The organism is Streptomyces telluris (assembly GCF_024519335.1).
In the GTDB taxonomy this organism is placed as follows: domain Bacteria; phylum Actinomycetota; class Actinomycetes; order Streptomycetales; family Streptomycetaceae; genus Streptomyces; species Streptomyces telluris.
Genome location: NZ_JANIID010000029.1, coordinates 1 through 56917, shown reverse-complemented (window position 1 = coordinate 56917; position 56917 = coordinate 1). Strand labels below are relative to the sequence as shown.

At 72.0% G+C, this 56917-nt stretch carries 48 protein-coding genes and 4 pseudogenes; 19 read left to right on the top strand and 33 right to left on the bottom strand.

Annotated elements, in window-relative coordinates:
• Nucleotides 1-186: 186 nt before the first annotated feature.
• Nucleotides 187-1710 carry an SCO1417 family PLP biosynthesis transcription factor gene (locus NQU55_RS26860; protein WP_256791324.1) on the bottom strand — a complete coding sequence of 508 codons (1524 nt, stop codon included), beginning with the start codon at nt 1708-1710 and terminating at the stop codon, nt 187-189.
• Between the two features lie 154 nt (nt 1711-1864).
• Between NQU55_RS26860 and yczE the strand changes: the two genes are divergently transcribed.
• Together yczE and NQU55_RS26850 are read left to right on the top strand one after the other, a co-directional pair.
• A complete protein-coding gene (gene yczE / locus NQU55_RS26855; RefSeq protein WP_372504812.1) occupies nt 1865-2584 on the top strand; it encodes a membrane protein YczE in 720 nt (239 codons plus the stop codon).
• A gap of 256 nt (nt 2585-2840) precedes the next feature.
• Nucleotides 2841-3215 (top strand): RNA polymerase-binding protein RbpA, encoded by a 375-nt coding sequence (locus tag NQU55_RS26850; protein ID WP_004948858.1) that lies wholly within the window; start codon nt 2841-2843, stop codon nt 3213-3215.
• Between the two features lie 135 nt (nt 3216-3350).
• Here NQU55_RS26850 and fxsA read toward each other — a convergent pair whose 3' ends face one another.
• The 5 genes from fxsA to NQU55_RS26825 all read right to left on the bottom strand — a co-directional run bounded on the left by fxsA (nt 3351) and on the right by NQU55_RS26825 (nt 9213).
• The gene (fxsA, locus tag NQU55_RS26845) at nt 3351-3956 is read right to left on the bottom strand and encodes an FxsA family membrane protein (RefSeq protein ID WP_168094109.1); all 606 of its coding nucleotides are present in this window, start codon (nt 3954-3956) and stop codon (nt 3351-3353) included.
• Between the two features lie 61 nt (nt 3957-4017).
• Complete coding sequence (locus NQU55_RS26840) at nt 4018-4779, bottom strand: glycosyltransferase (protein ID WP_168094108.1); 762 nt, start codon at nt 4777-4779, stop codon at nt 4018-4020.
• Nucleotides 4776-6467 carry an apolipoprotein N-acyltransferase gene (gene lnt, locus NQU55_RS26835; protein WP_256791322.1) on the bottom strand — a complete coding sequence of 564 codons (1692 nt, stop codon included), beginning with the start codon at nt 6465-6467 and terminating at the stop codon, nt 4776-4778. The genes NQU55_RS26840 and lnt overlap by 4 nt, the downstream gene beginning before the upstream one ends.
• A 514-nt stretch (nt 6468-6981) precedes the next feature.
• A complete protein-coding gene (locus NQU55_RS26830) occupies nt 6982-8625 on the bottom strand; it encodes an amidohydrolase (protein WP_168094107.1) in 1644 nt (547 codons plus the stop codon).
• A 144-nt stretch (nt 8626-8769) separates the two neighbouring features.
• Nucleotides 8770-9213 carry an Lrp/AsnC family transcriptional regulator gene (locus NQU55_RS26825; RefSeq protein ID WP_030365423.1) on the bottom strand — a complete coding sequence of 148 codons (444 nt, stop codon included), beginning with the start codon at nt 9211-9213 and terminating at the stop codon, nt 8770-8772.
• A 206-nt stretch (nt 9214-9419) separates the two neighbouring features.
• On the opposite strand from NQU55_RS26825, the gene NQU55_RS26820 reads away from it, so the two are divergent.
• Nucleotides 9420-9797 (top strand): hypothetical protein, encoded by a 378-nt coding sequence (locus NQU55_RS26820; protein WP_168094106.1) that lies wholly within the window; start codon nt 9420-9422, stop codon nt 9795-9797.
• Nucleotides 9798-9852: 55 nt separating this feature from the next.
• Here the strand turns inward: NQU55_RS26820 and NQU55_RS26815 are convergent, their stop codons facing one another.
• On the bottom strand, nt 9853-11025 hold the full coding sequence (locus tag NQU55_RS26815; protein WP_168094105.1) for an acyl-CoA dehydrogenase family protein: 1173 nt from the start codon (nt 11023-11025) through the stop codon (nt 9853-9855).
• 368 nt (nt 11026-11393) lie between these two features.
• Between NQU55_RS26815 and NQU55_RS26810 the strand changes: the two genes are divergently transcribed.
• From NQU55_RS26810 to NQU55_RS26790, 4 genes and pseudogenes are all read left to right on the top strand, one after another.
• The gene (locus tag NQU55_RS26810; RefSeq protein WP_256791320.1) at nt 11394-12659 is read left to right on the top strand and encodes a glycoside hydrolase family 18 protein; all 1266 of its coding nucleotides are present in this window, start codon (nt 11394-11396) and stop codon (nt 12657-12659) included.
• A gap of 464 nt (nt 12660-13123) precedes the next feature.
• Nucleotides 13124-13744 (top strand): annotated as a pseudogene (gene dhaL / locus NQU55_RS26800) (dihydroxyacetone kinase subunit DhaL); the annotation flags it as partial.
• Complete coding sequence (locus tag NQU55_RS26795) at nt 13724-14236, top strand: PTS-dependent dihydroxyacetone kinase phosphotransferase subunit DhaM (protein ID WP_256791340.1); 513 nt, start codon at nt 13724-13726, stop codon at nt 14234-14236. The pseudogene dhaL and the gene NQU55_RS26795, both read left to right, overlap by 21 nt.
• A gap of 80 nt (nt 14237-14316) precedes the next feature.
• On the top strand, nt 14317-15555 hold the full coding sequence (locus tag NQU55_RS26790; RefSeq protein WP_168093665.1) for a PP2C family protein-serine/threonine phosphatase: 1239 nt from the start codon (nt 14317-14319) through the stop codon (nt 15553-15555).
• A 60-nt stretch (nt 15556-15615) separates the two neighbouring features.
• Here the strand turns inward: NQU55_RS26790 and NQU55_RS26785 are convergent, their stop codons facing one another.
• Nucleotides 15616-16335, bottom strand: a complete 720-nt coding sequence (locus tag NQU55_RS26785) for a PIG-L deacetylase family protein (protein ID WP_168093667.1) — start codon at nt 16333-16335, stop codon at nt 15616-15618.
• 336 nt (nt 16336-16671) lie between these two features.
• Here NQU55_RS26785 and NQU55_RS26780 point away from each other — a divergent pair, with 336 nt between their 5' ends.
• The 3 genes from NQU55_RS26780 to NQU55_RS26770 are packed head-to-tail and all read left to right on the top strand — an operon-like array spanning nt 16672 to nt 19648.
• Complete coding sequence (locus NQU55_RS26780) at nt 16672-17736, top strand: ABC transporter substrate-binding protein (protein WP_168093664.1); 1065 nt, start codon at nt 16672-16674, stop codon at nt 17734-17736.
• Nucleotides 17737-18816: a FecCD family ABC transporter permease gene (locus NQU55_RS26775; protein WP_168093663.1), complete on the top strand. Its 1080-nt coding sequence runs from the start codon at nt 17737-17739 to the stop codon at nt 18814-18816. It abuts the gene before it with no gap.
• A gap of 4 nt (nt 18817-18820) precedes the next feature.
• Nucleotides 18821-19648: an ABC transporter ATP-binding protein gene (locus NQU55_RS26770; protein ID WP_168093662.1), complete on the top strand. Its 828-nt coding sequence runs from the start codon at nt 18821-18823 to the stop codon at nt 19646-19648.
• A 57-nt stretch (nt 19649-19705) separates the two neighbouring features.
• On the opposite strand, the pseudogene NQU55_RS26765 reads toward NQU55_RS26770, so the two are convergent.
• Nucleotides 19706-20380, bottom strand: a pseudogene (locus NQU55_RS26765) (serine hydrolase domain-containing protein); the annotation flags it as partial.
• A gap of 50 nt (nt 20381-20430) precedes the next feature.
• Entirely contained in the window at nt 20431-21216 is a 786-nt protein-coding gene (locus NQU55_RS26760) for an alpha/beta fold hydrolase (RefSeq protein ID WP_168093660.1), read from the bottom strand.
• A 156-nt stretch (nt 21217-21372) separates the two neighbouring features.
• Here NQU55_RS26760 and NQU55_RS26755 point away from each other — a divergent pair, with 156 nt between their 5' ends.
• On the top strand, nt 21373-22239 hold the full coding sequence (locus NQU55_RS26755) for a helix-turn-helix transcriptional regulator (RefSeq protein ID WP_206329488.1): 867 nt from the start codon (nt 21373-21375) through the stop codon (nt 22237-22239).
• Between the two features lie 67 nt (nt 22240-22306).
• Here the strand turns inward: NQU55_RS26755 and NQU55_RS26750 are convergent, their stop codons facing one another.
• On the bottom strand, nt 22307-23311 hold the full coding sequence (locus NQU55_RS26750; protein WP_168093658.1) for an L-tyrosine/L-tryptophan isonitrile synthase family protein: 1005 nt from the start codon (nt 23309-23311) through the stop codon (nt 22307-22309).
• A 7-nt stretch (nt 23312-23318) separates the two neighbouring features.
• Nucleotides 23319-24605, bottom strand: coding sequence for a cytochrome P450 family protein (locus tag NQU55_RS26745; protein WP_168093657.1), 1287 nt, complete (start codon nt 24603-24605; stop codon nt 23319-23321).
• Nucleotides 24606-25221: 616 nt separating this feature from the next.
• Between NQU55_RS26745 and NQU55_RS26735 the strand changes: the two genes are divergently transcribed.
• Nucleotides 25222-27744: a heavy metal translocating P-type ATPase gene (locus NQU55_RS26735; protein ID WP_256791318.1), complete on the top strand. Its 2523-nt coding sequence runs from the start codon at nt 25222-25224 to the stop codon at nt 27742-27744.
• Nucleotides 27741-28220 (top strand): copper chaperone PCu(A)C, encoded by a 480-nt coding sequence (locus NQU55_RS26730; protein ID WP_256791316.1) that lies wholly within the window; start codon nt 27741-27743, stop codon nt 28218-28220. The genes NQU55_RS26735 and NQU55_RS26730 overlap by 4 nt, the downstream gene beginning before the upstream one ends.
• Before the next feature lie 107 nt (nt 28221-28327).
• On the opposite strand, the gene NQU55_RS26725 is transcribed toward NQU55_RS26730, so the two are convergent.
• Entirely contained in the window at nt 28328-28903 is a 576-nt protein-coding gene (locus NQU55_RS26725; protein WP_168094537.1) for a sigma-70 family RNA polymerase sigma factor, read from the bottom strand.
• A 67-nt stretch (nt 28904-28970) separates the two neighbouring features.
• On the opposite strand from NQU55_RS26725, the gene NQU55_RS26720 reads away from it, so the two are divergent.
• Nucleotides 28971-29153, top strand: coding sequence for a zf-HC2 domain-containing protein (locus NQU55_RS26720; protein WP_168094538.1), 183 nt, complete (start codon nt 28971-28973; stop codon nt 29151-29153).
• Between the two features lie 209 nt (nt 29154-29362).
• Here the strand turns inward: NQU55_RS26720 and NQU55_RS26715 are convergent, their stop codons facing one another.
• Both NQU55_RS26715 and NQU55_RS26710 read right to left on the bottom strand, forming a co-directional pair.
• Nucleotides 29363-30052: a hypothetical protein gene (locus NQU55_RS26715; protein WP_256791314.1), complete on the bottom strand. Its 690-nt coding sequence runs from the start codon at nt 30050-30052 to the stop codon at nt 29363-29365.
• Nucleotides 30053-30446: 394 nt separating this feature from the next.
• Nucleotides 30447-30725, bottom strand: coding sequence for a holin (locus tag NQU55_RS26710; protein ID WP_168094540.1), 279 nt, complete (start codon nt 30723-30725; stop codon nt 30447-30449).
• A 239-nt stretch (nt 30726-30964) separates the two neighbouring features.
• On the opposite strand from NQU55_RS26710, the gene NQU55_RS26705 reads away from it, so the two are divergent.
• A complete protein-coding gene (locus tag NQU55_RS26705) occupies nt 30965-32254 on the top strand; it encodes a helix-turn-helix domain-containing protein (RefSeq protein WP_168094544.1) in 1290 nt (429 codons plus the stop codon).
• 90 nt (nt 32255-32344) lie between these two features.
• Nucleotides 32345-33868: an acetaldehyde dehydrogenase ExaC gene (gene exaC / locus NQU55_RS26700; RefSeq protein ID WP_168094541.1), complete on the top strand. Its 1524-nt coding sequence runs from the start codon at nt 32345-32347 to the stop codon at nt 33866-33868.
• 435 nt (nt 33869-34303) lie between these two features.
• On the opposite strand, the gene NQU55_RS26695 is transcribed toward exaC, so the two are convergent.
• The 5 genes from NQU55_RS26695 to NQU55_RS26675 are packed head-to-tail and all read right to left on the bottom strand — an operon-like array spanning nt 34304 to nt 38698.
• Entirely contained in the window at nt 34304-35359 is a 1056-nt protein-coding gene (locus NQU55_RS26695; protein WP_256791313.1) for a hypothetical protein, read from the bottom strand.
• Between the two features lie 47 nt (nt 35360-35406).
• Complete coding sequence (locus NQU55_RS26690) at nt 35407-35679, bottom strand: helix-turn-helix transcriptional regulator (RefSeq protein ID WP_168094315.1); 273 nt, start codon at nt 35677-35679, stop codon at nt 35407-35409.
• Nucleotides 35676-36404, bottom strand: a complete 729-nt coding sequence (locus tag NQU55_RS26685) for a hypothetical protein (protein WP_168094316.1) — start codon at nt 36402-36404, stop codon at nt 35676-35678. The genes NQU55_RS26690 and NQU55_RS26685 overlap by 4 nt, the downstream gene beginning before the upstream one ends.
• A gap of 13 nt (nt 36405-36417) precedes the next feature.
• The gene (locus tag NQU55_RS26680) at nt 36418-38394 is read right to left on the bottom strand and encodes a hypothetical protein (RefSeq protein ID WP_240976604.1); all 1977 of its coding nucleotides are present in this window, start codon (nt 38392-38394) and stop codon (nt 36418-36420) included.
• A 58-nt stretch (nt 38395-38452) separates the two neighbouring features.
• The gene (locus NQU55_RS26675; RefSeq protein ID WP_168094314.1) at nt 38453-38698 is read right to left on the bottom strand and encodes an S-type pyocin domain-containing protein; all 246 of its coding nucleotides are present in this window, start codon (nt 38696-38698) and stop codon (nt 38453-38455) included.
• A gap of 274 nt (nt 38699-38972) precedes the next feature.
• Here NQU55_RS26675 and NQU55_RS26670 point away from each other — a divergent pair.
• Nucleotides 38973-39744, top strand: a pseudogene (locus NQU55_RS26670) (transposase).
• A gap of 15 nt (nt 39745-39759) precedes the next feature.
• On the opposite strand, the pseudogene NQU55_RS26665 reads toward NQU55_RS26670, so the two are convergent.
• From NQU55_RS26665 to NQU55_RS26625, 9 genes and pseudogenes are all read right to left on the bottom strand, one after another.
• Nucleotides 39760-40102: pseudogene (locus tag NQU55_RS26665) on the bottom strand (VOC family protein).
• 217 nt (nt 40103-40319) lie between these two features.
• The gene (locus NQU55_RS26660; protein ID WP_240976600.1) at nt 40320-41219 is read right to left on the bottom strand and encodes a transposase family protein; all 900 of its coding nucleotides are present in this window, start codon (nt 41217-41219) and stop codon (nt 40320-40322) included.
• 145 nt (nt 41220-41364) lie between these two features.
• Nucleotides 41365-41817 (bottom strand): hypothetical protein, encoded by a 453-nt coding sequence (locus tag NQU55_RS26655; RefSeq protein ID WP_256791312.1) that lies wholly within the window; start codon nt 41815-41817, stop codon nt 41365-41367.
• A 99-nt stretch (nt 41818-41916) separates the two neighbouring features.
• Nucleotides 41917-43506, bottom strand: a complete 1590-nt coding sequence (locus tag NQU55_RS26650) for a hypothetical protein (RefSeq protein ID WP_240976602.1) — start codon at nt 43504-43506, stop codon at nt 41917-41919.
• Between the two features lie 571 nt (nt 43507-44077).
• Nucleotides 44078-45001: a hypothetical protein gene (locus tag NQU55_RS26645; RefSeq protein ID WP_168094318.1), complete on the bottom strand. Its 924-nt coding sequence runs from the start codon at nt 44999-45001 to the stop codon at nt 44078-44080.
• 153 nt (nt 45002-45154) lie between these two features.
• Nucleotides 45155-45811, bottom strand: coding sequence for a Crp/Fnr family transcriptional regulator (locus NQU55_RS26640; RefSeq protein ID WP_256791309.1), 657 nt, complete (start codon nt 45809-45811; stop codon nt 45155-45157).
• Between the two features lie 467 nt (nt 45812-46278).
• Entirely contained in the window at nt 46279-46686 is a 408-nt protein-coding gene (locus NQU55_RS26635; protein WP_168095949.1) for a hypothetical protein, read from the bottom strand.
• A 313-nt stretch (nt 46687-46999) separates the two neighbouring features.
• The gene (locus NQU55_RS26630) at nt 47000-48364 is read right to left on the bottom strand and encodes an outer membrane protein assembly factor BamB family protein (protein WP_168095950.1); all 1365 of its coding nucleotides are present in this window, start codon (nt 48362-48364) and stop codon (nt 47000-47002) included.
• A gap of 558 nt (nt 48365-48922) precedes the next feature.
• Nucleotides 48923-49633: a GGDEF domain-containing protein gene (locus NQU55_RS26625; protein WP_168095951.1), complete on the bottom strand. Its 711-nt coding sequence runs from the start codon at nt 49631-49633 to the stop codon at nt 48923-48925.
• A 322-nt stretch (nt 49634-49955) separates the two neighbouring features.
• Between NQU55_RS26625 and NQU55_RS26620 the strand changes: the two genes are divergently transcribed.
• Complete coding sequence (locus tag NQU55_RS26620; protein ID WP_256791308.1) at nt 49956-50372, top strand: DUF779 domain-containing protein; 417 nt, start codon at nt 49956-49958, stop codon at nt 50370-50372.
• Nucleotides 50373-50468: 96 nt separating this feature from the next.
• On the opposite strand, the gene NQU55_RS26615 is transcribed toward NQU55_RS26620, so the two are convergent.
• The 4 genes from NQU55_RS26615 to NQU55_RS26600 all read right to left on the bottom strand — a co-directional run bounded on the left by NQU55_RS26615 (nt 50469) and on the right by NQU55_RS26600 (nt 56384).
• Nucleotides 50469-52694, bottom strand: a complete 2226-nt coding sequence (locus NQU55_RS26615; RefSeq protein ID WP_372504816.1) for a putative bifunctional diguanylate cyclase/phosphodiesterase — start codon at nt 52692-52694, stop codon at nt 50469-50471.
• 527 nt (nt 52695-53221) lie between these two features.
• Entirely contained in the window at nt 53222-54046 is an 825-nt protein-coding gene (locus NQU55_RS26610) for an SAM-dependent methyltransferase (RefSeq protein ID WP_168094998.1), read from the bottom strand.
• A gap of 256 nt (nt 54047-54302) precedes the next feature.
• Nucleotides 54303-55037 carry a GNAT family N-acetyltransferase gene (locus NQU55_RS26605; RefSeq protein ID WP_168094997.1) on the bottom strand — a complete coding sequence of 245 codons (735 nt, stop codon included), beginning with the start codon at nt 55035-55037 and terminating at the stop codon, nt 54303-54305.
• A 72-nt stretch (nt 55038-55109) separates the two neighbouring features.
• Nucleotides 55110-56384 (bottom strand): C39 family peptidase, encoded by a 1275-nt coding sequence (locus tag NQU55_RS26600; protein ID WP_256791305.1) that lies wholly within the window; start codon nt 56382-56384, stop codon nt 55110-55112.
• Nucleotides 56385-56412: 28 nt separating this feature from the next.
• On the opposite strand from NQU55_RS26600, the gene NQU55_RS36910 reads away from it, so the two are divergent.
• Nucleotides 56413-56628, top strand: coding sequence for a hypothetical protein (locus tag NQU55_RS36910; protein WP_256791304.1), 216 nt, complete (start codon nt 56413-56415; stop codon nt 56626-56628).
• Nucleotides 56629-56917 lie beyond the last annotated feature (289 nt).

Genomic DNA, 56917 nt, shown 5'->3' with positions numbered 1-56917 from the left:
CACCGCCGATCGGCTCGTCGTCGGCCACTCGCCGTAGCGGCGGAAAAGATTGACGCCCCCGACAGGCCGCCGCCCCGCAGGCCGCCCGCCGTCCCGCCGCAGCGGCCCCCGCCCCCCCGGCGCAGCCCGGCGGTGCCCCGTGCACCCCAGGTCAGGCCGGCACCGCCGGAAGCCGGCCGCGCACCGTCACGCCACGTACGTCCGCGGCGCCTCCACCGCGGCCGTCGCGCCGCTCGCCACCAGGCGGGCCGCCTCGGCCAGGCGGGAGGCCGCCTCCTCGGCGACGGCTCCGGTGACGGTGAACGGGAGGCGGACATAGCCTTCGAAGGCGCCGTCGACGCCGAAGCGGGGGCCCGACGGGACGCGTACGCCGAGGCGTTCGCCCGCCTCGGCGATGCGGGAGCCGGAGAGGCCGCCGGTGCGCACCCACAGGGTGAGGCCGCCGCGCGGGACGGTGAACTCCCATTCGGGCAGGTGGCGCCGGACCGCCGCGACGAGGGCGTCGCGGCTCTCGCGCGTCGTGGTCCGCCGGATGGCGACGGCGGCGTCCCAGCCCTCGGTGGTCAGCAGCCAGGTGACGGCGAGCTGTTCGAGCACGGGCGTGCCGAGGTCGGCGTAGGCGCGGGCGGCGACCAGGCTGCGGATCACTTCGGGTGCGGCCCGCACCCATCCGATGCGCAGGCCGGCCCAGAAGGACTTGCTGGCGGAGCCGACGGTGATGACGGCGTTGCCTGCGGGGTCGAAGGCGCAGACGGGGCGCGGCAGTTCCAGGCCGGGTTCCAGGCAGAGGTCGGCCATGGTCTCGTCGGCGACGAGCAGGGTGCCCGCGGCGCGCGCCGCCTCGACGAGCTGACGGCGCTGTTCCTCGGTGGCGAGGGCTCCGGTGGGGTTGTGGAAGTCGCCGATGACGTAGGCCATGCGGGGCGCGGCGTCGCGCAGCACCTGGCGCCAGGCCGGCAGGTCCCAGCCGCCGAGGCCGTCGGCCATGGCGACGGGCACCAGGCGGGCGCCGGCCTCGCGCATGAGCTGGAGGACGTTGGCGTAGGAGGGCGAGTCGACGGCGACGCGCTCGCCGCGGCCGGCGAAGAGCCGGCAGATGGCGGCGACGGCCCCCATGGCCCCCGTGGTGATCATGATCTGCTCGGGCATGGTGGGCACGCCGCGGGCGGTGTAGCGGTCGGCGATGGCCTGGCGCAGGGCGGGCAGGCCGGCGGGGTAGTCGCCGTGGGTGGCCGCGTAGGGCGGGAGCTCCTCCAGGGCGCCCTGGACGGCGCGGCCGAGCCAGGGCTCGACGGCGGGCAGGGCGGCGCAGCCGAGGTCGATGACGGAGCCGGCGGCCTCGGGGGGCAGGGGGTCCAGGGCGCGGGTGGGCAGCGGGTTGCCCGCGGGCACCGCGGTCCAGCTGCCGGCGCCGCGCCGGGACTCCAGGAAGCCCTCGCCGCGCAGGGCCTCGTAGGCCGCGGCGACGGTGGTGCGGCTGACGGAGAGGGCGGCGGCGAGCTCGCGCTCGGCGGGCAGCCGGGCGGCGACGGGGACGCGGCCTTCGAGGACGAGGAGGCGGATGCCGTCCGCGAGCGAGCGGTAGGCGGGGGCGCGGCGTCCGCCGAGCGGCGTGACGGTGCCGCGGCCGCCCTGCGCCTCGCGGTCGCGCTGCGAGCCGAGGAGGCGGGCGAGCTTCTGCGCCCCCACCGAGGAGGTCCAATGACTCATCTGAATCGGTCCACCTTCCGAGGATTGGCCATGGATCTTGCGTCCACCTGTCTCTCAGACTGTCATGCGGCAGGCCACTTGCACCACTGCGGGTGGCCGCCACGTGTACCGTCCACGCCGCCCCGGGGCGGCGTGCCGAGCGTCAGGAGGAACCGTGTCCGCATCAGGGGGACCGCCGGGAGGGGCACCGGAAGGCCCGTCGGAAGGCTCGCCGGAGCCGGAAGGCGCACCGGGAGGGGCGTCCCTCGCCCGCCGGCTGCTGCAGCTCTACGTCGGGCTCGCGCTGTACGGCGTGAGCGCGGGGCTGCAGCTGCGGGCGGGACTGGGGCTCGCGCCGTGGGACGTGCTGAACCAGGGCGTCGCGGAGCACACGGGGATGTCGATCGGCACGGCGTCGATCACGATCGGCGCGCTGGTGCTGCTGCTGTGGATCCCGCTGCGGCAGCGCCCCGGCCTGGGCACGGTCTCCAACGTGCTGGTCATCGGCCTGGCCATGGACGCGACGCTGAGCCTGGTGCCCGACCCGCGCTCCCTGTGGATACGGATCCCACTGCTGGCCTTCGCGGTGGCGCTGTGCGCGATGGCGACCGGGCTGTACATCTCGGCCAGATTCGGCCCGGGCCCGCGCGACGGGCTGATGACGGGCCTGCACCGGCGGACGGGGCGCTCGGTGCGCCTGGTGCGCACGTGCATCGAGGTGGTCGTGCTGGCGACGGGCTTCGTGCTCGGCGGCTCGGTGGGCCTGGGAACGGTCTTCTACGCCCTGGCGATCGGCCCGCTGTCGCAGTTCTTCCTGCGCCTGTTCGCCCTTCCGGAGGCCCCGGCTCCGGCCCCCGTACACCCGGCCGGGCGCGAAATTCCGGACCTGGTTTAGGCCAGGATCAAGCGGGCCGGTAGTGTACGCCTTCGACCCACCGAACGAACCGTTACTGCACGCTAAAGCGACAGAAACACAGGGTGACATCCGTTGCCAGATGTGACAAAACGGGCGTTGGTGGGTACAACAAGGGGCGGCACGACGGGCGACGCATGTCCCTCAACGGGAATCTTCACCGCCGACCGGACGTTGACCGGATGACGACGACAGCGACACCTGTCCTGTGGGCGACTAAGCCCGGGAGGCACGATTCATGAGTGAGCGAGCTCTCCGCGGCACGCGACTTGTGGTTACCAGCTACGAGACCGACCGCGGCATCGATCTGGCCCCGCGCCAGGCGGTGGAGTACGCATGCCCGAACGGCCATCGATTCGAGATGCCGTTCTCGGTAGAGGCGGAGATTCCGCCGGAGTGGGAGTGCAAGGCGTGCGGCGCCGTGGCACTCCTGGTGGACGGCGATGGTCCTGAGGAGAAGAAGGGCAAGCCCGCGCGTACGCACTGGGACATGCTCATGGAGCGGCGTACCCGCGAGGAGCTGGAGGAGGTGCTGGCCGAACGGCTGGCGGTCCTTCGCTCCGGTGCCATGAACATTGCCGTTCATCCGCGGGACACCCGCAAGTCCGCCTGACCGGCGGGAGCTATTGCAGATTGCATTGCCAAGGGCCCGGGCCACTGCTTCACGCAGTGGCCCGGGCCCTTGTCATGCGCCGGTGCGGCCGGGGCGACCGGTGCGGGACACGCTCCAGGCGCTCCGCCGGGGCGGCTAGCGCGGCAGCTGGGGGCCGCCGGGGCGCGGCGCCGGCGGCTCGTCGTCACGGATGACCTCGCCCTGGACGACCTTGCCGCCGGGCCCGCCCATCCCGCCCGTTCCGCCCATGCCACCCATCCCGCCGAGATCGGCGCTGCGGGCCTGCCGGAAGGCGTCCCCGAGGGTGCCGGGGGCCGCCGGGCGGTCGAGCCACCGCTCCCCCGCCTTGCGCAGCAGGGAGCGGGTGGGCGGGAAGAGGCACAGCAGGCCGGCCACGTCGGACAGCAGCCCCGGCAGGATGATCAGCAGGCCGCCGAGCATGGTGAGGGCGTTGCCGCCGCTCTCCTGGGCGCCCGGCCCCGCGGTCGCACCGCCCGGCTGCAGGGAGACCGTCAGCCGCTTCCAGGCCCGCCGCCCCGCCCGCTTGATCACGTAGGAGCCGAGGACGACGCCGCCGGCCAGCAGGGCGAAGACGGTGAGCCCGCCGGCGGCACCGGCCACCAGCGTGAGCAGCCAGATCTCCAGGACGGCCCAGAGGGCCACTCCCAGGGGGATGAGCCTGCGGGCCCGCCGCCGCTTCGGCGGGCGGCCGTTCATCGTCTGCTGCGCTCCGAACGTCATGCCTCAAGTGTGCCTGGCCTGCGGCGGAACCCGGATCGGGGCTTATGGGGCGCTTACGGCGTCACTTGCGGCCGATGGCCTTGCCGACGCGGGAGCCGACGCCCCAGGAGGTGACCCGCCACAGGGCCTCGGCGACGATGTCGCGGCTCATCTTGCTGTCGCCGAGCTCGCGCTCGACGAAGGTGATGGGGACCTCCACGACGTGGAAGCCGGCCTTGACCGCGCGCCAGGCCAGGTCGACCTGGAAGCAGTAGCCCTGGGAGGCCACGTCCTCCATGCCGAGGCCCTCCAGCGTCTCGCGCCGGAAGGCCCGGAAGCCGCCGGTGACGTCGCGGATCGGCACGTCGAGGAGCAGCCGGGAGTAGGTGGAGCCGCCGCGGGAGAGGATCTCGCGCGACTTCGGCCAGTTCACCACCCGGCCGCCGGGCACCCAGCGCGAGCCGAGCACCAGGTCGGCGCCCTTGAGGGCGGTGAGCAGGCGGGGCAGCTCCTCCGGCTGGTGGGAGCCGTCGGCGTCCATCTCGACCAGGACGCCGTAGTCGTTGTCCAGGCCCCAGCGGAAGCCCGCCAGGTAGGCGGCGCCGAGCCCCTCCTTGCCCTTGCGGTGCAGCACCTTGACGTGGTCGTCGTCGGCCGCGAGCTCGTCGGCGAGCTTGCCGGTGCCGTCGGGGCTGTTGTCGTCCGCGACGAGGACGTGCGCCTCCGGCACGGCCGCCCGCACCCGGCCGACGATGTTCTTGATGTTCTCCGCCTCGTTGTAGGTCGGGATGATCACCAAGGTCGTGCCGAGCGGACCGTATCTGCGCTGCCCGTCGTCGTTCACTGCTGGCCCCTCTTGTTCCGCTCGTCCATTCGTACCCGACGGCCGATCAGGAGTGCGGCCGCACAGGACAGAAGCCCCACCATAGCGAGCGCCCATTCGGGCCCCGCACCCACACGGTCGGCGACGGTCGTCCCGTCGCGCAGCGGGATGGTGGCGCTGATCACGTCCCGGGTGAATTCCTCGCTCCGCTGCTGCACCGTGCCGTCGGGGGCGACCACGGCGCTGATGCCGCTCGTGGCGGCGGTGACGACGGCCCGGCCGTGCTCGACGGCCCGCAGCCGCGACATGGCCAGCTGCTGGTCCGGCTGGCCGGTGCGGCCGTAGGTGGCGTTGTTGGTCTGGACGACGAGGGCCCGGGCGCCGTCCTTGACGGTGTCGCGGACGATCTCGTCGTAGGCGACCTCGAAGCAGATGACGTCGCCGAGCCGGGCCGGGCCGACCTGCATGACACCGGTGTGGTCGCCGGGGTAGAAGTCGCGCTGGACGCGCTGGAGGCGGGTGATGACCTTGCTCAGCGCGCTCCGGAAGGGCACGTACTCGCCGAACGGCACGGGGTGCTGCTTGGCGTACGAGGCGCCGGGCCCGGTCTTCGGGTCCCAGACGATGCCCTTGTTGTCGATGTAGCCGCTGCGGCCCGGGTGGTCCACCAGGGCGCCGACGAGGACCGGCACGCCTATGGCCTTCACGGCCTGGTCGATGCGGTCGTACGCCTGCGGGTACTGGAACGGGTCGAGGTCGGAGGAGTTCTCCGGCCAGATGACGAGGTCGGGCCGGGGCACCTTGCCCGCCTTGACGTCGCGGGCGAGCTGGAGGGTGGCCTCGGCGTGGTTGTCGAGGATCATCATCGGGCGGCCGAGGAAGTCCATGCCGGCGTGCTGGACGTTGCCCTGGACGAGCGCCACCTTGACCTCGTCGTCGGCCTTCGTGGGCACGGGCACGGCGTATCCGGCGAGCAGGAGGGCGGCGGCCAGCGCGAGCGCCTCGACGCCCGGGAGGGCGGCGCGGACCGTACGGCCTCCCGCCGCGCGCAGCCGCCACAGGGCGGCCGCGGCGTACGCGAGGAGGCCGCCGGAGAGGGCGACGGCGAAGGTCACCAGCGGGGCGCCGCCGAGCGCCGCGAGCGGCGTGAAGGGCGAGCCGGTGTTGGCGAAGGCCAGCCGGCCCCAGGGGAAGCCGCCGAACGGCAGCCGGTCGCGGGCCAGCTCCTCGGCGACCCACAGGCAGGCGCCCCACAGCGGCCACGCGGGCAGCCGCGAGACGAGGGCGAGGGCCGCGCCGAGCACGGCGACGAACAGGGCCTCGATCAGCGACAGGCCGAGGACGGCGTCGTAGCCGACCACGTGCAGCCAGCGCAGCAGCACGAAGAAGAAGGGCAGCGCGAAGGCGAACCCGGTCCACGCCGCCTGGCGGGCGGTGCGGCCGCGGGTCAGCAGGGCCAGCGCGGCGACGGCCGCGACCGACAGCGGCCAGACGTCGTACGGCGGGAAGGACAGCGCGAGCGCGACGCCGGCGGCCACGGCGGCACCGGTGCGGGGGGCCTCGCGGCGCGCGAGCCGGGCGAAGCGCACGGCACGGCCGGGGCGCTCCTGCGGGGCATACGCATCCTCCGGGGTCTCCGGCGGGCGCTCCTCGCCGGCGGGGGCGGATGCCGCGGCGGCTCCGGCGGTGGTTTCGGGACCCGGGGGCACGGGCGAGCCTTCCTGCTGTCTTGCGGTGGTGAGCCCGACGGTACCTCGCTCGGGGCACCCTGCCCGCCCTGGGTGCGCGGGGAGGGGCGCGAAGGGCGGGAGGAGAGGGGTGGGTCGAATGGGGGCCCGGCGTCCTTCGGGCCGACCTGGGACCCGCTGGCTGCGGGTCGACCGAGAGCCGTTGTCTACTGAACGTCCGGGCCCCACCCGGGTCGCACCTGCCGGCCCGGCGGCACCTCCCTCGCCCCCGTGCGCTGGAACCTGGCTGCCAGTGGCGGTGGCCGCTCCCCGGCGCACCGCCCCCATGGCCCAGCTGCGTTCGACGACTGTGCGGAAGTGCACCGGCCTGACGTCCTGTGGTGGACTCCGCAGAACCTACCGGCCGTCGCCCGCACCCTGTCAACACCTCTGTGACCTGGAGATACACACCAAATCAGCAGGTCAGTACGGCGAGTGATCACGAGGGGCGACAGGCCGGTCTCTCATCGTTCGGCGGTACGCGCCGGGCGCGGAGTCACTCGTTCGGCCGCTCGTAGACGGTGTGCCCGCCCACGACGGTCCGCAGGCAGACGGGGAGCGGGCCGCCGGGGGTGAGGTCGGGCAGGCCCGGGGTGCCCGAGCGCGGGTCGGTGGACCAGCTCGCCACGCGCTCGTCCGGCACCTGCACCACGAGGTCGCCGGACTGCCAGACCGCGTAGTCGGCGGGTGCGCCGGGCACGAGGACGCCGGCGTCGTCGCGGCCGATCGCCCGCCAGCCGCCGCGCGTGTGCGCGGTGAACGCGGCCCGGACCGAGACGCGGTGCCCGGGGGTGCGGTGGAAGGCGGCGGCGCGGACGGTGCCCCACGGATCGAGCGGGGTGACGGGGCTGTCGGAGCCGAGGGCGAGCGGGACGCCGGCGCGCAGCAGGGCCGCGTACGGGTTGAGGGTGCGGGCGCGCTCGACGCCGAGGCGCTGGGCGTACATGGCCGTGTCGCCGCCCCAGGTGGCGTCGAAGGCGGGCTGCACGGAGGCCGTGAGGGCGAACTCGGCGAAGGCCGCGATGTGCTCGGGAGTGAGCATCTCGGCGTGCTCGACGCGGTGCCGGGCGGCGCGGACGCGGGCCAGGCCCAGCTTGTCCGCCGCGGCGCGGACGCCCTCGACGACGGCGGTCAGCGCGGCGTCGCCGATGGCGTGGAAACCGGCCTGGATGCCCGCCTCGGTGCACGCGGCGACGTGGGCGGCGACGGCCGCGGCGTCGAGGTGGGCGGCGCCGGTGCTGCCGGGCAGGTCGGCGTAGGGCTCGTGGAGGCAGGCGGTGTGCGAGCCGAGGGAGCCGTCCACGAAGAGGTCGCCGGCGGCGCCGAGCGCGCCGAGCTCGCGGATGCGGTCCGCTCCGTTCGCGGACGTGATGGCCTCCGCCCAGTAGCCGACGACGCGGGGACCGCGCCGGCCGGCGGCCAGGCTCAGCAGCCCGGTGAGGTCGTCGGCACTGGAGATCTGCGGGCCGGCGCACTCGTGCAGGGAGCCGATGCCGAGGGAGACCGCGCGGTCGAGCGCGGCGGCCTGGGCCTCGGCGCGCTGCGCGGGGGTGACCGCGTCGTACGCGGCGGCGCGCACGGCGTGGTGGGCCTCGCCCGTCAGCGGCCCGTCCGGGTGGTACCCGCCGAGGCCGGTGAGGCCCGGCACCAGGTCGAGCAGGGCCGTGGTGACGACGGCGGAGTGGACGTCGGAGCGGGTGAGGTACAGCGGCCGGCCGCCGGTGGCCTCGTCCAGCTCGCGCCGGGCCGGGGGCCGCTGCTCGGGCCAGGCGCTGGCGTCCCAGCCGTGGCCGAGGAGGACGCGGTCGGCCGGGCGGCCGGCGGCGTGGGCCCGGATCCGGCCGAGGGCCTCGGTCAGGGAGCCGGTGCCGGTGAGGTCGAGGCCGGTGAGCGCGAGGCCCGTCGCCGTGGTGTGCACGTGTGCGTCCGTGAACGCGGGGGTGACGAGCGCGCCCCGGAGGTCGACCACGTCGTCGACGCCCTCGGCGAAGGAGTCGGCGGCGCCTTCGGAGCCGACCCAGGCGACGGCGCCCCGCTCGACGACCATGGCCGTGGCGAACGGGTCGGCGGGGCTGTGCACGTCGCCGTTGCGCAGCAGAACGGTGCGCGGGGTGTCCTGGGATGCGTGGGGCTCGGTCATAGGGATCAGTCTCTCCCCTGGCCCGGCCCGGCCCCCACCCGGGGCTCCGCCCCGGACCCCGGTGTCCTCCATCGCCGGACGGGCTCGAAATATTCTGAGCCGGTCCGGCGATTAAGGACGAAAGCGGATGAAAGAGGCCCGGCGTCAGCCGACGCGCGGCGGCCGCGCCTCGTACGGCGTGGACAGCACGATCGTCGTGCGCGTGGAGACCCCGGCCAGCGACCGGATCCGCGCCAGCAGGTGCTCCAGCTCCAGCGGCGTGGCGACGCGCACCTTGAGGATGTAGTTCTCGTCGCCGGCCACGCTGTGGCACGCCTCGATCTCCGGGATCTCGGCGAGGCGGTCCGCGATGTCGTCGGGAGCGCTGGGGTCGAACGGCTTCACCGAGATGAACGCGGTGAGCGGCAGCCCGACCGCCTCGGGGTCGACCACCGCCGCGTAGCCGCGGATGACACCGCGCTGTTCGAGCCGGCGCACGCGCTGGTGCACCGCCGAGGTCGACAGGCCCGTGGCCTTCCCCAGGTCGGTGTAGCTCATCCGCCCGTCCTTGACGAGCAGTTCCACGATTTCTCTGTCCAGCTCCTCCACGCGGATCAACCTACTGGGTTCCGGCCGGAGCAGCACAGTCGACGGCTCCAAGGGGGCGCATGCCCCCGCACAAAGACATGTGACGAACAACACAGATATGCACCCGTGTCCTCCGTGATGCGGCGATTACCCGGCTCGCGGCGCGGGAAGTGCTTGCTGTGGCCGAGGCCGCGACGTGGCCGGCCGATCCGAGGGGGAGAAAGACTATGCCCAGCCTGGAACGCCTGAACGACGGCGACGGCGGCCCGTACGAGCCGTACGAGGTCGACACCAGCACGATGTTCCGGGTGACCTGCCCGGACTGCGCCCGCCCGATCGCCCTGCTCCCGGACGAGGACGTGCTCCCCGAGCACGCGCTGTGCCCCTCGCCGTGGAATCCCTTCGGGCTCACCGTGTGCCCCGGCTCCGGCCGCGCCATGGAGGAGGCCCCCGCCGTGGACGAGTCGCTGGACGGCCAGGAGTTCGACACGGCGCTGCTGCTCACCCTGCCGGAGAGCCTGGACTGGCGGACCCAGCCGTTCTCCCACATCGGGGGCCCCGGATCCCGCCCGGTCCGCGTCCCGGAGATGCGCCGGCCGTCCTGACGGCCGGGGATGCCCGGCGGGCGGGGCGCGTGGCGCCCGCCCGCCGTCGCGGTCCTCAGCGGCTCTCGGGGCCCGCCAGGTGACGGGCGATCACCATGCGCTGGATCTGGTTGGTGCCCTCGACGATCTGCAGGACCTTGGCCTCGCGCATGTAGCGCTCGGCGGGGAAGTCCGCGGTGTAGCCGTAGCCGCCGAGGAGCTGGACGGCGTCGATGGTCACCCGCATCGCCGCGTCCGTGCAGAACAGCTTGGCCATCGCCGCCTGCCGGGAGAACGGCAGGCCGGCGTCGCGCAGCCGCGCCGCGGCGAGGTAGAGCGCGCGGCCCGCCTCGATCTGGGTGGCCATGTCGGCGAGCATGAAGCGCAGGCCCTGGAAGTCGGCGATCGGCCGGCCGAACTGCCGCCGCCCGGCGGTGAAGGCGAGCGCCTCGTCCAGCGCGGCCTGGGCGACGCCGATCGCGCAGGCGGCGATGCCCAGCCGCCCGGAGTCCAGCGCGGACAGCGCGATCGTGAAGCCCTGCCCCTCCTCGCCGATGCGGCGCGCGTCCGGCACCCGCACCCCGTCGAAGTGCAGCTGCGCGGTCGGCGAGCCCTTCATGCCCATCTTGCGCTCGGGCGGTGCGGCCGACAGGCCGGGGGCGTCGCCGGGCACGAGGAAGGCGGTGATGCCGTGGGCGCCCTCGCCTCCCGTGCGCGCCAGGACGGTGTAGAAGTCCGCGACGCCGCCGTGGGTGATCCACGCCTTGGTGCCCTCAAGGGTCCAGGTGTCGCCGTCGCGGGTGGCGCGGGTGCGCAGTGAGGCGGCGTCGGAGCCGGAGGAGGGCTCGGAGAGGCAGTACGCCCCGAGGAGGCCGCCGCCGAGCATGCCGGGCAGGTGCTCGGCCTGCTGCTCCTTGCTGCCGAAGCCGGCGAGGGCGTGGCAGGCGAGGGTGTGCACGCTGACGCCCAGGCCCACGGTGAGACGGGCCGCGGCGAGCTCCTCCAGGACCTGGAGGTAGACCTCGTAGGGCTGGTCGCCGCCGCCGAACTCCTCGGCGTAGGGGAGGGCGAGCAGGCCCGAGGCGGACAGCAGCCGGAAGACCTCGCGGGGGAAGCGCCCGGCTTCCTCCTCCTCGGCCGCGGCGGGCGCGATCTCCCGCTGCACCAGGTCGCGTACGAGCGCGAGCAGGTCGCGGGACTCCTCGGTGGGCAGCTGACGCTCCACCGGCTGGGGGCCGTGGTCGGTCATGGCGGCGCTCTCCTCCCTGTCAGGGCGCTGCGACGGCGGGCGCGCAAGGGTGTGGCGCCGCCGTCGGTGATCCCCCAGCCGATGATTCCGCGCCGGGTCGCGACACGGGATGACCTGCGGCTGTGGCGGCTTGGAGTATGCCCGATCGGCGGGCGGACGTCACGGGTTGACAAGTCGTGCACCAGGGACAACGCGCTCCTGACGGAGTCATGAACGGGGTTGGTCCAAACCATTGACCGCACTGGTCTAGTCCTTCTATGGTCCTGCCACCGCTCGGCGTGTGCATGCCCATCGCCGCGGCGGCTGAACGCAGGCACGAGTGCAGGTCACCCCCCGAGAGCTCTCCCCTCCCCACCGAGGAGAACCCCATGCCCGCACCATCCCGCACCTCCCGCAGACCCCTCACCCTCCGCTCCACCCGGACCTTCCTGGCCGCCTTCGCCGCCGCCGGGGCCCTGATCACCACCACGCTCCTCGGCGGCGCGGCATCGGCGTCGCCCGCCGCCGCGGATCCCGACGACACCGCCGCCGACGGCAAGGTGGTCGGCTACTTCACCAACTGGGGCGTGTACGAACGCAATTACCACGTCAAGAACATCGAGACGTCGGGATCGGCCGCCAGACTCACCCACATCAACTACGCCTTCGGCAACGTCACCAACGGAAAGTGCACCATCGGGGACGCCTACGCCGACTACGACAAGGCCTACACCGCGGCCGGCAGCGTCGACGGCAAGGCCGACACCTGGGACGACGGCGCCCTGCGCGGCAACTTCAACCAGCTGCGCAAGCTCAAGAAGCTGCACCCGAACCTCAAGGTGGTCTGGTCCTTCGGCGGCTGGACCTGGTCGGGCGGCTTCGGCGAGGCGGCCAGGAACCCCGCCGCGTTCGCCGAGTCCTGTTACGGCCTCGTCAAGGACCCGCGCTGGGCCGACGTCTTCGACGGCATCGACATCGACTGGGAGTACCCCAACGCCTGCGGCCTGACGTGCGACACGAGCGGCCGCGAGTCGTTCGTGAAGCTGATGGCCGCGCTGCGCGCGAAGTTCGGCACGCGCAACCTGGTCACGGCCGCCATCACCGCCGACGCGTCGAACGGCGGCAAGATCGACGCCGTGGACTACGCGGGCGCCGCCCGCTACGTCGACTGGTACAACCCCATGACCTACGACTACTTCGGCGCCTGGGAGGCCAAGGGACCGACGGCCCCGCACTCCCCGCTGACCTCCTACAGCGGCATACCCAGGGCCGGCTTCAACACCGACGCCACGATCACCAAGCTCAAGTCGCTCGGCGTCCCCTCCTCCAAGCTCCTCCTCGGCCTCGGCTTCTACGGCCGCGGCTGGACGGGCGTGACGCAGCCGGCCCCGGGCGGCACGGCGACCGGCCCGGCCAAGGGCACCTACGAGGCGGGCTTCGAGGACTACCGGGTCCTGAAGACCAAGTGCCCGGCCAACGGCACGGTGGGCGGCACGGCCTACGCCAAGTGCGGCAGCGACTGGTGGAGCTACGACACCCCGTCGACGATCGCCGGGAAGATGTCGTACAAGAACCAGCAGGGGCTGGGCGGCACCTTCTTCTGGGAGCTGAGCGGCGATACGGCCGACGGTGAACTGATCAAGGCCATCCGCTGACGCCCGGTCCCCACGAACCCGCGGTCCGCCCTCTCTCCTCCCGTGAGGGCGGACCGCGCTCGCGCGCCCGGGCCGGACGGCTCACCGAAGGAACGTCAGCACCTGCTGTGACACGGTGTCGTCGGTGAGCAGGTCGTTGTGCTTGAGGCAGCCGGCCGTCCGGCGGTTGTCCGCCCCGCCGAGGGGCGTGCTCGACACGGGCGCGATCTGCTCGTCGCACGACGACCACCACGTCGCGTAGCGCGTGGGGCCGGGGGTCTGGCCCGTACCCGGAACCCCTCGCGCACCACCCGCGCCGGGCGCCCCGGTCGCCTCCGCGCGGGTACGGACGCACGACCGGCGATCACATGGACGAGGCTGCCGCACTACGCTGAGGCGGACCGGGCCCGTACCTGCGTGTCCATGCGTCAGCAGGCCCGCGCACCGGCGTACTTGCATGTCCTTGCGACGAGGAGCCACCGCACATGACCGTCCCGCTCGACCTGGACTTCTTCCGCCGCTTCCTCGACCGCGCCACACGCGTGATCGTCGCGGAGTCCGCGCGCCTGACCGAACTCGACGCCGCCATCGGCGACGCCGACCACGGCGCCAACCTCAAGCGCGGCTTCACCTCCGCCGCCGAGGCGGTGGCCGCGGAGCCGCCGGCCACACCGGGGGCGCTGCTGACGGCCGTCGGCGTGCACCTGACGAACACCGTGGGCGGCGCGTCCGGGCCGCTGTTCGGGACCGTACTGCGGCGGATGGGCAAGATCCTGGGCGAGGACCCCGTGGTCGAGCCCGAGGCGCTGGGGCGCGCGCTGGGGGCGGCCGTGGCCAGCGTGCGGCGGCTCGGGGACGCGGCGCCCGGCGACAAGACGATGGTCGACGCCCTCCAGCCGGCCGCCGACGCCTACGCGGCCGCCCTGCCGCAGGGCGTCGTGGCCGCGCTGGACGCCGCCGCGCGGGCCGCCCGCGAGGGTGCCGGGGCGACGATCCCGCTGCAGGCCCGCCGCGGGCGGGCGAGCTACCTGGGCGAGCGCAGCATCGGCCACCAGGACCCGGGCGCCACGTCGTCGGCGCTGCTGGTGACGGCGCTGTACGAGGCCACCGACCCGGAGCTGTGCGCGGCGCCGCCGGTGCAGGAGGCGGACGAGGCGGAAGAGGCCGGGGAAGCGGCGGCTCCCGAGGAGGCCGCGCCGGCGGGACGGGTCGGCATCGTGCTCGTCTCGCACAGCCGCGAGGTGGCCGCCTCGACGGCCGCGCTGGCGAAGGCCCTGGTCGGCACGGGCGACCCGGCTCCGGCCGCGCCGGCCGGCGGGCTGCCCGACGGCTCCGTGGGCACGAGCGCCGAGCTGGTGCGGCGGGCGGTCGCGGCGGCGGACCAGGGTGCGGGCGTGGTGGTCTTCTGCGACATGGGCAGCGCGGTGCTCACGGTGAAGGCCCTGCTCACCGAGGGCTTCGGCGGCACCGAGGTGCGCATCGCCGACGCCCCGTTCGTGGAGGGCGCGGTGACGGGCCTGGTGACGGCATCGGCCGGCGGCGACCTCGCCGCCGTGCTCGCCGCGGCGGACGACGCCCGCACATACCGCAAACTCTGAGTCAAGAGGCGGCGGCACCAAGATCACATCGATGGCCGAGGGGCCCACCCGTGCCAGGGTGTAATGGCACAAATACCCTTATGAGCCTCGTTCCGGCGTGGAGGTCCCGCCAGGTGTCGTCGTCGCGCAGACTGCCCTTCGCGCTCGTCCTGGCCTACCTGGCGGGCATCGTGTGCGTCGACCTGATGACGCCGTCGAACCTGCGCCTCGACGTCTTCGCGGCCCTGGCCCCGATGACGGCCGCGGCGCTGTGCACGTACCGGCAGACGGTGTTCGTGGGCGTCGTCGACTTCTGCCTGATGGTGGCGCACCACGGCGTGGCCGACAACGAGGTGGCGGTCAACAGGGTCGGCTCGTTCGTCGGCAACGCGCTGATGGTGGGCGCGAGCATCGCCGTGGCCCGGCTGCGGCGCGACGGCGACGCCCTGCTGGAGCGCGTACGGGCCACCGGGGAGGCCGCGCAGCGGGCGCTGCTGCGGCCGCTTCCGCTGCGGACGCGCAGTGTGGTCGTCGACGGCTTCTACGTGTCCTCGCAGCGGGAGGCCCTCGTCGGCGGCGATCTGTACGAGGTGGTCGACACCCCGTACGGGACGCGCGTGCTGATCGGTGACGTGCGCGGCAAGGGCCTGGGCACGCTGGGCGCGGGGGCGGCGGTGCTGACCGCCTTCCGGGAGGCGGCCTACCACCGGCGCGACCTGGAGAGCTCGGTGCGGGCGATGGAGCAGGGGCTGTACCGCTACCACCGGTCCGCGGAGTACCAGGCGCGGCTGCAGCCGGGCCGGCACGGCGGCCGGCCGGAGGACGCGCGGATGCGGGCGGCGGAGGAGTTCGTCACGGCGCTGGTCTTCGGCACCGAGGAGGGCTCCGAACGGCCCGGTGCGAGCGGCCCGGTGCCGGTCACGTTCGTGGACTGCGGGCACGTGACGCCATTCCTGATCGACGCGCGGGGCGGGGCCCGCGAACTGGAACCGGCCGACGCCGGGCTGCCCCTGGGCCTCGGCGACCTGGCCGCCTCGCCCCGGACGGTCCACCGCGTCGCCCTGCCGCCCGGCTGCCGGGTGCTGACCTGCACCGACGGGGTGACCGAGGCCCGGTCGCCCGACGGCGGCTTCTACCCCCTGGCCGAACGGCTGGACGCCTGGGCCGCCCTGCCCACGCCCGAACTGCTGGGCAGGCTGCGCGCCGACCTCGACGCGCACACGGGCGGGCGGCTGCAGGACGACGTGGCCGTGCTGGTGCTGGAACGGGCGTCGGAGTACCACGGGACGCACGAGGCGGCCCGCCCGGAGGGAGCGGCGGAAGGGGCCCCGGTGGCATAGGGCAGGGACCGGGCCGCATGCTCCGCGGGGCGGGCCCGTGAGAGCCCGCCCCGCGGCCCGTCAGCGGTTGAAGAGCTCGAAGGAGACGCCCGGCCGGCCGCCGAACCGCGCCGCGACGCCCTGCATGCCGCCCTCCAGGAACGTGCGGCAGTACGTCTCCGGATCCTCCTTCGTCAGCGCCTCGATGTACGTGCGGTGGCACAGGAGGGACGCGACGGCCCGGTCGAGGCCGCTGCTCGCGTCGACGGCGTGGGTGGGCCGCGGGGACCCGGCGACCGCCACGTAGCGCACGCCGTCCCAGGGCAGGAGCCCCTCCTCGGCGAGGTCGGGGAAGATCCAGCGGTTGCCGGCGTCGGCGACGGCGTCCAGGACGGCCCGGCCGACGTTGCGGTGGTCGGGGGTGTTCCAGAAGACGGAGTCGCCCCAGGACCAGGTGTCGTGGTGGTTGAGCGTCAGGACGAGTTCGGGGCGGTGGCGGCGGATGGCGGCGGCGAAGTCGCGGCGCAGGGCCGTGCCGTATTCGATGACGCCGTCCGGGTGGCCGAGGAACTCGACGGTCTCCACGCCCACGGCGGCCGCGCCGGCCCGCTGCTCGCGCTCGCGCAGCGGCCCGGCCTCGGCGGGGGCGAGGGTGTCGATGCCGGCCTCGCCGACGCTGGCCAGCAGGTAGACGCACTCGCGCCCGTCGTCCAGCCACGTGGCGACGGCGGCGGAGGCGCCGTACTCGAGGTCGTCGGGGTGGGCGACGATCGCAAGGGCGCGCCGCCAGTCGGTGGGCATCTCCTTGAGCTGATCGCGCGGCTGCGGCTGCGCGCCGGGCAGCCCGGCCGCGGCCGCCGCCGCATCCGCCGTGCCCGCCGCATCCGTCACGTCCGCCGCGCCGGTCGTCGCGCCCGTCGCCGCATTCGTCGCATTCGTCGCATCCGCCATCACGGTCTCCTTCACCTGCCGGATCCGCCTCCGCCCGCGTGCCGCGTTCCGTCGGCGGGGCGTTCGATGCAGCCTACGTCGCACTTCTTCGCGACACGCGGGAACCCGGCGGGCCTGCGGTCCGACTACCTGATCCGGACCCGCACCGGCGGGCCCGTGGCGAACCGAAATTCCTGGAGTTGTCTGATGCGCCCTCGTGCGTGGTGCGGTGTACTGGCCGCTGTGGCCCTGTCGGCGACGGCCTGCGGCGGCGGTGGCGGTGGCGGGGAGAAGAAGTCCGACGACGCCGCGGCCGGCGCGCGGTCCGGCTTCCCGGTGAGCGTCACGGACTGCATGGGCGCGAAGACCACCTTCGAGTCGGCGCCGAAGCGGATCGTCACCAGCAACGCCGCGAGCCTGGAGCTGCTGATGTGGCTGGGCGCGGGCGACAAGGTGGCCGGCACGGGCTTCCCTCCCGGCAAGGGCGCCATGCCGGGGCAGTACGCGGACCGCGCGGCGAAGGTGCCGGTGCTGGGCAGGACGGTGATCCCCAAGGAGAAGCTCCTGGGCTCGGGCGCGGACCTGTACGTCGACTCCTTCTCGTCCATGAAGAACATGGGCAAGATGGGTGACGCGCCGACGGCCAAGGAGTTCGAGACCGCCGGGATCAAGCACGTCTTCCTGAAGTCGACGGCCTGCGCCGCGATGAGCAAGGCGCCGCGCACGGACCTGTCGGGCGTCGAGGCGGACATCGAGGAGCTGGGCAAGGTCACCGGCACCTCCGCGCGCGCCGCCGAGCTCGTCCAGGAGATGCGCAAGAAGACGGGCGCGGTGCAGGACGCCCTCAAGGACGTCCCGAAGGACAAGCGCCCGTCGTACTTCTTCTTCGACTACGACGCGGGCACCAAGCAGCCGATGGCCGTGTGCAACCGGCAGGTCGCCAACGCCGTGATCGGCATGGCCGGCGGCCGCAACGTCTTCGACGGCTGCGACGGCGACTTCAAGCCCGTGGGCTGGGAGGACGTCGTCGCCAAGAACCCCGACTGGATCCAGCTGGGCGTGCGCAACCGGGGCAGCGAGGAGGCGAACGCCAAGGCGTTCGACGAGGCCGCGGAGTTCCTGAAGAACTTCCCCGCCACCAAGGACCTCACGGCCGTCAAGGAGGGCCGCTTCCTGCGCATCGGCTCGGAGCGCACCACGATCGGGGGCGTGCGCAGCGCGGACACCGTGCGCGAGATCGCGCACACGCTGCACCCGGACCGGGTCAAGTAGATGGGTCCGGTGGGGGCGCCCGCCGCGGTCACCGCGGAGCGGGCGGAGGAGCGCGAGCCGGGGGCACGGGCGCCGTGGGTGGCGGGGGCGCTGGCCGCGGCCCTGCTGGTCGCACTGACCGCGTCGGTGTGCCTGGGCTCCTCGGACGTGCCGCTCGGCGAGGTGTGGTCCTCGGTGACGCGCGGCATCAGCGGGCAGGAGCCGGTGCCGGGCACCCGCGACCTGATCGTGTGGCAGCTGCGGGTGCCGCGGGCGCTGCTCGCGGCCGTGGTGGGCGCGGGCCTGGGGCTGGTCGGCACGGCCGTCCAGGCCCTCGTCCGCAATCCGCTCGCGGACCCGTACCTCCTGGGCATCTCCAGCGGGGCCTCGCTCGGCGCGGTCGCGGCGATCGTGCTGGGGGCGGGCGCGGGCGGGCTGCTCGGGCTGGGGCTGTCGGCGGCGGCGTTCGCCGGTGCGCTCGCGTCGTTCGCCCTGGTGTGGGCGATGGCCCGGCGCGGGGGCGGCTTCTCGCCGCTGCGGCTGGTGCTGGCGGGGGTGGGGATCGGGCAGTTCCTGTCCGGCTTCACGCACTACCTGGTGCTGCAGGCCGGCGACGACCAGCAGACGCACGGCGTGCTGTTCTGGCTGATGGGCTCGCTCGGCGGCGCCCAGTGGGCGACGCTCGGCGTGCCGGCGGCGGCGGTGGCCCTGGGCCTCGCCGCGCTGCTCGCGCGCGCCCGTGCCCTCGACGCCGTGCTGATGGGCGACGAGACCGCGGCCGGGCTGGGCGTGGACGTCGCGCGGCTGCGGCGCGAGCTGTTCGTGGTGACGAGCGTCCTCACCGGCGTGCTCGTGTCGGTCTCCGGGGCGATCGGCTTCGTGGGGCTGATGGTGCCGCACGTGTGCCGGATGGTCGTGGGCGGCGCGCACCGCGTGCTGCTGCCGGTGGCGGCGCTGTTCGGCGCCGTCCTGCTCGTCGTGGTCGACCTGGTGGCCCGTACGGCGCTGCCGGACCAGGAGCTGCCGGTGGGCGTGGTCACGGCCCTGATCGGCGCGCCGACGCTGCTGTACCTGCTGGACCGCCGCCTGGAGAGGGGCTAGGGAGATGCGGATCGCCATCGAGGACCTCGACGTGGCGCTGTCGGGCCGGACGATCGTGTCGGGGGTGCGCCTCGTCGCGGAGGACGGGGAGATCGCCGGGCTCGTCGGGCCCAACGGCAGCGGCAAGTCGACGGTCCTGCGCACCGTCTACCGCTACCTGCGGCCGCACGCCGGCCGCGTACTGGTCGGCGGTACGGACATCAGGTCGCTGACCGCCCCCGAGGCGGCACGGCGGGTGGCCGCGCTCCCCCAGGAGCGCGGCAGCGACTTCGAGCTGTCCGTACGGGCCGTCGTGGCCATGGGGCGCACCCCGTACAAGCGGGCGTTCGCGGGCGACGACCCCGCCGACCGGGACATCGTGGCCGCGGCGCTGGCGGGCGTGGGGCTCGCCGGGGCGGAGAAGCGGCGCTTCTCCGCCCTGTCGGGCGGCGAACGGCAGCGGGTGCTGCTGGCCCGGGCGCTCGCCCAGGACCCGGAGGTCCTCGTCCTGGACGAGCCGACGAACCACCTGGACGTCCTGCACCAGGTGGAACTCCTGGCCCTGCTGCGGGAGCAGCGCCGCACGACGCTGCTGTCCCTGCACGACCTGAACGCGGCGGCGTCCCTGTGCGACCGCCTCCACGTCCTCCACGAGGGCCACGTGGTGGCCTCGGGCCCGCCGCGCGACGTCCTCACCCCGGAGCTGCTGGCGGACGTCTTCGGCGTCCGGGCGGCGATCATCGACCACCCGCTGACGGGCGATCCCCTGATCGCCTTCGACCACCGGTCACCGGCGGCGGTGCCGGCGCCGGCGCCGCCCCGGCCGGCGGAGGCGGTGACGGCGGAGCGCTAGCGGGTGCGCTTGCCGCGGGGTGCCGGCCCGGCTGGCGCGCTGCGGCCGCCCGGACGTGACGGTCTCCGGCTTCAGCAGCGGGGGCCGGCCGTCCACCTCGCCGATCGCCGCCGCGTACATCCCCGCCACGCCCCGCGCGGTGCCGACCCCGCCGGACGAGGCGGGGCCCAGGGCCCGGACGGCACGGGTGTTGGCGAAGGCCACCAGGTCGGTCGGCGGGGTCGCGTTCTGGTTGAAGGCGATGCCCTTGACGCTGTCCGGGTCAAGAGCGCCGGCCGCGAGCCGCTCGGCCTCCTCCGGGCTGGGCAGCAGCGGCAGCACGCCCGCACAGCGCGCTTCGAGCGCCTCGGGCAGGCCCAGGTGGAAGTCGAGCCCGTACGGCACCCGGATGCGCTCCTCGTAGATCTCCTGGATCGAGCGGCCGGTCACCCGCCGCACGACCTCGCCCGTCAGGGCGCCGATCACGAAGGCGTGATAGCCGTACGCGGTCCCCGGCTCCCAGAACGGCCGCTGGGCGGCGAGCCGCGCGGCCATCAGCCGGTCGTCGGCCAGCTCCTCCGTGGTGAAGCCGCCGTCGACGCCGACGACTCCGGAACGGTGCGCGAGCAGCTCGCGCAGCGTGAGCCGGCCCTTGCCCTCGGCCGCGAATTCCGGCCAGTAGGCGGCCACTTCGCGGTCCAGGTCGAGGACGCCGTCCTGCACCAGGAGCGCGACCACGAGGTGGGCGGCGCCCATTCCCGGCCGCCGCAAGGGGCCGCGCCGATGTGCCGCCACAAAGGCGGTCAGGCCTCGATGAAGTCGGTCACGAGCTTGACGAAGACCTCTTCCTGTTCGAAGAAGGCCACGTGGCCCGAGTCGATCTCGGCGTAGGAGCTGCCGGCGATCGCGGCGTGGAGGGCGCGGCTGTGCTCCACCGGGACCGTGATGTCCTGGGTGCAGCCGATGACCAGCGCGGGGGCCTGGATGCGCGGCAGCAGGGCGCGGATGTCCACCTGCAGGTCGTAGGCGATGTGGCGCAGCGTGCCCTCGGTCGGCGGCATGTTGGGGATCAGGGCCTCGAACTGCTCGCGCCCGATGGTGTTGAGGAAGCCGCGGCTGAAGCCGGTCATCGCGACGGCGCGGCCGAAGGACGCGGGGTCGCTCGTGCCGAGGTTCTGCCAGAGGGTGAAGAGGCTGCGCAGGTACTCGTCGCTGTCGGTGTGGGCCCAGCCGGCCACCAGGATCAGCCGCCGGACGAGGTCGGGGCGGAGCGCCGCGACGGTGGCGGAGACGGTGGCGCCCATGGAGAAGCCCAGCAGGTCGACGGGCCCGTCGGCCGCGTCCTCGATGACGGCGATGACCTGGGCGGCGAGGCCTTCGGCGGTGAGCGGCGCGCCGTCGTCGACGGTGGCCTCGGTGCCCGACAGGTCGGGGGTGATCACGGTGCGGTGCGGGGTGAACCGGGGGTTGGTCTGTCCCCAGTTCACCGCGGCCCCCGCCGATCCGGTGCCGTGGACGAGGACGAGCGCGGGGCCCGAGCCGGCTCGCTCGTAGTGGACCTGGGCGCCGTTGACGGTGACGGTGGCCATGGGGGTGCTCCTTGCGTGGGGTGCGGTTGCGGTGGGGCCGGGGCGGCGTTCGTGCTCCGGCCCGGCCAACATTGCCGTCGCCGATCCGATGCCGGGAGAGCCTTGTCGACCCTGGGACCGGCAGTCCCTGTCCGAGCCCGGGGACCGTCCGGCAGGATGATCACCATGACGATCGACCGTCCCGAACTCGCCGACTTCCTGCGCCGCTCCCGCGACCGGGTGCGCCCTCAGGACGTGGGCCTGCCTGCCGGCCCCCGGCGCCGCACCCCGGGCCTGCGCAGGGAGGAGGTCGCTCAGCTCGCCGGCATGTCCGCCGACTACTACATCCGCCTGGAGCAGGCCCGCGGCCCGCAGCCCTCGCCCGAGATGCTCGCGGCGCTGGCCCGCGCCCTGCGCCTGAGCGCCGACGAGCGCGACCACCTCCACCTCCTGGCAGGCCGCCGCCCGCCCGCCGCCCGGACCGCGGGCGACCACGTGGGCCCGGGGCTCCTCCACCTGCTGGACCAGCTTCCGGCCACACCGGTCCAGGTGCTGGGCGACCTCGGGGACGTCCTGGCGCAGAACGCGATGGCGGAGGCCCTGCTGGGCGGGGTGTGCACGGTCTCGGAGCACGGCCGCAACGTGGTCTGGCGCTGGTTCACCGACCCCGCGCAGCGCGCCGCGTACCCGGCCGCCGAGCACGACTACTACGGCCGCCTGCACGTGGCCGACCTGCGGGCGGCCGTGGGGCGGCGCGCGGGCGACCCCGCCGCGACGCGCCTGGTGGAACGGCTGCGGGACGCGAGCGAGGAGTTCGCGGGCCTGTGGGAGCTGCACGAGGTCGCGGTGCGCCGGGCGACGCGCATGCGGGTCCTGCACCCGCTGATCGGCCCGGTCGACCTGGACTGCCAGATGCTGCTCGCGCCGGAGGGCGACCAGCGCGTCGTCCTGTACACCCCGCCGGCCGGCAGCGACACCGCCGAACGCCTCGCGCTGCTCAAGGTCGTGGGCACGGGGCAGTTCGACCCGGCCCCGGCAGGCTGACGGGCGGTCGGCCTGCGCATCCGGATCTCCCCGTACCGCCTGCCCTCTGCCCCCTGCCCCTTGACTCCTACTCCCGCTCCTCGAAGTGGCTCGGGCGCCCCGCGCGGTGGACGAGGCGCCCCCGCGTCTCCGCCTCCGCCCGGTGCATGAGCCTCGCCTCTCCCCCGCGCCCCCGCAGGACGGCGGCGTGCCACGGCGTGGCCCACGCGTCGGCCGCGTCCAGCAGCCGGATGCCGAACTTCTCCGCGCCCGGCCGCTGCGGGTGGATGGACAGCCGTACGGACCTGGGGTGGCAGTCGGCGATGAGGTCGCCCCAGGCGCGGCTGCGCGCGATGACCCCGTAGGCGCGGGTCCGGCACTCGCGCTGCAGCGCGGACCGCGTGCCGGCGAAGTCCGCGGTGTCCTCGACGAGGAAGCGCGTGATGCCGCGGTAGAGCCGCGCGGTCTCCTCGTCGCTGCGGACGAGGGCCCGCAGCGTCTCCACCGAGGGCGCGTAGGCCTCGGTCACGAGCCGGCGCTTGGTGTCGTGGTCGAGGTCTCCGTGGACGTCGCGCAGGTCGAACGTGTCGAGGCGGCCGAGCCCTTCACCGGCGATCAGGTCGCGGAGCGCGTCGCCGTAGGCGTCGATGTGCTCGTCCGGTACGTGGATGAGGTCCCCGAAGATGTGCCCGTCGGAGCAGATGAGGATGCGCGCGCCGGGTGCGTGGACCTCGCCGATGCGCGCGCAGAGCCGGTCGAGGAAGGCGAGGGAGAGCCGCTCGCCCTCGTCGGGGAGGTGGCCGAGGACCTTGGCGGGGTTGGGCGACTTGCAGGGGAACCCGGGGAGGGTGAAGAGGACGGGCTCGCCCGCGTCCGTGAACTGCCGTATCTGGCGCAGCTGCTCGGGAAAGTCCGCGGGATCCGCGGACCCCGCGCCGGTGGTGCGGTGGTACGGCAGGAGGAGGCGGAGGATGCGCGCCTCGACGGACGAGGCGGACGTCACCGGAGCAGTCGGGGCGGCAGGAGCAGTCGGGGCGGCAGGGGCGGTCGGGGCAGCAGGGGCGACCGGAGAGGTCAGCGTGGCGTGGGACATGCGGCACTCACCCACGGCCCATGGGGCAGCCGGCGGCACGGTCGAAGGAGACCGGCAGCGCGGAGGTGCCGCGGCCGAGGACGGCCGGGATCCAGGGAAGCTCCCCGTCGGGCACGGCGAGCCGCAGGCCGGGCAGCCGGGCGAGCAGGGTGCCGAGGGCCACCTGGAGTTCGATGCGGGCGAGCGCCGCGCCGGGGCAGAAGTGGATGCCGTGGCCGAAGGCCAGGTGGGGTCCCTGGGCCCGGTCCAGGTCGAGGGTGTCGGGGTCGGGGAAGCGCTCGGGGTCGCGGTTGGCGGCGCAGAGGGAGACGATCACGGAGTCGCCGGCGGGCACGCGCGTGCCGTGCAGGTCGGCGTCCTCGGCGAGGAAGCGCCAGGTGGTCAGCTCGAAGGCGCTGTCGAGGCGCATGAGTTCCTCGACGGCGGCGGGCAGGAGCTCCGGCTCGTCCCGCAGCCGCGCCAGGGCCTCGGGGTGGCGGAGCAGGTTCACCATGGCGGTGGTGATCTGGTTGGTGACGGGCTCCTGGCCGGCGACCAGCAGCTGGAAGATCATGGAGTCGAGCTCTTCCGGGGTCAGTTCGCCCGCGTCGCGGGCGGCGACCAGGCGGCTGAGCAGTCCGTCGCCGGGCGCCTCGCGCCGGTCGGCGACGACCTCGGCGATGTAGCCCTGGAGTTCGCGCAGCAGCGCCTCGTAGGCGGGCCGCCCGGGGTCCGTGGGCCCGACGGGCGCGACGACCTTGCCCCACTCACGGCGGAAGCGCCGGGCCAGGTGCGGCGGCAGGCCGATGACCTCGGCGAGCACCTGGAAGGGGAAGCGGGCGGCGAAGCACTGCACGAGGTCGGCGGAGTCCGCGCCGCCGTCCGCGCCGCCGTCCACCGGCATCGCGTCCACGAGCGCGTCGGCCATCTCCTGGAAGCGCGCCCGCATCCCCTCGACGCGCCGCGGCGCGAACGCGTCGGTCACCAGGCGGCGCATGGCCGTGTGCTTGGGCGGGTCCTGGTGGAGGAGGTGGACCTGCAGCTGCGAGTGCTGCGGCTCGGGCATGATCGAGGCGCGGGCGCGCCAGCGGTCGTTGCCGCGGTCGTGGTTCTTGCCGAGCCGGGGGTCGGCGAGGGTCTTCTGGGCGGCCTCGTGCCCGGTGACCAGCCACGCGGTGACCCCGCTGGGGAACAGGACCCGGTGGATCGGGCCCGCTTCCCGCATCCGCGCGTACAGCGGGTAGGGGTCCCGCTTGTACTCGGGCCCGTAGAGGGGGACGGGGTCGGGCAGCTCGGACGGCTCGGGCTGGGACACGGTGAGGGCTCCTCGCGAAGTCGTGGACCGAAGTCGTGGACCCCTGAGAAGTCGGACGGGCGGTGGAGTGAGTTCCCGCCGGTCGGGGGGTTGTTCGCACGGATTTACGGATGCCTCTGTCGCGCAGGCTCCGTATCTCCAGGTAGTCGGCCGGCGAGGGCCTCTGGTTCCCGCGGACACAAGGGACAATCCTCACGCGCCGGGAGCGGGCGGAAGGCGGCGGAACCGGCTGTGCAGCGTGCCACGATGCGGAGATGACCGCTCGCCGCTCCCTCTCTCCATCCGCAAGTCCATCCGGAAGCCCGGCCGGAGGCCCGGCCGGGAGTCTGTCCGGAAGCCGGTCCGGAAGCTGGTCGGGAGATCCGTACGGCAGTCCGTACGCGACCCTGATCGGTTTCGTCCTGCTGCTGGCCGCCCTCTTCGGCGTCGCGTACGCCGTCGGCACGGCGGCCGGGCCGGCGGCTCCCGGGATACACCGCACCGGGGGATCCGAGCCGGGTTCGGGCTCGGGCTCGGGGTCGGGGTCGGGTTCCGGCGGAGGGATGGGCGGCATGGACGGCATGGACGGCATGCACGGGATGAACGGGATGAACGGGATGAACGGCATGGGTGGGCGATGAGCATGACGACCGGCACCGCCGCCACAGCGGCCGACACGACGCCCGCCACCACCGAACTGATCGTCGGCGGCATGACCTGTGCCGCCTGCGTGGCGCGCGTGGAGAAGAAGCTCGGCAGGCTGGACGGCGTGAGCGCGACCGTCAACCTGGCCACCGGCCGGGCCCGCGTCTCCCACCCCGCCGGGGTCACCCCCGCCGAGCTGATGGCGGTCGTCGAGGGCGCCGGCTTCACGGCGGCGCTGCCCGAGCCCGCCCCCACGCCGGGTTCGGAGGGGGGAGGCAAGGAGAGTGGGACGGGCGAGGCGGGCGAGGCGGCCACGGGCGCCCTGACCCGGCTGCTGATCACGGCCGTGCTGTCCGTCCCCGTACTGGTGCTGTCCATGGCCCCCGGCCTGCAGTTCCGCAACTGGCAGTGGCTGTGCTTCGTCCTCTCGACGCCGGTCGCCGTCTGGGGCGCGTGGCCCTTCCACGAGCGCGCGCTGCGCGGGCTGCGGCACTCCGCCGCGACGATGGACACGCTCGTCTCGCTCGGCGTGATCGCCTCCTACTCCTGGTCCGCGTACGCCCTCTTCCTCGGCGGCGCCGGACGGCCGGACATGAAGATGCCGTTCACGCTGGTGCCCTCCATGACGGTCGGCACGGCGGACGTCTACCTCGAAGCGGTCGTGGGCGTTCCCCTGTTCGTGCTGATCGGCAGGCTGCTGGAGGCCCGGGCCCGGCACAGCACGGGCTCCGCACTGCGGGCCCTCGCCTCGCTCGCCGCGAAGGACGTGCTCGTGCGGGCGGCCGACGGTACGGAGCGCCGGGTGCCCATCGAGCAGCTGCGCGTCGGCGACCGCTTCGTCGTACGGCCCGGTGAGCGCGTCGCGACCGACGGCGTCGTCGTCGCGGGCAGTTCGGCGCTGGACCTGTCCCTGGTGACGGGCGAGAGCGCGCCCGTGGAGGCCGGTCCGGGCACCTCCGTCGTCGGCGGCGCCGTCAACTCCGGCGGGCTGCTGGAGGTACGGGCCGAGGCGGTCGGCGCCGACACCCGGCTCGCCCGGATCGCCAAGCTGGTGGAGGAGGCGCAGGCGGGCAAGGCGAAGGCGCAGCGCGTGGCCGACGCCGTCGCCGGGGTCTTCGTGCCGGCCGTGCTGGCCGTCGCCGTGACGGTCCTCGGCTTCTGGCTCGGCGCGGGCGCCTCGACGCAGGCCGCCGTCACCGCCGCGGTGGCCGTCCTCGTCGTCGCCTGCCCCTGCGCGCTCGGCCTGGCCACGCCCACGGCCCTGCTGGCGGCCACGGGCCGCGGCGCCGGCCTGGGCATCCTGGTCAGCGGGCCGCAGGCGCTGGAGGGGCTGCGGCGCGTGGACACGGTCGTGCTGGACAAGACGGGCACGCTGACGACGGGTTCGATGACGGTGACGGGCGTGACGGCCCGCCCCGACGGCATCGGCGAGGCCACGGCACTGCGGCTGGCCGCGGCGGCGGAGCAGGGGTCGGAGCATCCGGTGGGCCGGGCGGTCTGTGCGTATGCGCTGGAGCCGGAGGGTTCCGCCGACCCCGCAGTGCGGCTGCCGGAGGTCACCGACTTCACGGCCACCCCGGGCAAGGGCGTCGCCGGACGGGTCGAGGGACGGCTCGTGGAGGTCGTACGTCCGGACACGGATGCCGGACGCCCGCAGCAGCGTGGGCGCGCGCCCCGCACGAAGGGGCGCACCACCGCGGCAGCGGCCCCGCTCCACGCCCCGCTTCCCGAGGCCCTGGCCTCGGCCGTGCGCGACGCCGAGCGGGACGGGCGCACCGCCGTCCTGGTCCGCGTGGACGGCACGCCGGAAGCGGTGATCGTCCTCGGCGACACCGTGCGCTCCGGTTCCTACCGCGCCGTCGACCACCTCAAGCGCCTCGGCCTGCGGCCCGTCCTCGCGACGGGTGACAGCGAGGGCGCGGCGCGCGCCGTCGCCGCGGAGCTCGGCATCACCGAGGTCCACGCGCGGGCCACGCCCGAGGAGAAGGCGGAGCTCGTACGGGAGCTGCGCGCCCGGGGCCGCCGGGTGGCGGTCATCGGCGACGGCGTCAACGACACGGCCGCTCTGGCCGGCGCGGACCTCGGCATCGCGATGGGCAGCGGCACGGACGCGGCCATCGGCGCCGCGGACGTCACGCTGGTCCGCGAGGACATGGGCGCCCTGGCGGACGCCGTCCGGCTGGCCCGGCGCACGTCGGCGACGGTGCGCGCCAACCTCGCCTGGGCGTTCGGCTACAACCTCGTCACGCTGCCGCTGGCGGCCGTGGGGCTGCTGAGCCCGATGGTCGCGGCCGCGGCGATGTCCGTCAGCTCGGTGCTGGTCGTCGCGAACAGCCTGCGGCTGCGGGGCTGGCAGCCGGTGCCGTCGCGGAAGTCGGCGGGACGTCGCCCGCACGGCAGGTCTGCGTCTTCTGCGTCTTCTGCGTCTTCAACATCCTCTGCATCTTCTGCTCCTTCTCTTTCCACCGGCCGACGCTCCGGCGCCGCCGCCCCGGCCCCGCGAGGTGACGCGTGAACTTCTCCGGACTGACCGCTGCCGGGCGCGCCGCGCTCGTCCCCGTCCTGGCGTGCGCCGTGACCCTCGGCGGCCTCGGTGCCTGGACCGCCTCGGGCGCCGCGGGCCGGCCCCCGGCCGTCACGGTCGAGGACGCGCGCGTGCTGCTGCCGTTCGGCCGGGACGACACGGCCGCGTTCTTCCGGGTGCGGAACGACGGCGACGTGGACGACGAGCTCGTCGGCGTCGACGCTCCGACGGCCGGCGGTGCGATGCTCAGCCGCACCGTGGTCAAGAAGGGCGCGGGCACCATGCGGATGGTGCGGTCGGCGACGGTGCCGGCCGGCGGCACGCTGGAGATGTCCCCGCACGGCCTGGACGTCATGGTGTCGGCCCCGCCGCGGCTGAAGCTCGGCGATCGGCTGCCCGTCGTCCTGAAGTTCCGTGGGGCGGGCGCGGTGCGGGTGGAGGCGGCGGTCGTCAGGCCGGGGAACTGACGGGTCTCGAAGGCCCACCGAAAGGGGCCGGGAGGCCGGGCGTGAAGCCCGGCCTCCCGGCCCCTGCTCGCTTCATGCTTGATGCGCGTGCGGTGTGTAGTGCGTGACTACGCCGCGACCGGTATGCGCACGGCGTCCCGCTCGGCCGTCTCCAGCTGGCAGATCAGCGCCTCGCGGGCCCGCGCCACGCGCGACCGCACCGTACCGATGGGACAGCCGGCGACGACGGCCGCCTCCGCGTACGGCAGGCCGAGCATCTGCGTCAGCACGAACGCCTCGCGGCGCTCGTAGGGCAGGCGGTCCAGGAGCTGCGACAGCGCGACGCCCTCGTCGAAGCCGGGCAGCTGGGCCGTCTGGGCGCGCTCGGCGGCCGACTGCCAGTCGTCCGTGTCGGACAGGCGGGGGCGGGCGGCGTTGAAGCGCAGCCGGTCGACGACCGTGCGCCGGGCGATGGACAGCAGCCACGTACGGGCGGAGGAGCGGCCCTCGAAGCGCTCCAGCGAGCGCAGGGCCCGCAGGTACGTCTCCTGGACGAGGTCGTCCGCGCCCTGCGGGTCGTTGCTGAGGCGGGCGACGTAGCGGCGTACGTCGCTCTGCGTCGCGCGGATGAAGCGCTCGACGGCGTCGGCGTCACCGCTGCGGGCGGCGAGCGCCCAGGTGGTCACGGCTTCGTCGTCACGCACGGCGGCCTCCCTTACGGGAGGACCGGGGGGTGATGCACCGGGCAAAAGCGGCACCGGGGACGATGGCATGGTGCAGCACTGCAGTGAATTCCGTACCGCCATATCCGCCGGCGTCGATGGCGAGGACCTGCCGCCGGGCGTGACCGGCGCCGCCCTCGACGCGCACGTGCGCGGGTGCGCCGAGTGCCACGCGTGGGGCGAGCGGGCGCGCCAGCTGAGAGTGCTCGCGGCGGGGCTCGGGATGGACTGAGGGAACGGGAACGGGAACGGTCGAAGAAGTCGGATGGGCCGAGTCGGCCGGACAAGAGGCCGGCTCGGCAGCCGGGATCGCGGGGACGGCGTGCCGGCGTGGCACGACCCGCGTACGGGCAGGGGTCATCGCCCTGTGTCCTTCCTGGAATCCGGGCAGCCCGAGGAGCGGGCGGGCCCGGTGACGTGGTTCGGCGCGGAAGGTCGCCGTCAGCCGAAGGCGACGGCGACGCGGGCCGGTGGACCACGTGTGGCGAGGACGTGCGCGTACAGCAGCTGCCGCAGGCGCTGCGCGGCGCGGCTCCGGTCGGCGCGGATGCGCGGCGGGCCGGAGGGGGCCGCCCCCGTGCGGAAGAGGGCGAGGAACGGAGTGAAGAGGCTGCTGCGCAGGGTACGGGCAAGCCGGAAGGCCGCCTGTTCGCCGCCGGCGAGCCACATGCCGCAGATGACGGCGACGAGGACGTGCGCGGTCCACATGCCGAGCGCGCCGTGGCCGGCGTGCATGGACATGGAGTGACCGGCCATGTCGCCCATGGAGCCCATGTCCATGGAGCCCATGCCCATAGGCGTGCCGTCCATGGAGTGCCCGGCGGGCATGTCCGTCGGCATCGGCGCCTGCATCGACGTCGGCATCGGCATGCCGGGGTCCAGCCCCAGACGGGCGGCCCGTGCCGCGTTCACGACGACGTTCTGGGCGAGGCCGAAGAAGAAGTGGAGCCCGGTCTGGGCGCCGACCGTGGCGAGCGTGATCAGCAGCGGGCCGCGCTCGCGCCCCGCCAGGAACCACGCCCCGCTGCCCGTACCGCACAGCGCGACGGCGACGGCCCACCAGGGGACGGTCGTCCCGGACATGACCGCGTGGCCCAGGGCAGCGAGCAGCACACAGACCGCTGCGAACACGGCGGCTCGCAGCGCTCGCGGTCCCTGTTCCGGCTGCGGCCCTGCTCTCATGACGACCACATCGTTGCACCCGCGCCGCGCGACGCGACGGCGGGGTACGCGGAGACGCCCGTACGACCCCCCGCTCGGGCGCACGGGCCCGCCCCGTACCGTCCGCCCGGCGGTACGAGGCGGTGGGTCGCCGGCTCGGGGGAAGGACCGACGGCCCGGGTCCCGTCGCTCCATTGGGACTCGCAGGAACGAGTCAAGCGCGCGGCGGGCGGGCGCGGGAACGTGTGTGCGGGGGCGAGTGCGGGTGCGCGGCTCACACCCCGTGTGAACGATCAGCGTCCGGCGCGCGGCTTGCGCGTGGGGCGGCCGCCGGTGGGGTGGCCGCCGGGTGGAGGCGGTACGGCTACCGCCGGCCCTTTTTGCTGCCGCTCTTACTGCCGCCCTTACTGCTGCTGCCGCCACCGCTGCGCTCCGGCAGCCAGGCGGCGGTGCCCTTCTCGCCGAAGCGGGTGCCTATCGCGCCCTTGATGACGGAGAGGGCGGCGGGCAGGGAGGCGATGGCCGCGGCCTTGAGCGCGGAGACGTCGGTGAGGTCGAACCCGTCGGCGAGGAGGAGACCGAGGAAGGTGGTGATGTAGGCGGCTGCGGTGCGCTCGAGGATGTCGAGCAGAACTTTGGGCATGGCTGTTTCTTCGTCTCTTCCGTTCGTGTCCGATGGGTAAGGGAAGCGTCGTGGCGGAACAGCGCACACCGCAAGCCCCGTCAAGGCTTTGGAAGGACTCGGAAGGACTCGGAGGGCGGAGGATCCCCGTGGTCGATGCGATCAATGCGATCAACGTGGTCGATACGGCCAACGTGGTCGATACGGCCAACGTGGTCGATACGGCCAACACGGCCAACGCGGTCAATCCCTGGCTGGCGATGGCGGGCGACGGCGACCCGGCCGAGCGGAGCCGTACGGTCCGCGGGGCGCACGAGACGTTCGTGAGCGGGGGGACGGTGAGCCCGCGGGTCCGGGCGGTGGTCGCGGACTCGTGGCGGCGGTCGGCGGCGGCGCTGCCCGCGGCGGACTTCCTCGCGCCGGTCGAGCTGGCCGACGCGGAGCTGGAGGAGTACCGCGGGGCGCATCCGCTGGCGTCCGTGATGCCGCTCTTCAGGGAGCTGCTGGGCACGATCGCGGACGACGGGGCGCACCTGCTGGCGGTCTGCGACGCGTCGGGCCGGATGCTGTGGGTCGAGGGGCACCGGGGTGTGCGGAGCCGGGCCGAGGCCATGAACTTCGTCGCCGGTGCCCGCTGGGACGAGCGGCACGCGGGTACGAACGCGCCCGGTACGGCGCTCGCGCTGGACCACGCCGTGCAGATCTTCGCCACCGAGCACTACAACCGCGCCGTCCAGCCCTGGACGTGCGCGGCGGCGCCGGTGCACGACCCGCGGACCGGCCGGCTGCTGGGCGCGGTGGACCTGACGGGCGGCGACCACCTGGCCGCGCCGCACAGCCTGGCGCTGGTGCGGGCGACGGCCCTGGCGGCGGAGGCGAGGCTGGCGGAGCGGGACCGTGGCGGCCTCGGCGGGGTCCGCGACCACGAGCTGACGGCCCTGGGCCAGGACGAAGCGATGCTGACGACACCGGACGGCCGCCGCATCCACCTGGGAAGACGGCACAGCGAGATCCTGGTCCTGCTGGCCGGACACCCCGAGGGGCTGACGGGAGACCGGCTCGCGGCGGAGCTGTACGGGGACCGCCCGGTGCCTCCGGTGACGCTACGGGCCGAGCTGTCGCGCCTGCGGCGCCTGGTGGGACCGCTGCTGGCCTCCCGCCCGTACCGGCTGTGCGAGCCGGTCGAGACGGACGTCGCCCGGGTGGAGCGCGATCTGGAGGCGGGGGACGTACGCGGCGCCCTGCGCGCGTACGGCGGCCCGCTGCTGCCCTCCTCGGAGGCGCCGGGGGTGTGCCGGGCGCGGCGGCTGACCGAGGGGCGGCTGCGGCGGGCGGTGCTGAGCGGCGGGGACGCGTGGGCGCTGCAGCTGTGGGCGGACAGCCGGTGGGGCGAGGAGGACCTGGAGGTGTGGGAGAGGCTGCTGGCGGCACTGCCGGCGAGTGCGCCGCAGCGGGCGGGGGTGGCGGCGGAGGCGCGGAGGTTACGGGAGGCGTATGCGCCGGTCCTGCGGGCGGGCGGGGCAACGTCGGCGCCACGTCGGCGGCGCTAGCCTCCCGTCGCTGCCGGTCCCGGACGGGAAGGCGGCGACCGGAACCCCGGAACCCCCGGATTCCCGAGAACGGGAAGGGAAGGGCCCCTCATGCCTCGCTACGCGAACCCCGGCTCCCCGGACGCGGTGGTCTCGTACCGCCCGCGGTACGACCACTGGATCGGAGGCGAGTACGTACCGCCGAAGCAGGGCGGCTACTTCGAGAACCCGACGCCGGTGACGGGCATGCCGTTCACCGAGATCGCCCGCGGCACGGCGGAGGACGTCGAACGCGCGCTGGACGCGGCGCACGCGGCGGCACCGGCGTGGGCCCGCACGTCCCCCGCCGAGCGGGCGTCCGTGCTGAACCGCATAGCGGACCGCATGGAACAGCACCTGGAGATGCTGGCCGTCGCGGAGTCGTGGGAGAACGGCAAGCCGGTCCGTGAGACCCTGGCCGCCGACATCCCGCTCGCGATCGACCACTTCCGCTACTTCGCGGGCGCGATCCGCGCCCAGGAGGGCAGCCTCTCGGAAATCGACGAGGACACCGTCGCGTACCACTTCCACGAGCCGCTGGGCGTGGTGGCCCAGATCATCCCGTGGAACTTCCCGATCCTGATGGCGGCGTGGAAACTGGCCCCGGCCCTGGCGACGGGCAACGCGGTCGTGTTGAAGCCCGCCGAACAAACCCCGGCCTCCATCCACATCTGGCTGGACCTGGTGGCCGACCTGATCCCCCCGGGCGTGGTGAACGTCGTCAACGGCTTCGGCGTGGAGGCGGGCAAGCCGCTTGCGGCCAGCCCGCGCGTAGCCAAGATCTCCTTCACCGGGGAGACGACCACGGGCCGCCTGATCATGCAGTACGCGTCGGAGAACCTGAAGCCGGTCACCCTCGAACTCGGCGGCAAGAGCCCGAACATCTTCTTCGGCGACGTCTCGGCGGCCGACGACGACTTCCTCGACAAGGCTCTGGAAGGCTTCACCATGTTCGCCCTGAACCAGGGCGAAGTCTGCACGTGCCCGTCGCGCGCTCTGATCCAACAGGGCCACTACGCAGCGTTCATGGAAGCGGCAACGGCCCGCACCGAACGCATCGTCCCGGGCCACCCTCTGGACACCACCACAATGATCGGCGCCCAGGCCTCCAACGACCAGCTCGAAAAGATCCTCTCCTACCTGGACATCGGCCGCCAGGAAGGCGCCCGCACCCTCACCGGCGGCCACCGCGCCGACCTCGGCGGCGAACTGGCCGGCGGCTACTACGTCCAGCCCACCATCCTCGAAGGCCGCAACGACATGCGCGTCTTCCAGGAAGAAATCTTCGGCCCGGTCGTGGCGGTGACCCCCTTCACCGACTTCGAAGACGCCATCACCCTCGCCAACGACACCCTCTACGGCCTCGGCGCCGGCGTCTGGACCCGCAACGGCACCACGGCCTACCGAGCCGGCCGAGCCATCCAGGCCGGCCGAGTCTGGACCAACTGCTACCACGCCTACCCGGCCCACGCGGCCTTCGGCGGCTACAAGCAGTCAGGCATAGGCAGGGAAACCCACAAGATGATGCTGACCCACTACCAGCAGACCAAAAACCTGCTGGTGAGCTACTCCCCGAAGAAGCTGGGCTTCTTCTAGGCCGAAGAAAAGGGCCTCCGCCCTGCGGCGTAGCGAGCCGGGGACACGCGTCACCAGCGTGCGGCCATGGGAGTCAATCTTCCTGCGATCCCTCGCGATCTGCGGCAATGTGTCCTCGTCGAGGCATGCCGTTGATGCGCAAGCAGCCCCGTTGCTGCTGCACTTCGCCTTCGTCGTCGCGCATTCCTACCGGCTTCCAAATAACTTCTTAATAACGGCACCTCACGATTGTCCACCTGTCGGATGGACCGCAGGGCGACGAGCTTGTGGAGGCTGTCGGGGAGCCCGAATCACATCGGCTTCGCTACGCAAGACGCTCAGGCCGCCACCAGCCGAGCAAGGTGGCCACGAGTCTTGGGGGCAGCACATCGCGATCGCACCCGAGGGCCGCCCGGGTACCCCGGGCGGCCCTCGGCTCATGGAAGTCGCGACGGATCAGGCCCGCTTGAGAGCCACGGCCATGCCTTGCCACTCTTCCAGCACGGCCACACTCCGGAACATGGTTTGGAGGGACGCACCGATCCGCCGGGCGGGCCCACGCAGATGCCGACTGGAAGCGCCGAACAAATTCATCAGCGCCAGCGCCTCCTGTAGGTCAACCGCCGCGGTCTGAGTCTCCATCGACATCCCGACCACGTGGTCCAAAGCCTCCGCCACACCGTCCGGCCATTGGCTGCGCGGCGTGTTCCCCGCCCACTCCAGAAACGCCCCGAACGCACTTGCACTGACCCGCATGCGCTCGGCGAAGCGCTCGGCCGCCGCTTCCAGGTCACCAGACGGTCCGTCAATGGCCTTGGCCAGACGATTGACCACCGCCAGCTTCATGCTCATCGAAGCCCCCGGATGACTGACCCGGACCATGTCCTCGGTGATGAGCTCCATCATCGCTCCGAGATCTGTCAAGGCAAACTCCACGTCGGCCATGTCTCCCGAGATGGCTTCCAGCTGCGCCTCGGCGTCGGCGGCCAGGTCCAGCAGACCGGGGGCATCCTCCTCGGGTTCGGCAGCCGCGTCCACACAGGTCTGCATCATCGGGCCGGTAGATGGATCCGCGGGAATCACCCCGCACAAGGCTTCGGTCAGTACAGCCTTGAGCTGCTGCCGCGCCGTGACCGCGTCGGCGGGGTGGGACGACAATTGGATGGAGGGAATCCGTCCGGCCTCGGGAGAGCTGCTGGGCTGCTCGGTGACGTAGACGGTGCACCGTTCGAGTGCATGTCGCATACCAAGTCCGAAGGACAGCTTCTCGTCGGAGCCGCTGAGGTCCGCGACCACGACGTCCACTTCGGCCACCAAGCGCAGCAACTGCTCCGCGGGCAGACCGGCAGCCGTCAGTTCGTCCGCCCGAAGGAGGGTGAGGCCGAGCTGTTCACAGGTGGGATGCACGACGTCGTCGTAGAAGATTGTGGACCGATGCAGCCCGTCCGGGCCGGTTGGGCTAGAGGTGTGGGCCGCGATGGTCGTCGCCCCGACAACGAGGCAGGTGGGCATGGCAGACTCCTTCGGAGGTGTTCATGGGTGTGCTCTGTAGGCCGGGATCAGTCGAAGAGGGTGAGTGCCACTCCCTCGGCGATCTCATCGGCGAAGACGGGGCGTTCCTCGATGCCCAGCGCACGCAGCAGCTCAACGGTGAGCACCCGGTGGCGTCCACCGACCCGGACCGTCTCGCAGGGGAAGGTGCCAAGGGCGATGAGCCGGTAGGCAGTGCCCCGGCACATGCCGAACGCTCTGGCTGCCGTCTTCAGATCTACGCTGACCGGGAGGTTGAAGATCTCCCGGAAGGTGAGAGGTGTCTCGGTGTGGCCAGTCAATCGTTCCTCCCGACTCGTCGGAGGGAGATCGTTCCGACCTGGCGGCCCCGGCGTGAGTACCGGGTGCCGACAGCCGTGTCGGCCAAGCCCCATACCTGGGCCAGTGCACCCATGCGTACGCCTTCGGCGCGGTGGGCAGGGACGGTAATACGCAAGCTGGCCGAGAGTCCGGTCTGGCGCGCGGGCGGGTCGTAGTCCGCCTGCCAGAGACCGTCCGTGTCCGTTCTGATGGGAAGGCTTCCGGCACCTTCCACGTTCTCTACGGCCAGCTCAGGGCGAGCCTTGCGCCACAGCGTCCATGCGCGGGAACAGGCTGAGCGTAATACCTGGCCGCCAGGGTCGGAGCTATACGCTCCGACCTCCGCCAGTGCTTCGAGGTAGCACGTGACGAGTTCGGCCTCCACGTCTTCGCGTTCCGCACGGAAGCAGTCAGTGATTTTGAACGCGGTGCGGCGAAGTCCTGGCAGCCCCAACCACACGACTGCCGAGGGCCACTCGGACCGGTCGGCGTCGAGGCGTGCCCGCTCTGCGATCTGGTGCCACAGGGCGGTACGCGTAGCAGGGGCTGCGGAGCGGTCGTACAGCAACTGGCGGGCCTGCTCCAGAACAACGGGAACGCCCGCTCCTCTCGATCCGTCGAAGAGCCGCAGCTCAGGCATGGGATTCCGGTCGGCGCACTGCCGCTCGACGGAGACGAAGAGTCCGGGGTAAGAGGGAAGCGACATCGTTTCCTCCTGGTCAGTCCGTGTTTGAGGCCGGGGCCTTGCTGCGCCACACAGTCAGCAGCGTCGCCGCCAGTTCCTTGCCGGGCATGGCGTCCGGGCCTCGTTCGACGGCCAGGAGCCAGCGGAGAAATCCCGGCTGCCGGGCTTCTGCCAGGCCTCCGAGAAGTTCCTTCAGGGCTGGACCCGGCTGCGACGCACCGTCCGCTTCACAAGCCCAGGCGAGGAGGACGTCGCGCATGAGCGGGTAAGTGGCCGACTCGTTCAGGGCATGGCTGGTCAGCTGGACTATGCTCGAGGCCGCCTGGGGACCGGAGAGAACCTCACTGCCACACCATGCGAGGTCCGCACCCGCCACGACAGGAAAAACCAGGACAGCCAACTGGCCCGCGACGCCGTCGGACCCTGCCCAGTCCCGCATGCCGTCCAGGATGCTTCTCTTCTCCGGGGCATTACCCGCTGCGAAACGCTGCACCAGCACTTCCGCAACGGCAGCAGCGACAGCCATGTCGTCGTCCACGTCGTTGTGCATCGTCCCCATGAGCCGGCGGAGCAACTGCAGGGCTCGCCCTGCCGTGAGCTCGCCGCGGTCCGAGCGACAGGCGTACGCCACTGCTGTCCGCAAGGCCGCCTCGGGCGCGACGCTCCACAGTTCCAGCAGTTCCTCCGCCTTGGCCCCCGCAGTCGGCTCCTGGAAAGCCGTTCCGAGGCACCGGGCGGCCACCTCGACAGCCGGAGGCCACGGGGCCAAAGCCACGTTGCGCAAGTGGTCCATAGTCCTGCCGCCGGTACCCACAGCCATGGCCGCCACCGCCTGCCCGGCCCGTTTAATCTGGTCCGGATCGTCTCCGGTCCTGGTGAGCCATGCATGCAGCAGGGGCAGCAGGTCTGTGTGTTCACGGCACAGGACATCCCACACGGCATCGCCCACGGCCGGCCAGAAGAACGACACCGTGTCCGTGACGCCCGTTCCTCCCTGCGACAGGCGGTGCGCTCCGAGAGCACGCAGGGTCGCCGACAGGGGCCGCTGGCGGGGCACACCGAGCTGCTGTCGGCCAGCCTGATGGCGCAGGCTCTGCGCTGCGGGCTCCTGCCCCCATCCGGAGCCTGCCAGCCCCAGCAGGTCCGCCGCACGCTCCACCACGACACCGCGGTCAAGCCCGCCGTAGACGCTGAGCGAGAACAGGTGGGAAAGGAGTACGGGATCTTCCTGCGCCCGGGCCACAAGTTCCGGGGCTTCCGCCCGGGCCAATGCGGGTAGCACCTCGGCGCAGGCGGCGCCGCCGGCGGTACCCAGCCGAGCCACGGCTTCTGCCGCCTGTGCCGCAAGGCGGGGTGGCAGCTCGGCCGGCAGCAGCTCCCCGAACAGCCCCGTTCCCAAGGACTGCAGCAACCGGACACGCACCTTCTCATCGGGGCAGGCGTCCGCGAGATGGGCAGCGAAGACCTTCCGCGGATCGGGCGGCAGGTGACACAGGACCGGTGTGCCCAGGTGGTCCGCCAGAGCGGGGGCCAGGCCAGGGGCGTCCGCCACCACGATGAGGAGGCGTGCCCCCACTTCAGCCAAGGGTGCTTCCAGCCGAGACAGGTCCCACGGGCGGAGCGCAAACGGATCCGGAGGCTCCATCACCAGGTAACCGTGCACTCCCTGCGGACGCGGTCCCCACCGAGTGAGGTCCACCGCCCCGTCCACTTGGACGAGCACGGGATCTTCCCACCCGTGAGCCAGCAGGTTGAGGGCGTGAGTCTCACGGCCTGTCCCCGGCGCTCCGACCAGCACGGAAATGCCGGAATCGAGTGCCACAAGCGCGTCCGCGAAACCGGGCGGCGGCACGAAGCGACGCCTTGCCGCTTCCAGGTCCTTTGCCCGTACAGGACCTTCCCGCATCGGTCCCGCAGCCGAACCGCCTTCCGCCGCGGCGGACAGGGTCTGCCGCTGACCGCCCGTTACTACCCCCGTGTTGACCGTACCGTTCGGCGCGACGACCACCATTCTCCGCCCCGAAGCCAGGGCTGAGACAAGAGCGTCGAGGTCACCGGCCTGGAGCGACTCAGATTTCACCGTCGGCTCCGTGGGCAGGGCGGCCGGAAAGCTCGATGGCGGTGACGTGCTGACCGCCGTGCACGGTGCCCGTGTTGATGATCCCTCGCTCTGCGTTCAAAACCATGGTGGGTGAAACTTCCGGCTCGTCGGAGCGATCCGGCACTTCGCAGCGGTCGGCCGCCGCTTTGAGGGCCGGCCGCGGACGGTGGAACGCAACCACGTTGTCCGCCTGGCGGATTTCCTCTTCTCTCATGTCGTCCTTCCAGAGCAAGCTGGACGCCCGAGGCTTACTCGCACGTCATTTCCTGGACGACTCAAGGTTCCCGCGCTCCTCCCCACCGGTCCGCTCCCAGAGTGCATTCGGAAAGTGGTTGTGGTCACATACGCAAGGTTGCGCAGAGGGCTGGATGCAAATGGGCGGACACGCCGTCCATAGACGCCGCTCCGCTCATTTACTCGACATTCGAACTGATTATTGAGACTAAAGACTGTCCCGCTACGACTGATCTTGGTGTCATGACCTTGCCGTGCCTGGTCTGATCACGGCGTCGGAGCCTTCCTGGATAGCCCCGTTCATCGAGCTGAGCCCGCGGCAGTTCGATAAGCCGACTACTGCGATGCGGCGCAAGGGGGGGCGTACCCTGTACGCAGGGGTCGGCCGTGGAGCCTGACTCTGGAGGACCGGATCCTGCTAATAGCGGCCTACTGGAGTACGAACTTGACGCCGCGGCAGCTCGGCGCGCTGTTCGAGGTGTCGAAGTCGGCCGCTGACCGCACAATCAGGCGCCGCGGGCCGCTGCTCGCGCTCAAGCCCCGTCAGCGGTTCCGTAAGGATGCTGTGCTGATCGTCGACGGCACCCTGGTCACCACCCGAGATCATGCGGTTGCCAAGCAGCCGAAGAACTACCGATACTCGACCAACCACCAGGTCGTCATCGACGCCGATACCCGACTCGTCGTCGCCGCCGGCTGGCCGGTCACGGGCAACCGCAACGATTGCAAGGCGTGGGAACTTTCCGGTGCGAAGGCCACCGCTGGCCGGGCCACGGTTATCACGGACGGCGGCTACCCGGCACCGGCCTGGTCATCTCGCGCCGCCATGAACGCGGCCAGACCGAACTGTCTGCGTGGACGGAGAAGCACAACACCTCCCACCGCAAGGTCCGGGCCCGCGTCGAGCACGTTTTCGCACGGATGAAGGCATGGATGATCTTTCGCGACTGCCGCCTGAAAGGCTACGGCGTTCACACCACCATGCTCGGCATCGCCCGGCTGCACAACCTCGCCCTCACGGGATAACTCCCGCCCATATGTTCAGTCAATACAGAACTCGTTGCCCTCGATGCCCAGCCTCGGGATGCACGAATCATTACCGTCATACAGAGTTCGCACGTGTACCGCGCCGAGCGGGATCAGCTGTGCGCATTCAGCCTCAAGTGCGGCGAGATGTTCTTCACCCACGAGTGCGGTGCCGACCCGCACATCAAGATGCACTCGATTCTTGACGGCCTTCCTTCCGGGACGCGCTGAAAGTACAGTCGCGGGCCCACACCTGAAGGATCAACGCAGGCGAACCACGAATCCCGCTGCTCAGGTGGCTGCGAACGTCAGATTCCGCGCAGTCGAAGGTGAATTGGAACGTCCTGATCGCTGACATCGATGCACCGTACCAAGGGGACTTGAGACGCTGCCGCTCATTTCGCCAGATGGATCCGCCCGCAACCCCGTCGCGCCCTGAGCCACCTTGGACACCAAATGATCAAACCGGACAGTCCACAAGAACGACGCGACCCCGGCGGCGGAGCCAACAGGTGGCCCCCAGGGCCCAGCCCTGACCAACCTCCCTCATACGAAAGATCAGTCAGGGGACAACCTTACGAACTCGTGCATGGTTGGCGGTGAGCCGTTGAGGCTTCGGCGGGGCTCGGTGTTCGCATCTGCCATGTCGGGCTCAGGTTCGCGGTCTGCTGGTGGGACAGCGGGCTGGCGATGGCCAGGACGGTGTCGTTCGTGTGCTCACAGCGCCCAAGGCGACGTGTCAGCGCCCGCCAGTTCTTCAGGTGAGCGATGCCGTGCGCGACCCGGATGCGTCGCGAGGAGTGCGCCTTTCGCTGCCGCTCGTACATCTCCTCGTACCCGTCTGGGGCGTTCTTCCTGAACTTGCGGTGCGGTGGTGTCACAACGCGCCCGCCGGTCTGGGCGCCCAGTCCCTGGTAGCCGGCATCGGCGAGGATCTCGACCGCCGGCCCGTCAGCCAGGAGCTTGACCAGCCCTAACCGGCGGGCGGGCATGATGTCCGCGCAGCAGCCCGGCCAGGTCGGGCTGCAGAAGAGTATGCGGCCCTCGTCGTCCGTGACCACGATGGCCTTGACGGCGTTCCGCCTGGTCTTGCCGGAGATGTACTTGTCCCGGTCCTTGCGCCCGGTGGCTGGCCTCCGGACCCGGATCTCGGTGCCGTCGATGATCCCGGTCTTCCCCGTCGCGCCGAGCTGGCCGACGACCTCGGCCAGTGTTTGCAGCCGCACGTCGGGGCTGATGGTGCACCTCCGCTCGGCGAGCAGGGGCCGCACCTCGCTAATGGCCCGGGTGATGGTGGACCGGTCCACACCGAACCAGCAGGCCAGCACGTCGTGAATAGCACCGTGCCACAGGTGCACGAGGGCGGCCGACAGGTGGTCGACGAAGACCAGCTTGAATCGTGCTCCAGCACCGATTGCCCGCCGACGCGGCCGGTCGGACAGCCGCCTCGTGCCGAGCCCGCCAGACCGGGCCATCTTCCGTGGCCGGTGACGCGATCATCTCACGCGACAGCCCCGTGACCCGCCGGTCCGCAACGATCGCCTCACGAGCACCAACCCCCACCATGCCCCAGCTAACGACCGACCATCACACTGGCCATGCCAACTACGCACGAGCTCGTTAGATAGCCACACCAGGAACTTGGCGCCCCAACGCGGAAATACGGTCACGCAGGACGCAAGAGATTTCCTTCCGCTCCTGGTCGGACAGCCTTCCGAGCAACGAGGCCAACTCCTCCTGCCAGTCGGTGCGCGGAGGGCTGAGTCGTAGTGCGCTGGTGAGATGGGTGAGGATCACGTGCCAGCCGTGCAGGGTATCCGTGCGCACGACGCGCACCGGATCATGAACCCACCACGACACCCAAAGGTCCACCGATTCCGTGCCGTACACCGTGGGAATTCCGACGGCCCGGGTATCCACGTGCTCGGTCACGTCCACGCGGAAGACATCGGTATAGCTGCCGCGCATACCAGGCGTCGCAGCCTCGTCAGGCGCCGCCACGTACGCCCCCATGTCATCGGGACCTCCCCGGCGACCGAGCAGAAAGTAGCCGCCAGTGGCATCTTTAAGCACGAGAGACCAATCCCTCGCGGCGGACCAGCGGTGGCTAAGGATTTTCCCGCCAGGGCGATTTAGTCGCACGGAAGTAGAGACGCTCGCTCGGTCGGTCGGTCATGCCGCCTCCCCCTGTTCGCCGTTGCGCCACCTGTTGAGCGAAGTCCGCGCGATGTCGCGTCCCACCCAGCCATCGAATCCTCGTTCGCCCAGCTCCACGAACAGTCGGAACTCACCGTGTTGCATCGAGCGTGCCAATGCGGTGAATAGACGTTCCACTGCCCGGGACAAGGTCTCGTCCCACCGCCCCCAGTCGGCCCAATGCAGCAACGCCCTGCATGTCACATCGAACGAACTGTCCGAATTCAATGACCAGCGAATCAGACCAGTGATCAGCCGACCTTGATCGGTCTCATCGGCAAGCTGCCGCTGGAACCACTCCGGCAGCTGCAGCAACTCGCCGAACAGTTCAAGTAGTTGCTCTGCATCAGCCTCGTCCATGCTCAGCCAATCGAGCAGTCGACCGAACACAATCTCCTCTTTGCCGTCCTGAAACAGGCGCAGGGTGGCCACCTTCACGGCGAGGCGGATCCGGGCCTGCCCCTCATCCTCTCCAACCTCCGTGCGCACGCCACGGATGAGAGTGTGGAGAAGACGCAGGGCGACATCAGGACGGGACAGCCCGAACTCCGCACCGCACGCGTACGCCACCGTGGTCCTCAGGTGAGGGCTGACTGTCAGGCTCCAGCGCTGGAGGCGGTATCGCACTTCTGCGACCAGTACTGGATCTTCGGCGGCAATGCCCAGGGCGTGTGCTGCAATGAGGCGGCTGGTGGTGCGCTCGGACTCGGCCAGGGCCTGGATGTGGCGCAGTGCCCGGCGTCCGCCTCCCCAACTCGTCGCCCTCCCCATGACCCGGCCCACCGGTAGGGTGAGCTCACTGTCCCGGTTCACCTCGCGCAGCCATCTGACGAGCAACTCCGACAGCTGTCCGTACTCGCGCCACACGTGCCTCAGTACGGCTTCGGCCTGCCGGTGCCTTACAAAGGCGACCGATTCCACGCTGTGCGCGTAGGCTCCTTCCGTGCGGATCTCGCGCGTTTGCCGTGAAGCCCGGACGGCATGGAGTAGTTCAGTCAGGGGACGCCGGAAGATGAAGTCCGGGTTGGGCCGTTCCTTATTCCGGGTGCCTTCAGAATCCGTCACCGGCAAAACAGCTGTCAGACGCCCCTCTGAGAGCTCCAACAGTCGGTCAGCTTCTTCCCTGACGATCCGGTAGTCCAATCCTTCGTAGACGCAGGCGGCCAACAGAAAGGCAAGGGCATCAGGGTCATTGCGTAACCCCGCTATGAGCTCCGGCACTTCTTGCTCCACCCGGTAGCTCAGCCGGGCTCGGAGATCGCCAAGCGCCGTCGCATCCCCATCGGCCGTCACAATGGCCGTCACCAGCTCGACCACCTCGGCCGGCACCAGCTCGGATACCAGGAGCTCCTCCAGCAGATGGCTATCCAGTGCCGCCAGCAGGCGCTCGCGCTCGTGCTGATCCGGTACCACTGCTTCGAAGCGACTGCCGAAGACCGAAGAAGGCGGCGGCTCGCAAGTTATCGGACTGACATGGAGATCCTGTTCGAGGCGGCGCAGCAAGGCTGTGTCATCGGGCAGAACGATCACCATGTATGCCCCGGCCTCTTTCAGCAGGGAACGCACATGACCGAGTACACCAGGCCCGAGCGGACGGGAGGGGAAGAGCCCGTCCATCAGGTAGCCGCGTGCCAAAGTTTCGGTAGGCTGCCACCGGTCCAGCTCGGTAATACTGTCCAGAGCTCGCAGCGGGGCCTCGTCTCCGCAGCACGCGCGAAGAAGGTTCAGCGCCGCAGTGCGGCGTCCGGATCCCGGGCGCCCGGCGAGAAAGAGCACCCCCCGATTCAGCTCCGCAACGGCGGTTCCGAACCATTCAGGTTCCGCGAACCCAAATGTGGCAGCCCGCACCTCCGCTTCCGGGACCGGACCCTCGTGCACCTGCCGGCCCCACGTGTCCGCCGTTCATCCGTCGGCTTGTTGTGCACACGTTGACCGCCGTGAACGGAGCCGGCGTTGATATTTCCGTACGGAGCGTAGACAAACGACCCAGAAACGCCCGCAGCTCCGCCGATGGCGTCGATCAACTCGGAGACGTCGTGCTCCGGTTCAGCACACGGTGATTCGTCCTCGGACGAGTCTTCAGGAGCCGACTGCGCAGGACCGGGCAGTGCCGCGTGGGCCGTCCCTTCAGCAGGGGTCACGATCGCCCCTGGTACTTGTTGCCGCGGACCTGGTCCCCTTGCAAGCCTCGAATGCGACCGGCTTTGCTTCCTTCGACGTGATCTCCGGCAACGCGGTAGTTGCCCACGCTCTGACCGCCGTGCACTGTACCCGTGTTGATGTTGCCGTTGGGGGCGCTGTTCTCCACACGGGAGTTCTGCGCCCTGGCACTCTCCAACGGATAGGCGTCCTCCTGCTGTGTCGCTTCGGCGGCGCAGCCGGTCGAAGTCTCTTCGAGTAGCGGCCCGGAGGGCTGGGGTACGTAGATCCAGGCCCGCTGGGAAAAGGGCTTGCCATCCACTGTCGCGGCCACTTCCACGAAGTGATCGGGATGTCGCCCAGTGTAGCCACCGGCGACTGCGTCCTCGTAGCAGCGCTCCGAGAGAATGGCCGCCACGTGCGTGATGTTCTCCTTATGCGAGGCGAGCACAGCCTTGACGGGGCGGGAGTCGAGCAGGCGGTGAGTATCGTTGCGCGCCGTTCCGTTCCCGCCGAACTCGTCGCCGGTATCCGGTAGCGGGCCAATGTGCAGGCTGACGCGGAGCCTAATGGGCACTGCCCCGTGGGACAGCACGTTGAAATCGGTCAACACGTCCTGGAGGGTGAGCAGCAAGGGATGGATCACGAAGGGCGTCAGTGAGGGGTCGAACCCGAAGACGTAGCCGTCGCCGGTCGAGGCCGGAAATTTGCGGTCATTCCAGAGTTTCTGCAGTCCCGCTCGGGCCAGGGCAGCCTTGAGGAGTTCCGGTACGGCACGGCTGACGGCCTCGTGCTCGATGGCGGGGCGTCCTGTGAACCCCTTGGCGTCCACGGCCAGGATTCCCCGGTAAGGGGGTAGTGGATGGCTTTGGGCGTAAAGACCTGCACTCCTCTGGGACAGTTCACTGCTGTGCTCGCGCATATGCTCACTCCTCGGCGAAGCCCCTGCCCGACCCCGTCATGGGCCGGGCAGGGGCGCATGTGTCCGTTGGTCGTGCCACTCGAGCTTCACAGAGGGCACGCGGACGATCCGCTCCGCGAGTGCGAACAGCGTGTGATGCGAGTCACAGCACTGTCACGCACTGATGGAACCAGCGAGCGCCTTCCTCAGGGCTTCCACACTGATCACGTTGATGCGGCACTTGGCAGCCTCCACCCGGTCCGGACCGAGGCGTTCCAGAGCCTTTCTGACGGAGTTGCGGCCCACTCCGATGTGCTGGGCCAGCTCCTCCCTGGTGAGGGAGAAGGAGCGCACGCCGCCGGAGACCTCGACCAGGCGGAGCAGTGCCAGGGCCAGGCGTTCGTGTACGTGACCGTCGCAGGCCTCGGTCTGCTCTCGTAGCCGGCTGGAGGCCAGCACAGCAAGGGGATAGGCCAGCTGGTGCTCTCGTACGAAGCGGTGGAAGTCTTCAGCGGGGACCACAGCCGCCTTGCATTTGCTCATCGTCCGCACATCGGCCAGCCGCTCTCCACCATGCTGGAGCGCCATCTCACCCAGGATTTCACCCGGCCCGCGGAAGGCAAGCAGTCGCTGCCGACCATCGCGGTCCGTGCGGACCACCTTCACCATTCCGCTGATCAGGGCAAGCACATGCGTCCCCTCAGATCCCTGCCGTAACAGGGTTCGGTCCGATGCGTAGGTCCAGGACTGGAAGCGGGTCAGCCCTGCCCACGCCTCGTTCGACACCAAGTCCCGGAGGACCCGCACCGGAAATACGTGATTTTCGCTCATGCGATCACGCTAGGGGATTCAACACTCGAGCGGGTGCAGAACTCAAAATTCCCGACAGCCACAGCCGCGAAGCAGGCTGAAATCATTTCAACTGGCTAAATCGCTTTCCATCACAACGGGGCACACCAAATACTCAGCGAACGCGACGCCGCAACTGACTGGAAGTGTGCGTCATTCATGATGGACTCGCTCTTACGGTCGAATTCTTCGAGGAGCCGTGAGATGTTCCGAGAATGGTGCCGCTTGGTGGAGCAGACGCAGAACCGAGCCACTTCTGGCCGGGCGCCAACCAATTGCCGGGTAGCCTCTTCGGTGCGCAGCACGCGGCGGCGATCGACGTATAAGAGTCCAGACGAGGTTAGTCCCACAGCCGTGCCCTCGCCAGCGCGACGGCACGGGAGCGTCAACCACCCGCCATGGGCCATGAGCTGGGCACCGCATGCGGCGCCCAGCTGATGCGATGGGTGCTACCAGCTGCCGCCCCAGACGGCTCGCGTGCCCACGGGGCAGGTCAGGCGGAAGTCCCACTGGCCCGAGAAGGTCTCCGGGAAGAAGTGGCGGCCGTCCGTGCAGTCCACGTACACGTGGTATGAGGTGCCGTTGCACGTCATGAAGAAGTTGCGGCCCCCGTCCGTGCGGCCGTTCCAGCAATTGGCGGCCAGTTCACGCTCGGTGGAGCTCGAGGCGCGCTGAACCGGGGTGTTCGCCGAGATCGGCGCCAGGCCGGCGGTGCTGGTCTTGCTCTGACCGTCGGTGCTGGTCGCCTGGGCTTCGGCGGTGCCGGGAACCGGGTCGGCGCCCGCCGGTGCGGCGAGGCCGGCGACCGCGGCGACGGCGATCGATGCGGCTACTGCGGCGTTCCTCAGGAACGTCACGTTCTCCTCCGAGTGGTGGATGTTGCGGTAGGTACGGGATCTTTCCCGACCTTTCGACGACATCGTGACCGATTGCCGCTTCTGAGGGGAGTTGGGATCGGTTGGGGGGCGTGCGGGAAGAAACGTCACCAACAGGGCTTGTTTGTCCGGATGGTTGTGGTGCGCTCCTGCGAACGTGTGGTCAGCAGCCGCGTGTTGTTCCTCCTGAGGAGGTACACCGGCCACGGACTCCTCGGCCGCACACACGAAAGGGCCTCCGGCTTCGCTCAAGCCGGAGGCCCCTCTCCTGCCGCTCAGGCAGGTCTTCCCCGCGTCAGTTGCCGTTGCCCGGGAGGGCCATCAGGGACTTCTGGCGGCGCTCGGGCTCGGTGCCCTTCTCCTCCGAGACGTAACCCGACGAGAGGTAGAGGGACTTGCCGTGGGCCACCGGGTAGGGATCGGAGCCTATCCAGGCCTTGGTGGGGGTGGGGCGGTAGGTGCGGACGGTCTTACGGGATCCCGTCGCCGGGTCGAAGCGGACCAGGGTGGACGGGTCGTGGATGTTGCCCGCCGAGTAGGCCAGGATGTCGTCGGTGTCCGACGTCGCCACCAGGTGGTACGTCTGCAGGTAGCCCGTCGCGCGCTGGTCCCACAGGCGCTTTCCGGTGGTCAGGGACCAGGCGGTCAGCTGGTTGTTGTCCTCGGAGTTCTTGCCGTCATCGTCACCATCACCGTCACCGTCACCGTCCGACGCCATCACCAGCTTGTCGCCCGCGATCCGGACGTCCGTGGCCGGGGCGCTGCCGTCGCCGCGGGAGAGCCCGTAGCGGCGTTTGGGGGCGCCTTCGAGGCGGGTGCGGAGCTTGCCGTCGTCGTCGAGGACGCTTACGCGCATGCGGCCCTCGTAGGGCTGCTCGGGGTCGTCGACGACGATCGGGGACGTCGCGAGGACCTGCCCCTGCCCGCCGTATTCGCCGAGGCGGTACTTCCACTTCGCGCGGCCGGTGGCCGGGTCGACCGCGGCGAGGTACGTGCCCGGGTCCTTGCTGCCGAGGAGGCAGTGCTGGATGCGCACGAGCTGCTTGCCGCCCGTGTAACCGTCGCCCCGGCAGGTGTCCTTGGCGTCGTCGTCCTCGTACAGGCCCTTGTCGTCGTCCTTCCACAGCTGCTTGCCGTCGCTCACCCGGTACGCGGTGGTGACGTGATCGTCCGCGGAGACCACCACCACGTCGCCGCTGCGGGCGATCCGGGGGGCGCCGGTGGGAGCCTGGTTGTCGGAGCCGGTGGAGTGCTCCCACAGCATCTTGCCCGACGTCAGGTCGACGGCGTAGAAGGTGTGGCACGCCGCCCCGGAGCCGCGGGCGAGGACCGCGATGCCCGCCGTGGAGTCCGCCGACGCCTGGCACAGGACGCTGCCCGAACCGGGGGTGGGGGCCTCCCACCGCTGTTTGCCGGTCTTCGGGTCCAGGCCCACGAGGCGCTCCGGCAGGGCCTTGACCACGGTCTTGTCGGTGAACCACACGCCGCGGATCATCCTGGGGTGATCGAGCCCCGACCTGGTGTACGGGAGGCTCCACGACACCGTCGCCCGGCTTCCGCCCGAGCCGCCCTTGCCGGATCCGTCCCCCGTTCCGTCACCCGGCAGCAGCATCCAGACGCCCGCGCCCAGCGCGACGACGAGGACCAGACCCAGAGCCACCGCGAGGGCTATCAGCCCCTTCCGCGGCGGCGCCTTCGGTATGCCGGATACACCTGGCATACCGGGTGCACCGGGGATGCCAGGGGCGCCCGGTGCGTACATGGGCGGCGGGAACGGGCCCGTTCCGTAGGGAGGTGCCGCCGCTCCGTAGGGAGGTACCGCTCCGTACGCCGGTCCCGCTCCGGACCCGGGTGCCGCTCCGTACGTCGGCCCCGTCCCGTACGCCGGTGCTGCTCCGTACTGCTGCTGCGGCGCTGCCTGGACCGGTGCCGGTCCCTGGGCCGATGCCGGCCCCTGCGCCGGCGCCTGCGGCATCGGCGGTCGCGTCGCGTCCGGCGGCGCGATGACGAAGTCGTCCTCGCCGTTCTCGTTCAAGGGCTCGCCCATTCGGCCTCGAATCTCCTTCTCTCCCTTGTAAGGGACTAGTCATACCAAGTCGGATTCCCCGGCGGCCCGCCGGGCGGGGTGCGGGCGCCGGGTGCGGGTGAGGTGTACGGGGTGAGGCGGTGTCAGGCACGGCGGTGACGAACCCGGTTACAGCCCCTGCTGCGACCCCGGTTACGACGCGTTCCTGCGCATCGGCGCGAGCAGCGTCAGGTGGGCCCCGGAGCGGACACCCGCGCGGACACCTGCGCGGACGCCCGAGCGGGTGCCGGAGCGGCCGTCGCGGCGGCCATTGGTGGTGCGGTAGACGTCGACGGGACCGGCGGGACGCCAGTGTTCGCCGAGGCGCTTGGCGGTGTACATCGCCTCGTCCGCGCCCCGGAGCAGATCCGAGAGGGCGGCGCCGGGCCGGTGGCTGGTGCGGCAGATGCCTATGGAGGCACGCGGGGAGAGGGTGACGCTGCTGGTCTCCAGCGGCGCCGAGAGACGGGCGGAGAGGCTGTACGTCAGCTCGGAGTCCAGGTCGGCGTCCGGCGCGAGGCGCACCACGGCGGTGAACTCGTCGCCGCCCAGCCGCGCCGCGAAACCGCCCCGCTCCCGGCACCAGGCGGACAGGCGCCGCCCGACCGCCGCGATGACCTGGTCGCCGACGTCGTGCCCGTGCGTGTCGTTGATCTGCTTGAACCCGTTGAGGTCGAGCAGCAGGACGGCGGCGTGCGGCCGCTTCACCGCCCGCTGCGCCCGGCTGGTGAACTCCTCGCGGCACATGAGGCCGGTGAGCGGGTCGGTGCGGGCGGTGCGCAGGCGGCGGACGAGGAAGAGGGCGTGGGCGGCCCATCCGAGGGTGGGGGCGGCGATCGGTAAGGCCTGGAGCACGAGGTTCATCGGACACCTTCCGGAACAGAGAGGTGGCCCGTCGCTTTCCTCGCCGTGGGCGACGTGAGTGCGCGTCGAGACGCGAGTACGCCGTCGCGGTGGGGCGCGAGCGGGCCGGTGGGTGGATCCGGTCATGCTGGAGATCCCCCGTTTCCCCGGGCCCCGCCCGTGGCCCTGCCGGTGGCCCGCCCGTGGCCTGCCCGCGGCCTCACCCACTCCGCACACCCCTGGCAGACCGGAGCCGATCGGGGCAGGCTGTGCACTCCGGCGGAAACCCGCCGGAGGCCCGATGCAATCCCGATGCAATCCCGACGGACAAGGGAGATCAACGGTGAGTCCGCACAGAACCGGCCGCCCCGGCGGCCGCCCCGAAGCCCCCCTCTCGCGCGTCGCCCTCACCCCCGCCGCAGCCCGCCTCCTGCGCCTGCTGCGCGAGCGGCACGGGCCCCTGATGTTCCACCAGTCCGGCGGCTGCTGCGACGGCAGTTCGCCGATGTGCTACCCGGAGGGCGAGTTCCGTACGGGCGGCTCGGACGTCCTGCTCGCCGAGCTGGCGGTGGAGGGCGTCGCGGAACCGGTCGGCTTCTGGATGTCGGCCGACCAGTTCGAGCGCTGGCGCCACACCCACCTCACCGTGGACGTGGTCCCGGGCCGCGGCAGCGGCTTCTCCCTCGAAGCTCCGGAAGGGCAGCGCTTCCTGCTGCGGTCACGGCTCCTGACGGACTACGAGGCTCAGCAGCTCGGCTGACAGAAGGCCCGTCCCGACGACACGCCTGCCACGACAACACTCCTGTCACGACAATGCGCCTGCCACGACAACGCGCCCGTCCCCGCAACACGCCCGTCACGACGCCGCGTCCACCAGTGACAGCGTGTGCAGCCGCTCCGGCGGCCCCGGCCGCGCGTAGTACCACCCCTGCGCGGTATCGCACCCGAGCACCCTCAGGTGCTCCGCCTGCGTGCCCGTCTCCACCCCTTCCACCGTCACCGACAGGTCGAGGGTGTGGGCGAGCGAGACGATCCCCTCGACGATCTTCACGTCGACGGGGTCGGCCGGCGCGCGCTGCATGCCCCGGGTGAAGGAACGGTCCAGCTTCAGCGTGCTGACGGGGAGCCTGCGCAGGTAGGAGAGGTTGGAGTAGCCGGTGCCGAAGTCGTCCAGGGCGATGTCCACGCCCAGGTCGGCGAGCTGGCGCAGCGGCCGCAGCTCCTCCTCGTCGGCGCCGATGAGGGCGTTCTCGGTGACCTCCAGGCACAGGGCCGACGGGTCCAGGCCGGAGCTGTCGAGGACGGCCACCGTGTCGGCGACGAGGGAGGGGTGGCGCAGCTGCGAGGGCGAGAGGTTGACGTTGACCCGCATCGGGCCCTCGCACGTGCCCTCGGCCCGCCAGGCGCGCGCCTGCCGTGCGGCTTCCTGCAGCACCCAGCGCCCGAGGGGCACGATCAGGCCGGTGCTCTCGGCGAGAGGGATGAACTGGTCCGGCCCCAGCACGCCGTGGACGGGGTGCAGCCAGCGCACGAGCGCCTCCGCGCCCCGCACCGTGCCGTCGTGGAGCCGGACGAGCGGCTGGTACTCGATGAAGAACTCGCCGTTGTCGAGCGCCGCCGGCAGGCAGTTGGTCAGGTCGTGCCGGGCGATGGCGCGGGCGTCGGAGTCCGCGTCGGCGAGCTCGTAGCGGTTCCCGCCCGCGGCCTTCGCGCGGTACATGGTGATGTCGGCGCTGCGCAGCACCTCCGCGGCGCCGCTCGCGCCGGACGCGCCGTCCACGATGCCGATGCTGGCCCGTACGGACAGGTCCCGGCCGTCGAGGCGTACGGGCTCGGCGAGCGCGGACAGCATCCGGCGGGCGAGGGCGGTCGCGTCCTCCTGCGCGGTGGGGCCGGTCAGCAGGGCCACGAACTCGTCGCCGCCGAGGCGGGCGACGAGCTCCGCGGGCTCCTCGGCGCACGAGCGCAGCCGCTCGGCCACGGCGACGAGCAGCCGGTCGCCCACGGCGTGGCCCAGGCTGTCGTTGACGGCCTTGAAGCCGTCGAGGTCGAGGTAGCAGACGCCGAATCGGTCCCCGCCGGGGGCGAGGGCCCGGTCGAGCCGCTCGAAGAACAGCGTGCGGTTGGGCAGGCCGGTGAGGGCGTCGTGCGTGGCCTCGTAGCGCAGCTGCTCGTGCAGCAGGCGGCGCTCGGTGATGTCCTCCAGGAGCGCGAGCTGGTACTGGGGGCGGCCGTGGGCGTCGCGCAGCAGGGCGACGGACAGGTCGGTCCACAGCACGCTGCCGTCGCCGCGGTAGTACGCCTTCTCGACGCGGTAGTAGTCGCGCTCGCCGCGGACGAGTTCGCTGTAGAGGCCCCAGACGTCGGGCGAGTCGTCGGGGTGGACCATCTCGCCGACGTTCCGGCCGGTGACCTCGGCGGCGTTGGTGCCGAACATGCGGCTCAGCGCGTCGTTGACGTCCATGATGCGGCCGTCGACGTCCGCTATCCCGACGCCGATGGCGGCGCCCTCGAACACGGCGCGGAACCGCTCCTCGCTGGTGTGCAGCGCCCGCTCCGTCTCGGCCTGCGCGGCGAGGGCGGCGCGCGAGAGGGCCTCCTGCTCGGCGAGGGTCCGCTCGCGCAGGGCGCGGGCGAACCCGGCGGCGACGGTGTGCTGCAGGCGCGAGCAGCGGGCGCGGATCTCCTCGTCCGTCAGGTTCCGGTCCGGCGGGCAGTACAGGACGAGGTACGAGTCGACCGCGCCCAGGATCAGCGACAGGGCGTCCGGGTCGGTGCAGTGGGCGCGGACGAGCGCCACGCCGACCTCGGCCGCGGGCTCGGGGTCGAAGGGCTGCGAGCGGAGCGCGGTACGGAGGACGGCGGCGAGCGGGACGAGGTAGTCCTCGAACTCGGCGCGGGTCATGGAGGTCGCCGTCGCGGGGTAGACGGCCCTGCTCCAGACGGCGGCGAAGCGGCGGAGGGCGTCCTGCCCGGTGGGCAGGGACTCGGTGGGCACCCGGCCTGCGGGCGCCTGGCCTGCGGGCACCGGCGCGCTGGGCGCATGCCCGGTCACCGGCGTGCCGGGGGCCTGACCGGTCACGGGGGCGTTGGGCACCCGCCCGGTCACGGGGACGGAGCGCGTCCGGCCGAGGCCCGGGTCTCCCCCGCCCGGCCCTCGTACGTCGCGGTCCATCTGGGCGTGGGCATTGCGTGCCCGCGGACCGTCCGGACCACCTGCGCCGTCCACCCCGGGCGCGCCCTCCGGCATTACGCCCGGCTCGCGGTCGGCGTCCCGGCCACTGTCCCGGCCGCCGGCCCGGTCCCAGTACCCGTCCCGGCCACCGGCTCCGTCCCGGTCACCGGTCCCGTCGCCGTCCCGCCCGCAACGGCCCGCCACCCTGCCCGCGGCCGCCGTGTCCAGTGGCGACAACGCCCCGCTCCCGATACCCACCCCGACCTCGGTTCCGCTTCCGCTTTCGATTCCGTTTCTGATTCCGCTTGCGCCCTCGGTCCCGGCCTCGCTCCCCCTGCGAGGCCTTGTGACTTCTGCCCCGGCAGGGCCACCGGTAACCGGCCCTGCCGTTCCGTCTCCGGATCCGCTCGGCTTCTCGCCGCGCGGCTTTCGGGTCATGGCTTGCGCCCCACTCCCGCGAAGCCGACATACATGGCCGGGTCGTCGTCCGCTCCGCCGGCGCGCCGCACCGGGTCGGGCCGCCAGTCCGGCATGGCCACGAGCCCCGGCTCGACCATCTCGAAGCCGTCGAAGAAGCGCGCCACTTCCGGGCGCGAGCGCATCAGCAGCGGCGAGCCCACGTTGCGGTAGACGCCCGACACTCCCCGCCCCTCCTCCGGCCTGATCGGACCGCTTTCGGTCGTCGCATGCGTGAGGACGAGCAGGCTCCCCGGCGCGAGCGCGTCGCGCAGCTCGGCCACCGCCGCCCACGGGTCGTCCTGGTCCTCCACGAAGTGGAGGACGGCCACGAGCAGCAGTGCGACCGGCCGGTCCAGGTCGAGGAGCCTGCCGACCTCGTCACTGGTCAGGATGTCATGGGGCTTGCGGAGGTCCGCGGGCAGGACGGCGGAGCGCGGGTCGCCCTCCAGGACGGCCCGGCCGTGCGCGACGGCGACGGGGTCGTGGTCGACGTAGACGACGTGCGAGCGCGGGTCCGCCGCCTGGGCTATCTCGTGGACGTTGCCGAAGGTCGGGATGCCCGAGCCGATGTCGAGGAACTGGGTGACGCCCTCGCCGACGGCGTGGCGCACGGCGCGCCGCATGAAGGCCCGGTTCGCCTGCATGATCTTCGGCAGCCCGGGAAAGGCCTCCATGGCCCGCCGGCCGGCCTCCCGGTCGACCTCGAAGTTGTGCGAGCCGCCCAGGTAGTAGTCGTAGATCCGGGACACGCTCGGCACGGACAGGTCGATGCCCTGAGGGGCCCAGGTGGGACGCTCCATCAGTCTCTTGCTCCAGCTCGTCTCGGGGACATGTGAGCAGAGGCTACTGATCGTTCGTTCGAATGGAAGCGGCAAGCGGAAATCAGCGATCCGCATTCAGCTTTCATTCACCCTCGTCCGCACGGCGTCGATCATGCCAATAGCCGATCATGCCAACAAATGACCCGGAGGGGAAATATGTCCGGATGCCGTTCCGGGAGCGCTCCGGCGCGGGCCGCCCCGCAGCGCTCCCGGGAGGACCCGCCCGGACGCCGCGTCAGCCCCGCGGCTCCCGCCACATCGGCCACATCCGCGGCCCGCCGTCCGGCAGGTCGATGGGCGTACCGGTGAGGGCGAAGCCGAGGCGCTCGTAGAGGCCCCTGCTCCGGGCGTTGCTCGCCTCCAGGTAGGCGGGCATGCCCTCCTCGTCGCACCGGTCGAGGACGGTCGTCAGGAGCGCCCTGCCCCGGCCCTCGCCGCGGCGGCCGGGAGCGGCGACGATGGTCGGCAGGTAGTAGTGCGCGCGGTCGCCGGGGTGGGCGGCCTCCGTCAGCTCGGCGACGATCCGGGCGCGGTCGTTCTCGGGATCCGCCATCGCCAGCAGCTCGCTCATCTCCTCGTCACCCCCATCACCCTCGCCCTCGCCCGCATCCGCATCCGCATCCGCACAGGCATCACCGGCACCGTCCACCTGCACCGGTATCCACAGCGCCGCCGCCGACAGGTCGTCCGTCACGTCGACCCACCCGTCGCGCAGCGCCGCGTCCAGGAACACCCCGAAGAAGCCGGGGTGGACGGCGCGGCGGTGCGCCTCGTCGGGAAAGACCCAGCCGCTGACGGGGTCCTCCATGAAGGACTCCCCCAGCAGCAGGCTGATCGCGTCCCGCTCCTCCGGCCGGGCCCGCCGGATCCCCGGTACGGAGGCGGGCCGGGAGTCGAGGGAGGGGGAAGTGTCGGGGGAGGGGGAAGTGGTCTCGGAGGCGGCGGCAGCGGCCCTCTGATGCACAGTCATGGTTCCTTCCGTACGGCGTACGACGCACACGTCTGTCCGCGCCCGATCGTACGGAGGTTCCCCCTCCGCCCGTCAGCGGATCCCGAGCTCCCGCAGCACGCGCCGCTGCCGCTCCTCCGGCCGCACGGGGAAGTAGAGGTAGCAGACGCCACCGGAGCCGCTCCTGACCTGCCCCTGGGCGTTGTAGCGCTTGGTCCTGAGCCAGATGTTCTCGAACTGACGGCGCTTGTAGACCCGCCGGACCGCCGCGTTCGACGGGCTCGCCGGGTCGTTGGCGACCACGTCGCCCTGCCGGGTGAAGCCCACGACGCACATCAGGTGGCCGGCCGTGCCGTAGCCCGCCCCGTCGAGTTCGGAGGCGAGGAAGGACTGGGAGGTGATGACGGGGATCCGCGCGCGGATCAGCTTCTCGACGTCGCCGAGCGAGCGCAGCCGGGTGACCACCGCCTGCATGTCGCGGTACGTCGCCGCGTAGGCCGCGTTGAAGGGCCAGTTGCCGCACCCCTTGTACTGGTAGTCGAAGGTGAAGCGGGCGGCGTGGCAGACCTGGGGGTCGGCGTAGTCGCGGTTGACCCACGCGAGCTCCTCGGCGGTGGGCACCCGGCCCCAGTGCGCGAGGACCATCTGCGAGGAGGTCGGGCTGCACCAGGCCTCCCCGCCGTTGTCGTACTCCGGGTACTGCCCCTTGTGGATCTCCTGCGAGTAGCGCGGCACGCGCAGTTCGTGCCCCGCGCCGCTCCCCGGCGCGGACGCCGGCACGGTGAAGCGGTCGGGGACGTCCGAGCCCATCGCGCCGATCCGCCACACGGTGGGCGTCAGGCGGCTGCCGGCCCTGCGGCAGAGGGTCAGGCGCAGTTCGTACGAGGCGATGCGCAGGCCCGAGGCCGGGTCGTCGACGGCGAGGGTGTCGGTGGAGACGTTGCTGCGGCCGTCGCCCTGGCCGTCGACGGACGTGCGGCGGATGTCGCCGGGGCCGTCGCCGGCCGTCCAGCGGCCCATGACGTACCAGGGGGTCCGGGTGCGGTCGGTGTAGGTGCCGCGCAGCTCCGTCTGGATCCAGGTGCCGGCGGGCGCGTGGGCGTTCCAGGAGGCGATGACCTCGCTCGCGGGGACGGGAGGGGTACGGACCGGCGCGGTCCAGGTGGCGTACTCCCACGAGGCCTTGGTGCCGGTGTGCGGGTCGGTGTACTCCAGCGTGCCCGCCGGCCGGTCGAGGACCAGGCCGTCGCGCCGCCCGGTGCTGATGCGGGTGCCGTCGGCGGTGCCGCGCCGCCAGTCGTCGGCGGAGGTCCAGGCGTGGTAGTCGACGGCTGCGCTCCCGGGGACGGAGGAAGAGGAGAGGGGCACGGAACCGGATGTGCCGGATGTGCCGGATGTGCGGGATGCGTCGGGCGAGCCGGATCCGGGTGGCCCCGAGGACGTCCCGGACGAGGCCTGCGAGGAGGCCGACGACGGCGCGGCCGGGAGGGAAGCCGCCGCCGCGGCGCCCAGGGCGGCGGCGAGCACGGTACGGCGCGGGGTGGGTCTGCTGGGCGTACTGCTGGACATGGCGCTGGTCCCCCAGTCTTCTACGGGATACGGATGGTGGTGAGGAGGGAGCTACGGAGGGAGGGGTGGAAGGTCGTGCGGACGCGCTGCGGGTGAGGCGCGCGCACAGGCTCCGCGCGCCGGTGCGCCAGTGATTCCCCGTCACGCCGCCCCCGATACCGGCAGGACGGGGGAAGGACCGTCCCGGCCGTCACCCCCGACCCTCACGGCCGTCACCCCCGACCCTCACGGCCGTCGCCGCCGACCCCGACCGTCCCCGACCACCCCCCCCCCCCCACCCCGCTCCACCCCCCCCCCCCCCCCCCGTCTCCCCCCCCCCCCCCCCCCCCCCC

Bases quoted from the DNA above. Each gene is read 5' to 3' on its own strand.
- NQU55_RS26850 (WP_004948858.1), top strand. From the start codon at position 2,841: ATGAGTGAGCGAGCTCTCCGCGGCACGCGACTTGTGGTTACCAGCTAC.
- NQU55_RS26695 (WP_256791313.1), bottom strand. From the start codon at position 35,359: ATGCCCACCTGCCTCGTTGTCGGGGCGACGACCATCGCGGCCCACACC.
- fxsA (WP_168094109.1), bottom strand. From the start codon at position 3,956: ATGACGTTCGGAGCGCAGCAGACGATGAACGGCCGCCCGCCGAAGCGG.
- NQU55_RS26790 (WP_168093665.1), top strand. From the start codon at position 14,317: ATGAGCCTCGTTCCGGCGTGGAGGTCCCGCCAGGTGTCGTCGTCGCGC.
- NQU55_RS26815 (WP_168094105.1), bottom strand. From the start codon at position 11,025: ATGACCGACCACGGCCCCCAGCCGGTGGAGCGTCAGCTGCCCACCGAG.
- NQU55_RS26660 (WP_240976600.1), bottom strand. From the start codon at position 41,219: ATGGCCCGGTCTGGCGGGCTCGGCACGAGGCGGCTGTCCGACCGGCCG.
- NQU55_RS26780 (WP_168093664.1), top strand. From the start codon at position 16,672: ATGCGCCCTCGTGCGTGGTGCGGTGTACTGGCCGCTGTGGCCCTGTCG.
- NQU55_RS26760 (WP_168093660.1), bottom strand. From the start codon at position 21,216: ATGGCCACCGTCACCGTCAACGGCGCCCAGGTCCACTACGAGCGAGCC.
- NQU55_RS26755 (WP_206329488.1), top strand. From the start codon at position 21,373: ATGATCACCATGACGATCGACCGTCCCGAACTCGCCGACTTCCTGCGC.
- NQU55_RS26810 (WP_256791320.1), top strand. From the start codon at position 11,394: ATGCCCGCACCATCCCGCACCTCCCGCAGACCCCTCACCCTCCGCTCC.
- NQU55_RS26705 (WP_168094544.1), top strand. From the start codon at position 30,965: ATGGCGGGCGACGGCGACCCGGCCGAGCGGAGCCGTACGGTCCGCGGG.
- NQU55_RS26735 (WP_256791318.1), top strand. From the start codon at position 25,222: ATGAGCATGACGACCGGCACCGCCGCCACAGCGGCCGACACGACGCCC.
- NQU55_RS26720 (WP_168094538.1), top strand. From the start codon at position 28,971: ATGGTGCAGCACTGCAGTGAATTCCGTACCGCCATATCCGCCGGCGTC.
- NQU55_RS26860 (WP_256791324.1), bottom strand. From the start codon at position 1,710: ATGAGTCATTGGACCTCCTCGGTGGGGGCGCAGAAGCTCGCCCGCCTC.
- NQU55_RS26775 (WP_168093663.1), top strand. From the start codon at position 17,737: ATGGGTCCGGTGGGGGCGCCCGCCGCGGTCACCGCGGAGCGGGCGGAG.
- NQU55_RS26605 (WP_168094997.1), bottom strand. From the start codon at position 55,037: ATGACTGTGCATCAGAGGGCCGCTGCCGCCGCCTCCGAGACCACTTCC.
- NQU55_RS26640 (WP_256791309.1), bottom strand. From the start codon at position 45,811: ATGAGCGAAAATCACGTATTTCCGGTGCGGGTCCTCCGGGACTTGGTG.
- NQU55_RS26830 (WP_168094107.1), bottom strand. From the start codon at position 8,625: ATGACCGAGCCCCACGCATCCCAGGACACCCCGCGCACCGTTCTGCTG.
- NQU55_RS26770 (WP_168093662.1), top strand. From the start codon at position 18,821: ATGCGGATCGCCATCGAGGACCTCGACGTGGCGCTGTCGGGCCGGACG.
- NQU55_RS26675 (WP_168094314.1), bottom strand. From the start codon at position 38,698: ATGAGAGAAGAGGAAATCCGCCAGGCGGACAACGTGGTTGCGTTCCAC.
- NQU55_RS26680 (WP_240976604.1), bottom strand. From the start codon at position 38,394: ATGGTGGTCGTCGCGCCGAACGGTACGGTCAACACGGGGGTAGTAACG.
- NQU55_RS26710 (WP_168094540.1), bottom strand. From the start codon at position 30,725: ATGCCCAAAGTTCTGCTCGACATCCTCGAGCGCACCGCAGCCGCCTAC.
- exaC (WP_168094541.1), top strand. From the start codon at position 32,345: ATGCCTCGCTACGCGAACCCCGGCTCCCCGGACGCGGTGGTCTCGTAC.
- NQU55_RS26820 (WP_168094106.1), top strand. From the start codon at position 9,420: ATGCCCAGCCTGGAACGCCTGAACGACGGCGACGGCGGCCCGTACGAG.
- NQU55_RS26785 (WP_168093667.1), bottom strand. From the start codon at position 16,335: ATGCCCACCGACTGGCGGCGCGCCCTTGCGATCGTCGCCCACCCCGAC.
- NQU55_RS26750 (WP_168093658.1), bottom strand. From the start codon at position 23,311: ATGTCCCACGCCACGCTGACCTCTCCGGTCGCCCCTGCTGCCCCGACC.
- NQU55_RS26625 (WP_168095951.1), bottom strand. From the start codon at position 49,633: ATGAACCTCGTGCTCCAGGCCTTACCGATCGCCGCCCCCACCCTCGGA.
- NQU55_RS26685 (WP_168094316.1), bottom strand. From the start codon at position 36,404: ATGTCGCTTCCCTCTTACCCCGGACTCTTCGTCTCCGTCGAGCGGCAG.
- NQU55_RS26610 (WP_168094998.1), bottom strand. From the start codon at position 54,046: ATGGAGCGTCCCACCTGGGCCCCTCAGGGCATCGACCTGTCCGTGCCG.
- NQU55_RS26645 (WP_168094318.1), bottom strand. From the start codon at position 45,001: ATGCGCGAGCACAGCAGTGAACTGTCCCAGAGGAGTGCAGGTCTTTAC.